Here is a 57,671-nt window from a genome sequence, read left to right as displayed (position 1 = left end):
TCTTTTCTGCAACAATGGCGCCAGAAATTACAAAGCTAACGAAACAATTTTTACATTCTCCTGTATCTGTTGAAGTTACAAAAGCTTCCTCAACAGCTACCACAATTACACAACGGCTTGTCAAATCTGGAAATAAATCATGGGATAAAAGAGCGGTTTTACGAGAGCTTATCCAAAATGAAGGTGCAGAGCTTCAAAATGCAATCATTTTCTGTAATCGAAAGAGAGATATCTCTGAACTTTTTAGATCGCTTATCAAACATAACTTTAATGTAGGGGCACTTCATGGAGATATGGACCAATATTCGCGCATGAACACCCTAGCTGATTTTAAAAATAATAAACTTACACTTCTTGTTGCTTCTGATGTTGCTGCCCGTGGACTCGATATTCCAGCTGTAAGTCATGTATTTAACTATGATGTTCCTACACATGCTGAAGACTATATCCATCGAATTGGTCGTACAGGGCGTGCAAATCGTAGCGGAAAAGCCTTTACAATCGTTACAAAAGCTGATCAAAAATATATCAATGCCATCGAGGAAATGAGTAATGAAAAAATTGAATGGCTCAATGGAGATCTCTCAACTTTAATAGCCGATGATCAAACAGAAGATATTGTTGTAAAGAAAAAATCTTCAAAACCATCAAAGAAAACTGCTCCAAAAGAGCCTGTTGTTCACACTAAAAAATCTATAGAAGAGAATAAAACAGAATATATCAAAAATGCAAATAATAAGGAGAAGCCATCTGAGCAACAACGCTCACGAAAAAATAAGAATTACACACCTATTGGATTTGGTGATGATATTCCTGCTTTCATGCTTATAAAAACGTGTAAATAAACCCGTTCTCTACTCTCTTTTAGAGTGAAATGAACGAAATACTTTTAAAAAATCCGCTCTTATTTCCTAGAGAGCCTTTCCGTTACCTTTTCACGCCCTAAAAGCTGCAAAATTTTTCCCATTTCAGGTCCATGATCCATGCCCGTAAGTGCCTGACGTAATGGCATAAATAAAGCTTTTCCTTTTCGACCTGTTTTTTCTTTTAATGCTGTTGTCCAAATTTTCCAACTTTCCTCATTCAAAGCACCTTCAGGTAAGAAATCGAGTGATTGGTGCACAAAAGCACGATCCTCTAGTGCTACTGTATCAAAATTCTGTTCATCATGAATGATTTTCCACCAAAAAACAGCATCATTGACTTTATTAATATTGCTTCTTATCGCGTTCCAGAAATATTCCGCCTTATCTCCCTCAATAGAAAGTTTTTTAAGGCGCATTTTTACTTCCTCATAGGTTAACTCATGGACAAGATGACTATTCAAAGCAAGAAGATCAGCAATATCAAATTTTGCAACGGATCTTGACGTATCTTGGAGATTAAAATGCTCTAAAAGCGCAGCTTGATTGGGATAGGGATGCACATTTTGCGATGTCCCAATCAAAACGGCAAGGCATTGAACAGCTATAGATTCAAATCCTTCTTCCCGTAGAGAACGAATAGAAAGATCATTATTACGTTTTGAAAATCCTTTTCCTAAAACTGTCGCCAATAAATTGGTATGAGCAAAAACCGGTAATTCTGCATTAAGAGCTTTAAAAAGAGCAATTTGAGCGCCTGTATTTGTAATATGATCATCCCCACGAATAATATGCGTAATAGCCATATCTACATCATCAACAATAGACGGCAATGTATAAAGATAGGTTCCATCTTCACGAATAAGAACAGGATCTGAAAGAGAAGCTAAATCAATCGTCTGCTTTCCCTTTATTGCATCATTCCAGCAAACTTCTGTTCGCTTTGTGTGTAAAGGATCACTTTCAAAATTAGGAAGAAGAAAACGCCAATGGGGTTTACGACCTTGTGATTCAAAGTTTTTTCTCTCTTCTGTTGTCAACTTCAATGCTGCACGGTCATAAACAGGAGGCAATTTGCGTGAAAGCTGGATTTTACGACGCCGCTCTAATTCCTCTGTTGTCTCATAACAAGGATAAAGAAGGCCACGTTGTTTGAGAATTTCTGCCACTTCATCATATCGATTAAATCGCTTGGATTGGTAATAAATTGCATCTGGTTGAATACCAAGCCATTCAAGGTCAACAGCAATAGCATCGATATATTCTTGTTTAGAACGTTCAATATCTGTATCATCATAGCGTAAAATAAATTCTCCCTTATACGCTTGCGCATAAAGCCAGTTGAAAAGCGCAATACGGATATTGCCAATATGAATATAACCTGTTGGAGAGGGAGCAAAACGAACTTTAACCATAAAATAATACTCAATTTTTATCGCGAAAATGATTGACTATAGGATAGCGACGATCGCGTCCGAAATTTTTGTAACTGATTTTTACACCAGGCGCAGATTGACGCCTTTTATATTCGGCACCATAAAGAAGCTGTTCAACTTTCGCAACAGTTTCTCGTGAATGTCCACGTTTAACAATATCACAAATACTCATGTCATTTTCTACAAGATATTGTAATATATCATCTAAAATAGGATAAGGCGGAAGAGAATCTTCATCTTTTTGATTTTCCCGCAGCTCTGCAGAGGGTGCTTTTTCTATAATATTGGATGGAATGATCATTCCTTCTGGTCCTCTCAAATTGTGCAAGTGATTTTTATTGCGCCACTCCGCTAATGCATAAACCTGCATTTTATAAATATCTTTAAGAGGATTAAACCCGCCATTCATATCCCCATACAGTGTTGCATATCCCACAGCCATTTCTGACTTATTGCCTGTCGTTACCACCATTGAGCCGAATTTATTTGAAAGCGCCATTAAAAGTGTACCGCGTATACGACTTTGAAGATTTTCCTCTGTGACGTCAGAGGGTAACCCTGAAAAAACAGGTGCCATTGTCTTTAAAAAAGCCTCAACAGGTTGTGCAATCGGTATGATTTCATAACGACATCCCAAAAGATCAGCACATTCTTTGGCATCTTTTAATGATTCTTGCGAAGTATAATGATAGGGCATCATAATGGTGCGAACCCTCTCAGCACCAAGAGCATCCACCGCCATTGCCGTACACAGGGCTGAATCAATTCCTCCTGAAAGACCAAGAATAACATCCTTAAAGCCGTTTTTATTAACGTAATCTTTCAACCCCAAAACACAAGCTTGATAATCAGCCGCTAATCCATTGAGAAGTCTTTCATTAGGACCTGAAATACAGTGCCATCCCGTCGTTGTTTTTTGCCAATGGCTTAAAGCAATATGGCTATCAAAGTGTTTCATTTGAAATATCTTTTTGCCTTGTCCATTCAAGGCAAAAGACCCACCATCAAAAACGAGCTCATCTTGACCACCTACTTGATTAGCGTAGATAATTGGCACTCCAGATTGTAGAGCCTGTGTATGAACAACGTCTATACGTTTTAATGTTTTATTACGATAATAAGGAGATCCGTTAAGGACAAGAATAATTTCCGCTCCTTTATCTTTAAGCTCTGTACTAAGAGAGGAATCATTCCAAAGATCCTCACAAATGACTATTCCTAATTTAATTCCATGATAGACAATAGGCTGAGGACGTGGACCTGAAGAAAATAAACGCTTTTCATCAAATTCAGCATAATTAGGTAAATCAAACTTCAAACATTCGGCAATGACTCTCCCTTCATCAAGAACCATGACAGCGTTGTAAATATTACCATTGCGCCTTAATGGAAGACCAATGACAATTCCTGGTCCGCCTACGGTTATCTTTGCTAATTTCTCAACAGTCTCTTCACATGTTTTTGTAAAAGCAGGTTTTAGAACAAGATCTTCCGGCGGATAAGCACTTATAAAAAGTTCCGTGAATAAAACAAGATCAGCCCCCTCTTCTTTGGCCTTTTGATGCGCCATGACAGCTAAAGAAAAATTCCCCTCAATATCACCGACAATAGGATTTAATTGGGCAATTGATACCCGAAAATCATTTTTCATAAGCCTTTGTATCATTTCATCAGTTTAGCAACCACAACTTTATTCTTCATCATCGGAAACATCATTTTTTAAAATTCTTTTCTGCCATAATGACCTAAAAATATTAGGCAAATTTTTGCCTACCCCCCAGCAGCAATTGCTAACGATTCAGTCACGCGATTTTTTTTAAGGAGTTCAGCAACAAGAAAAGCCAATTCTAACGCTTGATCTGCATTTAACCGTGGATCACATTGCGTATGATAACGATCAGATAAATCGTCCACAGAAATGGCGTGCGCCCCTCCTGTACATTCAGTAACATCACGACCTGTCATCTCAATATGAATGCCTCCTGGATAAGTTCCCTCTCCACGATGCACTGCAAAAAAATTCTCTACTTCTTTTAACACATAATCAAAAGGACGCGTCTTATAACCATTGGCAGTAATTGTATTGCCATGCATTGGATCACATGACCATATAACCGCACGCTTCTCGCGTTCAACAGCACGGATGAGTTTAGGCAGATAACTTTCAACTTTATCATAACCAAAGCGCGTAATGAGAGTAAGCCGCCCCAACTCGTTTTCAGGATTTAAAATATCAATTAATTTTAAAAGCTCATCAGGCTCAATGGAAGGACCACATTTTAATCCTATAGGATTCTTAATGCCGCGACAATATTCAACGTGAGCATGGTCAATCTGACGCGTACGGTCACCAATCCATAACATATGACCAGATGTTGCATACCAATTTCCTGAAGTTGAATCAATCCGAGTCAAAGCCTCTTCATAACCAAGCAACAGTGCTTCATGACTGGTATAAAAAGATGTTTCACGCAATGAAGAATGTGTTTTGGATGTAATCCCTATAGAACGCATAAAATCAATTGCTTCAGAAATACGCTCTGCCAATAATTCATAACGTTCTCCCTGCGGACTGTTAGAAACAAAACTCAACATCCATGTGTGAACATTTTCTAAATTAGCATAGCCACCTTGTGAAAAAGCACGCAATAGATTAAGTGTTGCCGCAGATTGGCGATAAGCCATAGACATCCGTTGCGGATCTGGAATACGAGAACCGGCTTCAAATTCAATGCCATTAATAATATCCCCACGATAAGCAGGAAATTCAACTCCCTCTTTTCTTTCAATATCAAAAGAGCGAGGCTTTGCAAATTGACCAGCAATACGACCAATTTTAACAACCGGTTTAGAACTACCAAAGGTCAAAACAATCGCCATTTGCAAAAATACACGAAAAAAATCACGAATATTATCAGCTTCATGTTCTGCAAAGCTTTCGGCACAATCACCACCTTGCAATAAAAAAGCTTGGCCTTTCGCAACGGCTGCTAATTCATTTTTTAAATCACGTGCTTCACCGGCAAAAACTAAAGGAGGATACCTTCTCAGTTTTCGCTCAACATCTTCTAACATAGACTTATCCGGATAAGTCGGAACTTGTTTAATTGGCCTTGTTCTCCAAGTGTCAGGCGCCCATTCTTTTATCATTACACTCTCTCTAAAGATTAATCTTACAGATTAGCATATCAAAAGCTTTTTACCGCAATATATGCTGTTTAACTTTCTATTTTCTTCCCATTTTCATATATATAACTTGGTTTATACATCGTTACCAATTCTTCTGCCATCGTTGGATGCACTGCCATCGTCTCATCAAAGATATCCTTCGTCAGCTTACCCTTGAGAGATATCCCTATAAGCTGAGCCATCTCACCAGCATTTTCCCCTAAAATATGAGCGCCCACAACAATACGGCTTTCACCATCAACAATGAGTTTCATAAGCATTTTCTCTGAACTACCAGAAAGAACATTACGCATAGGACGAAAAACTGTACGATAAATTTCAAGACGCTTATAACGCTTTACCGCCTCCTCTTCTGAAAGACCAACCGTTCCAATCTCTGGCTGTGAAAAAACTGCTGTTGTAATTAAATCATAATCAGGTGTTGTTGGAATATTTTCAAATGCTGTCTTAACAAAACACATTGCATCATGAATCGCAACGGGTGTTAATTGAATATGACCTGTTACATCACCAACAGCCCAAATATGGGGGATATTTGTTGTCATTTTCTCATCAACAACAACTGCACCAAATTCATTCACCTTAACACCTGCCCGCTCAAGTCTTAAACCCGTTGTATTTGGTACACGCCCCGTAGCCAACATAATCTGATCGGCTCTGATTATTTTCCCATTTGATAAAACAACTTCATAACAATTTTCTGCAGCCTGCACTTTAGAAATTGTTATGCCATAAAGAATAGAAATCCCTTTTTCAATCATTGCATCGCTGAGCAATTGCCGCAAATCATGATCAAAATTACGAAGGATTAAATCACCACGATGAAGGAGTGTTGTTTTTACACCTAATTCATGAAAAATATTAGCAAATTCAACACCAATATACCCTCCACCAACAATCACTATTGATTTTGGGAGTTGATTAAGGTCAAAAATCTCATTAGAAGTAAGGCAAAATTCACCGCCTTCTATGGACGTATTTGGTGCAAGTTTTGCCCCTGTTGCAATCAAAATTTTTTCTGCACTTACCCGCTCACCCGTGGCAGAAAGCTCTAATGTGTGATCATCTATAAAAGTAGCACGACTTTCATAAATATGCACATTGTTATTTTCTAATCCCTTACGATACAACCCTTCTAACCTTGATATTTCTTTATTTTTAGCTGCAACCAACTTTTCCCAGCTAAAAATTGGATCCGCATATTCCCACCCAAAACCAACACTTTTCTTAAATTCTTTTACATATTGTGATGCATAAACATAAAGTTTTTTGGGAACGCAACCACGAATAACACAAGTGCCCCCTATACGATATTCCTCTGCTATAGCGACCCGCTTGCCAAGACCTCCAGCAAGCCGTGCTGCACGCACTCCACCAGAACCACTTCCAATAACAAATAAATCAAAGTCAAAAGAGCCCACGAATTATTCCTTCTTATACATCTGCAAGAGTAGGCTAAGATCTTTTATTATCAAATGAAAGTCTTTTTTTCTTTTGAAGAAGCCTTTTTTATAAAGCAGTATTCTAAAAAGACTTATTCTCATTAAAATATTTAAAACGGCGGGAAAACCGCCGCTATAAAAAAAATCAGAAATTGCCCATTGTTGTCATGATATCGATCAAGCTATTTTTTATTTTCTGAAGATTCTGATTTTATAGGCATATTTGTAGGCATAGTAGAATTATTCAAATTAAGTGTTTCAGACATCTCTTTTTTCACATTTTCTACAAGATCCCGCATAAGAGCAGTACGCCATATATCAAATGCTGAATAAGAATCACGTGCAATATTGGGGACTTCTGTCAAAAACTTTTTACCGGTATCAGAATTATAAAATGTTGTTATCGCATCAAGCTCTTTTTGAGTAAAATATTTTGCATATACATGAGCAATCTCTTTTTCTAGATCAGAGCGCCTTTTAATTAAAGCAAGCGCCTGCTTATCAACAATATCAGAAATAGCTGTTGCCAAATTCGGATCATCGCTAATCAGTTCATTTTTGAAATCATGGACCGCATTTGGTAAAAAGCTATCAAATTGATCCGTTGCATGAATAGCTCTGATTGCCTTTCGCGCTGAATCTAAATGTTGATCACTCACACCTTGTGCATAAGCCATGCCAACATTCACAACAAAAATAGCAATTGCACTAAAATATACGACAAAACGCTGAAAAGAAAATATTATTTTCATTTAATGATTACCCCGATCGCTAATTATAATTTTAATTCGTTATTCTACCTAAAATCTTTAAGACCCTTTTTTACTGTGCTAACATATCATCATGTAAATGCCTTTTCTAAAAATCAAACGGTTCTAAAACTTTTATTTGACCATCAGCCATAGCGACAATTGCACGTGAAGCCAACCCCAAAAAAAGGCCATGCTCAACAACACCAGGAATAGCAAGAAGTGCATCCGATAATGGTTTTGGTTGCAAAATGCAGCCCCAAAATGCATCAAGAATAAAATGGCCACCATCTGTTTCAAAAGGATTTTTTCCATTCATTCGCAATGCAATTTTTCCAGAAAGCCCTAAATCATCAGCGACTTTTTCAATGGCTCTGCATGTTGTGTGGATACCAAATGGATTAACTTCAATTGGTAGTGCAAAAGCACCAAGTCTTTTTACCACCTTTGTTTCATCCGCAATGACAAGCATTGCACGAGATGCCGACGCTACAATTTTTTCATACAACAATGCTCCCCCTCCCCCTTTAATGAGCATCATCTCAGGACCAATTTCATCTGCTCCGTCAATATCAAGATCCAGCTCAGGTATTTGTTCTAAAGTGCTAACAGGCACTCCAAACTTATGACAGAGTTGTTCAGAATATTTTGAAGTAGCAACACCAGTCACCCGCAAACCATCCGCAACACGCTCACCTAGAAGATGAATAAATTCATTGACTGTCGAACCAGATCCGATACCAAGCCGCATACCATCTTCAACAAACTCAAGCGCTTTAATAGCTGCCATTTTTTTTAACTGCTGAACATTCATGAATGACTTTGCCTTCTATCCGTATAAGCAGCATTTATCACCCCTATTACCACCGATAATAATGATAATAAAAGATAACCTCTTGACGCAATCTATTTAAATTGACCATCATCTCTTGCTTGAAGAGATGTTACTCGTTATAGAAATATATGATAAGAATAAAATAGAATAATCAACAATTATCTTTTTTATTTCTTTGAGAATATTTGTTAGCATTTTTCTCATTCAATAAGAATTTTTGATTTATTTTGTGCTATCAATAGGATGCACAAAGATGCACATATCAATTTTTTTGAAAAAATTAAAATGATCAGATATAAAAAATCATCTATTTCTAGAAAACTGTAGATTATTATCTCGTTTCAATGACGTTGATAAACTTACGAATTTAAATACCGTAAAATATTATGAGAAAAGTCTTCTGTTATTTTTTGTTTTGTCATTATCCAAATGTGAAGCAAAATATGACTGATTATATGTTTTTATGAATGCTGTCTGTGCATATTCCATGGTCTATGAAACCCTAGCGAAGACCAAATAATATCTCCACCTTTGGTCATCATAACGCTTCCTCGTGATAACAATTGTTGAGGTATAAATACTATTTTTGCCTTCTTGTAACAAGTTGGATTATGCATCACAAATGTCTGAATGAGAATATCTGCCTCTACACATTGATCTGTTTCTCTCTGTAAAACGATCACTTTTAATCCATTATCCAATAAAGATGTACATACATGATAATCACAAATAAATTGTCCGTGTAACGAAGGACCATATTTTGTTGGTTTAATCGTTTCATTCACACGAAATGACTTTTTCCATATGGATGTCGTGAACTTAGAAATATGGTAACGATCAATATATAATTTTTTATCATGAATAACGCCCACGAGGCGCATATTATCTGCTATAATCAGTTGTACAGGTGAATGCAATACACAAATAGAAACACCTGCCAAAATAAACAAACTAAAAAAGAGCCGGATGGGTGTTTTGCAAAAAGTCAGTCCAACCAAGCCTATGCTCAATAAAACTAACGCTGATAACGGCATAAAACCAGGATTCAAATCAGGAGAAATAGCCTTGATAGCATGTGCAATCTTTATTACAAGATCAACTCCAAAACCCATAATTTGAAGAGGAAGCCATTCGAATCCTCCTAACATTGCAAGAACTGCGATTAATCCAAAGGGAATGACAAAAATTGAGATGACAGGCAAAGCAAAGGCATTACTGATAATGCTCAAAGATGCCATATTAGAAAAATGATAAGCAGCATAAATTCCACTTGCACTCCCTGCAACAAAGGAAGAAGCACATGTTGAAAGAATCGATAAGAAAACAAAATTTATCACTCCCCCTCCAACATAAGAGGGAGTTGTTTTTCTTTTACGAAAAAATGATCTTCCACTCCACCAATCAAAAAAAGCGATCAAAGCAGCAGTCGCAGAAAAGGACATTTGAAAGCTAGGACCTAATATTTCATGGGGTGTCATCGCCAGAGTTATCAACCCTGCAATGGAAAAATTACGCATTGTTATAGCAGAGCGATTACACAATATAGCAACCAACATAACAGCAATCATCACAAAACTTCTTTGCGCTGATATTGCTAAGCCCGACAATAACAAATAAAAAGCTGTTATCATAAAAGCAACGATAGCAGCAAATTTTTTACTGGAATAATAGGAAGAAAAAACTGGAAAAAATGCTAAAAAACTACGGATACTCAAAAGAACTATGCCGCTTAACAACGCCATATGTAAACCTGATATTGATAAAATATGAGCTAATCCAGCTGTACGTAATGCTTCATTTGTCTCATTTGAAATACCAGCACGCTGCCCTGTTATGAGGGCAGCTGCAACACTCCCCTTTTCTCCTTCAAGGGCTATACGGATTCTTTGTGTCATCTTCGTGCGTAAATTTTCAATTTTCTGTAGAATGATAGCGAATATTCCATCAGGCTGCGAAACGGATATTTTTCTTGGTTTTCCTAAATAAACGCCTTGTGCTCCAATTCTTTTAAAATAATTATGAAAACTAAAATCGTAGCCTCCTGGACGCACCGGCCCAGAGAATGCACGAATCTTAACTTTTCCATGCAATCCATCACCAATCGCTAAGCCAGATGGCAAATATCTTGCCGATAAACGAACACGATGAAGACTATGGCGTAATACGGGATTTTCTGTATTCAAAATATCCAAAACTAAACGAAATCCTCCTTTGGCACCTGACTCAATAGAAACAATTCTTCCCGTCAATGTAGTGACAATGTCACTGCTTAGCATGGGTGTTGCAATACGCCACGTTTCTATTTTTGCCGCTAAAGCACCCAATATAATACAAAACAGAAACCCCACGGGAATCGATATTTTTCGATAAAAACGTGCTACATAGAATATTCCCAGAAAAATACTGACCAACGCCCCCAATTGTCCCCAACTTGGTTCCCACTCTAAATGAAAATAGAAAATGATTCCTAGGGCAAAAAAGACTAAAATCAGCGAAAAAAGGATACCAAAAGAAACTTCTTTATTAATACAATCTTCTAACCATTTGCGAAAAAAAATGATTACTTCTTTTAAGAGTGTCAATAAAAAAAGTTTTTGTTGATTATAGCTACTGTTCTTTGCATCATCATACCTAGAAAAAACACTCTGCCCTATCTGACATGGCTTTTTTCTTTCTGTAACAGATTTTTCGGATAAACCCTCTTTACTTTTATAAAACATCAGTCCCCCACTTTAACTCGCAATACGGCTATTGCACGCCCCATCACTTATGCTAACATGACTTTTCTATAAAATTCCATAAGTAATATCTTAGTTTAAAGGAAAATATTCGTGTCTGTTATTACTCGTTTTGCCCCTTCACCCACTGGCTTCCTTCACATTGGTGGTGCTCGTACTGCTCTTTTTAATTGGCTTTATGCAAAACATACCGGTGGAAAAATGCTTTTACGAATTGAAGATACAGACCGAGAGCGTTCAACCGAAGCAGCTGTAAAAGCCATTATAGATGGCTTGCACTGGATGGGTCTTAGTTATGATGGCGCCCCTATTTCGCAATTCGAACGAGCAGAACGTCACCGCCAAATCGCTGAACAGTTGGTCAAGAATGGCAAAGCATATTATTGTTATGCTTCACCTGAGGAGTTAGCTGAAATGCGTGAAAAAGCCCGTTCAGAAGGGCGCCCACCACGTTATGATGGACGTTGGCGTGACCGTGATAGTTCTGAAGCTCCTAAAGGTGTTAAGCCTGTTATTCGCATCAAAGCCCCTCAAGATGGAGAAACGATTGTACATGATCGTGTTCAAGGTGATGTCCGTTTTCCTAATAAAGATCTCGATGACTTCATTATTTTGCGTTCTGATGGTTCGCCTACCTATATGCATGCTGTTGTCGTTGATGATCATGATATGGGCATCACACATATTATACGTGGTGACGATCATCTTACCAACGCAGCCCGACAAACGATTATCTTTAAAGCAATGGGATGGGACATTCCTGTTATGGCCCATATTCCTCTTATCCATGGTGAAAACGGTGCAAAATTATCAAAGCGACATGGTGCGCTCGGTGTTGATGCCTACCGAACAATGGGATATCTTCCTGCTGCTTTGCGCAATTACCTTGTCCGTTTAGGTTGGAGTCATGGTGATGACGAACTGATGTCACTTAAAGATATGATTTCTTGGTTTGATATTGAGGATATTAACAAAGGTGCTGCTCGTTTTGATCTCAAAAAGCTCGATTCCATCAACGGACACTATATGCGTATGAGTAATGATCAAGAACTTTTTGATGCCGCTCTTAATATTCTACCAGAAACCGATAGGGGAGCACAAATTATTGAAAGACTTGATGAAAAACGCCGTGTTCAATTTTTAAAAGCAATCCCGCATTTGAAAGAACGTTCAAAAACACTGTGCGAACTGATTGACAATGCCTCCTTCATTTTTACGCAACGACCTTTACAACTTGATGAAAAAGCTCAAATGCTCTTAGATAAAAATGGACGAACCATTTTAAACGATCTTTATCTTGCTCTGAAAGCGTGCCCCTCTTGGGATACAAAAACTCTAGATGAAACACTTCGCTCTTTTGTCCAAACACAGAATCTCAAATTTGGATCTATCGCCCAACCACTTCGCGCAGCTCTTACAGGATGTGCAACATCACCAGGTGTTTTGGATATTCTTATTTTATTAGGACGCAATGAATCCCTTCATCGCATCAAGGACCAACTTATCACAACAATATGCCCATGATGTGCACTGAGTATATTTCCTCAAATAAGGATCTATACAGATATCTCAACGCGCCCTAAAAGAGTTTTTTATGTTATATCATTGAAATACATTTCTTATTGAGTAATAATGATCAATAAGGAAATATTTTTAGATTGCATGTACTCACTTTTAGAGGCAATCTACCCTTAAATAAGTAAGAAAAGCTTCAGTTATACATCCCCCACTCTGATGAAGCAGAGTCTTAATTTTTAGAAGTGAAGGATCTGAAAGGAATACCGAATGTCTGAGAATAACGCATATATTATTGTAAATGATAAAAAAGTAGAGCTTCCCTTGCGTAAAGGCACGAGTGGACCTGAAGTCATTGAAATTGCTTCTCTCTATAAAAAAACCGATATTTTTACTTATGATCCTGGTTTTACTTCAACAGCTTCTTGTGAATCAAAAATTACTTATATCGATGGTGATAAAGGCATATTGCTTTATCGTGGTTATCCTATTGATCAATTGGCTGAAAAAGGAGACTTTCTCGAAAGTTGTTATCTTTTACTTTATGGTGAACTCCCAACACAGCAAGAAAAAAATGAATTTGATCGATGTATTATGCAGCATACCATGGTCCACGAACAATTTGCACGCTTCTTCCATGGCTTCCGTCGTGATTCTCATCCTATGGCCGTCATGGTTGCCTGCCTTGGCGCTATGTCTGCGTTCTATCACGACTCTATTGATATTACAGATCCTCACCAGAGAATGATTGCTTCTGTTCGTCTTATCTCAAAAGTTCCAACGCTTGCTGCTATGGCCTATAAATACAGTATTGGACAAGCATTTGTTTATCCACGTAATGATCTTAGTTATGCTGCAAATTTCCTCCATATGTGTTTTGCTGTTCCTTGTGAAGAATATAAAACAAACCCTGTGCTTGCTCGGGCGATGGATCAAATATTTACCCTTCATGCAGATCATGAACAAAATGCTTCTACATCTACGGTACGTCTTGCTGGATCCTCAGGTGCTAATCCGTTTGCCTGTATTGCAGCAGGTGTTGCATGCCTTTGGGGACCAGCACATGGTGGTGCCAATGAAGCATGCCTAAAAATGCTACAAGAAATAGGTTCTATTAAAAGAATTCCTGAATTTATTGCACGTGCAAAAGATAAAAATGATCCTTTCCGCCTTATGGGCTTTGGGCACCGTGTCTATAAAAATTATGATCCACGTGCAAAAATCATGCAAAAAACCTGTCATAAAGTTTTAAAAGAACTCAACATTCAAGATGACCCTCTTCTTGATATTGCAATAGAGCTTGAAAGAATTGCCTTAAGTGATGAATATTTTATTGAGAAAAAGCTTTATCCCAATGTTGATTTCTATTCCGGCATTACATTAAAAGCTCTAGGTTTTCCAACTGAAATGTTTACTGTCCTTTTTGCATTGGCGCGCAGTGTCGGGTGGGTGGCACAATGGAAAGAAATGATTGAAGACCCTGCACAAAAAATTGGTCGTCCTCGACAACTCTACACAGGCTATGCTATGCGTGACTATGTTCCTATAGATGAACGTGCAAATTAAAAAAAGAAATCAATAAAGCTTCAATTTACTGAAGCTTTATTGAGAGTAATCAAAAAACATCCTTTAAAAATTTTTATAAAACGTGATTTTAAAACTCTTTCTACAGAGATAACATCATCATAAAAATTTACTAAAAAATTCTAAGTTTTAGCTCTGTAAAGAAATTGAGAATACTCTTCTGCAAATTAGCCAAACATTTAGCAAAAAGAAATTGAAAATTTTACCTTATAATCCTCATTATCTTTAATGGAAATGTATTCCCTATCATTCCCCCATGTTTAAAAGCCTTATTACATATTAAAATCTAGCAATGTCAGAATTTTTCTTTCTATCTTCTTCAGATAAAATTGCAAAAAGCTTACATTAAGTGCTTCTTTAATTAGAATAAAAACACTTTTACATTTTGTCCTGTTAAAAGCTGAAATTTTCTTTGTATTTAAGTTGATAGTTTTTCTTTTAAAGATAAATTATTGATTTTTAAATAAAATTATTAAAAATCACCCTATAACCAATAAGAGGTGACTTTCTTTCCTATATTTTTTATTCCCATACTTTATAAAAAGAAATTATTTTTTTGATAATGATATTCAGCATAATGATAGCAAAATGAACACAGATAAATTTTTTACATTGCTCCAAAAGAGCTTACAGATTATAAAAATTCATGATGGTTTCATATTTGCCAGCTTATCTAATAGGAGAACATAATGAAATTATTAGCAGGAGCTCTTATAATAAGCGCGACACTGTTTACCCTATCGGCCAATTCTCAAACGCTGAAAATTGCAAGCGATGCTTCTTATCCGCCATTTAGTTATATTGACTCAAATAACAAACTGCAAGGGTTTGATATTGATATATCTTATGCGCTTTGTAAAAAAATGAATGTTGAATGTACTATTGTCACACAAGACTTTGAGGGGATGATTCCCGGTCTTCTTGCCAAAAAATATGATGCTATCGTTTCTTCCCTTTCTCCTACAAAAGAGCGCTTACAAAAAATTGATTTTACAGATCCTTACTACAACACAGCACTCGCTGTTATCGTTACCAAAAATTCGGAAATTAAAGAAATCTCAACACAAGCCTTTAGAGGTAAAAACCTTGGTGTACAATCAAATACAACACAAGCTGCATATGCGGAAGATCATTATGCCTCTGAAGGAGTTAATATCAAACTTTATCCTACAGCAACAGAAGTTAATCGTGATCTTTTAAGCCATCGGCTTGATATCATCATCTTTGATAAATTAAAAGCATTAAATTGGCTTGAAAATGAAGGAAAAGACTGCTGTCTCCTCTTGGGAACTCTAGAAGAAACAAATTTTCCTATTGCAATTGCACTCCGTCAAAATAATAATGATCTTAAAAACAGTTTTAATAAAGCAATAGAAGAAATCCGCGCCGATGGAACCTATGAGAAAATTATGAGAAAATATTTTACTTTCGATATCAATTAGATAGTACTATGAATTAAAACTCAATCTGTATATTTAAGGGGTATCTTTAACTCTTTATTGAACATGCAGGTATAATTGGAAATTCGGCATTTTTATAAGAAAATTTACATTTATCAAAATAACTTTTAATTGCTCCTTGAGATCTAAATATTTTGTAGAATCTAATGACAACAATAAGGTTGTATTTTTACCGTATCAAAATCTAATTTTTTTATGTTCAAATTTAATAGCCTTATTTTCAAGAAAAATCCTCAGTTTTTACTCATGAAATGATTCAAATCAATCATTTCGTGAAAATTAAGCTATCATACAAGCAATAAGATATTTATTCTTTTTTTATCAATAATGCCCAACATAATGATCTAAAATAAACATCAATAAATTTTTGAATTGCTCCCAAAAAGCTTACAGATTATAAAAACATAATGATTTCATATTGCCCGCTTATCCAATAGGAGAACATCATGAAACTATTAGCAGGAGCTCTTATAATAAGCGCCGCACTATTCACCCAATTGGCTGATGCGAAAACATTAAAAATTGCGAGTGAAGGCACCTATCCTCCCTTCAGTTATATTGACTCAAATAATAAATTGCAGGGACTTGATATTGATATATCTTATGCACTTTGTAAAAAAATGAATGTTGAGTGTACTATTGTTACACAAGACTTCGAGGGAATGATCCCTGGACTTATTGCAAAAAAATATGATGCTATCATTGCTTCCCTCTCTCTCACACAAGAGCGTTTACAAAAAATTGACTTTACAGATCCTTACTACGATACAGCACTGGCTGTTATTGTTACCAAAGCTTCGGGAATTAAAGAAATCTCGACAAAAGACTTTAGAGGTAAAAATCTTGGTGTGCAATCAAATACAACACAAGCTTTCTATGCAGAAGATCATTTTGCCTCTGAAGAGGTGAAAATAAAACTCTATCCTTCCACAATAGAAGTGAATCGTGATCTTTTAAATCATCGACTTGATGTGATCATTGTTGATAAATTACAAGCATTAAATTGGCTTAAAAATGAAGGAAAAGATTGTTGTCTCCTCTTGGGAACTCTAGAAGAAACAAGATTTCCTGTTGCAATTGCAGTCCGTCAAAATAATAATGATCTTAAAAATAAGTTCAATGAAGCTATAAAAGAAATCCGTTTGGATGGAACTTATGAAAAAATTATGAGAAAATATTTTACAAGTGATGTTTATTAAATATCAATATGATATTTTAATGAAACCCGTTGGTTATTGCTAAAAAATATTATCTAACTCTTTCATGAGGAATATAAGAATGATTGAAAATTTAGCATTGCTATCATTTAGCAATGGTGGATGGGGAGCAGTTATACTTTCCAGTGCAGGAATGACTTTGTCATTGGCATTATGTTGTGGACTTCTAGGATTTCCTCTAGGGCTTCTCAATGCAGTGATGATTCGATCCAATATTAAGATGGCCAAAGCTATGGCACGCCTCTTTTCAACGATATTTCGTGGGCTACCAGAGCTTTTAACTTTGTTTTTAGTTTACTACGGATTACAAAGCCTTATTCAAAATTTATTTGACTATTTTAGTTTTGAAATCATGTTCAGTATCAATGCTTTTGTTGCTGGTGTTCTTGCCCTTAGTATGGTTCTTGCAGCTTTTTCTTGTGAAGTTTGGCTTGGAGCATTTAATATTTTTGATAAAGGTCAATATGAAGCAGCTAAAGCTTTAGGACTTTCACGGTCAACCACATTTTTTCGTATTGTCTTCCCTCAGCTCATCCGAAATGCCTTGCCAGGACTTTCTAATAATTGGCTTACTTTACTGAAAGATACATCCCTTGTTTCTACCATCGCGCTTGTTGACCTCATGCGACAAACGAATCTAGCTGTCGCTGCTACCAATAAACCCATGCTATTTTATTTTGTAGCATGCTTACTCTATTTGTTATTTTCAGCGGTTTTTACTGCAATCTTACGCCATTTGGAAACATACACTCAAATAGGCTATAAAAAGGTGCTAAGTCAATGATTCCTGAGTGGCTTTATTTTCTTTTTAATCCTGATCTTTTAAGTCATTATGGACCCAAATTTATTAATGGCTTTATTGTTACTGTTGAACTTGTTTCTATTTCTTGTTCTCTAGGCCTTTTTCTTGGTATGATTATCGCTTTTGCACGTCTATCAGAGAATACATTTTTACAATATTTTGCAAATGCTTATGTCTATTTTTTCCGTGGCTCTCCTTTATTAGCTCAACTCTTTCTTTTTTATTATGGGCTTGGTTCAATGAACAGTTTTTGGCAACAAGTGGGGCTATGGTGGTTTTTTCAAAACGCGTGGTATTGTTGTCTTTTTATTTTTACACTCAATTCTGCTGCCTATCAATCTGAGATCTTTAAAGGAAGTTTTCTATCCGTAACAACTGGACAACGCGAAGCATCAAAAGCTTTAGGTTTAAGCAACTCTGTCACATTTTTTAGAGTTATTCTTCCACAAGCAATGATTGTAGCATTACGCCCCTTAGGAAATGAGTTGATTTTAATGATTAAATCCAGTGCTGTTGCCTCACTTATTACTGTTTATGATTTAATGGGGGTTGCTAAACTCGCTTATTCACGGACTTTCGATTTTCAAGTTTACGTTTGGGCTGCTCTTATCTATCTCTTTATCGTTGAACTCATTCATCGTTTTATTGTTTTTATCGAGCAGCGCCTCACTCGATATTTACGGTAAATAAAATGATCATAAAAAACAGTATCAAATCAAAATGTTGAATTAATCAAGTTCTTCATCAATGAAAGAATAAAATAAGATGAATTTGAAAAATAATAAATCGATCTCTCCCAGTAAAAACCCTGTGATCTCTATCCAAAATCTAAATAAATGGTATGGAAACTTTCAGGTCCTACATGATATCAACTTTAATGTTCAAGCTGGTGAACATATCGTTATTTGTGGACCATCCGGATCAGGAAAATCAACGTTAATTCGTTGTATTAATCAATTAGAACAAGCACAAAAAGGTTCAATCTGTATCCATAACGTTGATATCCATACTGCACCTATACAACAGCAAAAAAATGTTCTTCGTAAGATAGGAATGGTCTTTCAGAACTTTAATTTATTTCCCCACATGAGCGTTATACAAAATTGTATTTTAGCACCTATGACCGTTCAAGGGCTTTCCAAACAACAAGCACAAGAACGGGCAATTCGTTACTTAACGCATGTTGGTATTGAAAAACACTGTGAAAAATATCCTTTACAACTTTCTGGTGGGCAACAACAACGTGTTGCGATTGCCCGTGCACTTTGTATGGAACCCGAAGTCATGCTTTTTGATGAACCAACCTCTGCTCTTGATCCAGAAAGTGTGGGAGAAGTTTTGGAAGTGATGGCTCGATTAGCCGATACAGGGATCACAATGCTTTGTGTTACCCATGAAATGGGCTTCGCACGTAAAGTCTCAGAAAGAATACTCTTTCTAGAAAATGGAAAAATTGTTGAAGATGCAGCCTCTGAAGAATTTTTTACCAATCCTAAAAGCCAACGTGCTTGTAATTTTCTTGCTAAAATTAAATATTAATCATTAAAATATTGCTTTATTTATACAATTTTATTCCTGCTTTTTAAAAGAGTGATAATTGTTTGTGCGCCAACAACCCCCGATGGTACTTCAGTTTTCATTTTCTGTTCTACCATCTCAAAGGAATCAAGTTGTGCCTGTCGCAATAAAGGATTAGCCAAAAGTTGTTCTACCTGTCTTGCTAACATGCCAGGACGGATTAATTCATTCAAATATTCCGAAACAATAGGCTTATCAGCAATAATATTTGGAAGAGCAGCACTCCATAACATCATTTTAGGAAAAATAAATAATTTAGAAAAGAAATCAAGTTTATAGCAAAGAACCATAGGAACTTTTGCTAAGGCTAATTCAAGTGAAACAGTTCCATGTGCAGCAAGAGCAACATCTGCTTGTGCAAAAGCACGCCATTTTTCATCTTCACCAACTACAATTTCTATCTTGCTTTTCCAGCCCTGCACAAAGTCCCGGATTCTATCTACCAAATGAGGTAAGGTTGGTAAAATAATACATAAATGAGGAATACGTTGTACAAGAATCTCTACTGTTTCTCGAAAAATAGGCATTAAGGAACGAATTTCTGAATTGCGTGATCCTGGCAAAATAACTAATGTAGGCGATAATGTTTGTGTATCGATCAAATTTCTTTGTTCTAATTGGCTTTTTTTTTCTGACTGAACTCTCAAAAGGGGAGGATATGTCAAAAGACGATGTCCAACATAAGTCGTGGCAGGGCCTCCCAAATCTTGCATAATCTTTTCTTCAAAAGGAAAAACCGCTAAAACATGATCAACAAATCCACACATAGCTTTTGCACGCTCTGGCCTCCATGCCCAAACGGTTGGTGCAATATATTTAATGATAGGAATAGAAGGCGCTAAAGCACGTACCTTTTTTGCAATACGATGCGTGAAATCAGGACTATCAATAATAATTAAACAATCAGGTTGTTCTTGTGCAATAAATTTGGATAAATTGCGAATATGTAGCAACAACAATGGTAGTTTTTTCAACACCTCCTTTAAACCTATTAAAGCAATATCATGGGAATCAAAAAAGCTTTTTAAGCCTAATGCCTTTAAATGGCTCCCCCCAACACCAATCAAATGAATATTGCATCCTATCTGTTGTGATAAACAAGAAATTAGATCGGCCCCAAGTAAATCACCAGATTCCTCACCTGAAACCACTGCAATCTTTAAGAAACAATTATTCATGACCAAACTTTTCAAATGTCTCTATAAATAAAGAATATTTGTTGGCTTTTTCTATTGTTGTTTTCACTGATAATATTAGACTTCTATTTGCCTCCACCGCAACACCAGATAAACCACTCTTTGCAATATTCATTATTGTCGCGGGCCCAATTGATGGCAAATCAACGCGATTATCCTGTTGTGGTTTTGCGCATTTTACAAGAATGCCACCTTTAAGGGGAATTTGCCCTCTTTCTCGCATTTCACAAACACGCCACAACATATTATCAGTTCCCTCAGCGCCCTCTAGAGCAACCACCCTTCCTTGGACAACGACAACGGCTTGCCCGATATCTAATTGACCTAAAAGCTTTGCTGCTTCTACTGCTAAAAAAATATCTTTTTTCTCTTTTGGAGTAGCGCGCCGTACTGTTAAATTAAATTCTATGGGAGCTAAAAGATCTGGGACTATTTCGTGAGCACCGATAACACAAAAACCGTGTGCTTCAATAACCCGTATAAAAGCTTTTAATAACGCATCGTCTCCCCTCTTCAAAGCTCCGATTAACTTAGGAAGAGCTAAAAATGTTGTCCAGTCCAGTCGCAATTGTTTAAGAAGTGGACGCTTTTTCACACCACCTGCCAAAACAACATTATATACACCAGCCTCTTTTAAAATTTTAACGAGTCGTGCTAACTCTACAATTGATAGCTCGCAATGCTCATAGCGATAAAGAACAGAATCTGCCTCACCATGCAAAAGCACAAGAAAAGGATTTTCTCCATTCTTCTCAAGAGTCTGCGCAACAGTAATCGGTAGAACACCATTTCCTGCTATAATAGCAGTACGGCCGGAAAGAAAACTTCTGGCTCCCCAAATAGGCATTTTTAATCCTTATGTTCTTTTATTCTAACACCTTCAAATTTTGGTGTGCAATAAAAACGCTTTCCTTCTTCTTTAATAAAATTAACAACTTCAGAAACAGACTGAGAAGAAGAATAGAAAGAAGCAACATCACTGACACGCTCTTTAAATGGTTTGCTATGATCAAAAAGCATAGCAACCGCATGACGGAGTGCATGAATATCTTGACGCTCAAGTCCTGCACGCTTCATGCCAATAATATTGAGTCCAGCAAGTTTTGCCTGCACACCAACAGCTGTTCCATAAGGTATCAGATCACCAACCAGTGCAGATACGCCGCCGATAAATGCATGATGTCCAACACGAACAAATTGATGAACAGCAGCACCACCACCAATAATCACATAATCACCAATAGTAACATGACCAGCAATCATTGCGTTATTGGCAAATGTTACATGATTGCCTACATAACAATCGTGAGCGATATGCGCATAACAAAAAAATTGGCAATTATCACCAACAACTGTCATTCCTACACTCGAATCGGACCCCCTATGCATTGTTACACCTTCACGAATCGTACAATTCTTACCAATAAAAAGAGTTGTAGCCCCTCCTTTATGTTTATTATTTTGCGGATCTGCCCCCAAAACGGCATGAGAAAATACTTTACTCTTGGCTCCTAACGTTGTCTTTCCCATTATTACAACATGACTTGTCAAACTACATTCATCACCAATAACAGCCTCTGAACTAATATGGCAAAATGGTCCAACGCGTACATTCTCACCAAGCTGCGCTCCCTTCTCCACAAGAGCAGTTGGATGGATTTTCGTACCGGACATTTTTAAATCCCCATCAAATATCGTTTATTCTTTTTCAACAATCATCGCAGCAATTTCTGCTTCAGCGACGCGGACATCTTCTACTTTTGCAACACATGAAAAACGTCTCATACCAGATCTTTTTTTCAAAAGCTGAACATGAATCTTGAGCTGATCACCAGGCATAACCGGCTTACGAAATTTCGCATTATCAACCGTCATAAGGTAAACTAAATTTGTTTGCTTATTGCCTAAATTTAAAAGTGCTATTGCTCCTGCCGTTTGTGCCATAGCTTCTAAAATCAAAACTCCAGGCATAACAGGCTTTGAGGGAAAATGTCCCATAAAATGTGGCTCGTTAATCGTTATATTTTTAATACCAATCGCTTCTTGTTCACCATCAATATCAACGATACGATCAATTAATAAAAATGGATAACGGTGCGGTAATATTGATAATAGTTTTTCAATATCGACAGCCTCTAAGTTTTTAGTTTTTTCACTGCTGATCATATCAGCGTTTCTCCTTTTTAACTTTTCCCATACTGCGCAATGCCGCTACTTCACGAAACCATTGTTTAAATGGTCGCGCTGGACTACCTCCCCATTTTTCGCCATCCGGAATGTCATTCATAACACCACTACGAGCAGCAATCTGAACAGATTTACCTATTATGATGTGATCCGCTACTCCCACACTTCCGCCAAGCTGAGACATATCCCCTATAGATGTACTTCCCGCAATGCCACATTGAGCGGCAATAAGACAATAGCGTCCAATTTTGACATTGTGGGCAATTTGTACAAGATTATCAATCTTGCTTCCTTCACCAATAACAGTATCTTGAAATGTTCCACGATCAATTGTCGTGTTCGCACCAACTTCTACACCATCCTCAATAATAACGCGACCAAGCTGTGGAATTTTCTCGATTCCAGAAACGCCCCCAACATAACCAAAACCATCTTGCCCAATGCAAACACCAGGATAAAGCTGAACCTTATCACCTATTATAGAACACTGAACTGTTACCTTAGGAGCAATATAGCAGTCACATCCAATACGGCAATTTTCACCGATAACAGCTGTGGATGAAATAAGAGTTCCTGCACCAATCTCAACATTTTTACCAATAACAGCTCCCGCTTCAATACACACATCATGTGCCAACTTAGCCGTTGGATGAATATGCGCATGCGATGAAATCCCCTTCTGCCCCAACCAAGGCATTGGCTTGACAGAATCTGGAAACAAAATACGACCAATCTGAGCAAAGTCACGCTGTGGTGTGGATGTCACCAAAATTGCCATAGTTTCGGGAACTTTAAAAACAATCTCATTCGTACACAAAACAGCAACAGCAGAACTGTCCAGTAAAGCATCAGAAAACTTCCGATGCTCTACAAAAACAAGCGAACCTTCCACAGCACTCTCAAGTGAAGAAAGAGTATTGATAACTTTATGAGAAAACTCTGGATTAAGAAGCTTTGCACCCGTCAACTCAGCAGCATTTGCAACTGTCAATCGTCGGGACGGCGTAAAAAAAAATGTATCCGCCATCAAAACACTTTCTCTCCCAGCTTAAGCTATTCTCTTCAAGTTTTTCCTTCTTAAAATCGCTCAAATCAGAACTTCGTAGAAATACCAAAGTTCAATTGTTGCAAACGATCACCTTCCTGCTTCGTTATTGGCCAAGCATAATCAAAACGCAAAGGACCAAACGGAGAATCCCACATCAAACTCACACCTGCAGATGAACGCCAAGCACTTTTGGTATTGGTAACAGACGGTTCACCCTTAAAAACGGCTTTATAATTATTGCCATAAAGCGTGGCAATATCCGCAAATAAAGCACCGCGCAACCCAAATCCTTCAGGCACGACAGGGATAGGGAACTGTACTTCAGCAGTCGCATTCATATATGTCGTTCCCCCCAAGAAATAAACCTCACCCTTACTGGAAACCTGACGCGGACCTATTCCATTATATTTGAACCCTCGAATCATATCAGAATTTACTTTAAACATATCGAAAATACGAACACCATCTCGGCCCATTCCGTGGATATAACCACCCCCAAAGGAAAGCAAACCAACGATATCCTTCTGGTCAGAAAGAGTCTTGTACATCATCGCCTTACCCGTGGTCTTCAAGAACTTTGCACTCCCACCAAGCCCTGCATATTCCTGAAGCAGATGCACGTACCACCCATCATGGGGGGATCTCATATCATCAATCGTATTATAGGTGAAACCATAACTAATTGATGAACGTTTCCAAGGGCTGTGTTTTGCAGCTTGAACAATCGCACCAGAATATTTCCCATATAATTCTATTATGTCACTCTCTTTGTCAAAATCATACTCTCCGCCAAAATCATATTCTTCCTGCACATAAGAATAAGCTACATTAGCAGATAATTGATTATTAATAGGTAACGAAAACCGCAGCGATCCACCTGTCTGCCGTACATCATAGGCTTTATCAGCACGATAAGTACTACGAAAAACATCAACACCAGCAGATAAACGATACCCTAAGAAATAAGGATCAACAAATGATAAATTATAATTACGAGATTTTTCTTGCCCCGCACCTAATCCTAAACGAACATATTGACCACGTCCCCCAAGATTACGTTCAGTAACAGAAACTTCAAGTGACATACCAGGACTTGTTCCCCCTGTTGTATACCCTCCAGAAAGAGAAAGATCTCCTGTTGAAGCTTCAACGACATCTATTACCAAAACAACTTGGTCAGATTGATCTGTAGGAACCATTGAAATATTAACGGCTTTGAAGAAACCTAAACTTTCTAGACGACGTTTTGCCCGCTGTAATAAAGTTTGATTGTAAGCATCTCCTTCGTTTAAATCAATCTCACGGCGAATGACGTAATCACGCGTTTTCTCATTGCCACGTATATCAATACGTTGAATATAAGCACGTGTACCCCGTTCAATATTATATAAAATTGAAATTGTATGATTTGCTAAATTACGATTTCCCCGCGGTTCAACTTTAGCAAAAGCATATCCCGAATCAGCAACTTTGTTATTAATAGTTGCAACAGACTGTTCAATATCTTCTGCACTATAAACATTACCTGGCTGGGTTTTAAGCATCCTTTTCACAGATTGAACGTCAATTCCATCAACATCACTTTCAACCTGAATATCGCTAATTTTATAGAGCGCACCCTCATCAAGAACGAAAGAAATTTTATACGTATTGCTTGCTGCATCAAAAGTTGCTTTAGAAGAGACTACACGAAAATCTGCATAACCACGGTTATAATAAAAGCGACGTAAAGCTTCTTCATCAACAGCGAGGCGCTCTTCACTGTAAACATCACCTCCCAACAACTTCGAAAAAATTCCTGAAGTTTTTGTTGAAATCACATCACGCAAACGACGACTTCCAAAGACATTATTTCCCTTAAAAGTGATATCACCAATCTTTGTTTTTTTCCCTTCAACGACATTAAATACCACATTAACCCGCCCTTTTCCAAGGTTAATCGTTTGAACGTTAACAGTGATATTATTACGACCAAGAGTTTTATAAGCCTCACGAATTGTATTTATATCAGCAGAAAGCTTAGCAGAATTAAAAGGCTCATTCGGTTTTAAAGAAATAAACCGCTTAAGATCTGGGTCTTTAAAAGATTTATTTCCTTGAAACAATATTTGATTGACAACCTCATATTCTTTTACGAATACAACCAATTTATCACCCACCGGATTTATTTTAACATCATAAAATAAACCCAATTCGAAAAGGTTCTTCACAGCACTATCAACATCACCACTGGAAACACCTTGCCCAACCTTAATCCCCATATTGTCTCGAATCGCCTGAGAACTTACAAACTTATTCCCACGAACCTCAATAGAGCGGACTACAGACGCTTGTATTTCTCCGACCGCAGCAATTGACATAAAAACCGTTGCTGGGGCAAACATCCCCATCTTTAACACCAATACAGATGCTGCATTTAAAAACTTTGAATTCGTAGTCATTGGCTTTTTTACCTTACTCTCGTTCCTTGGACATGATGCCTTAAAAGCTAACTGCCATAACAACCTTTTTACAGCGAGACTTTTCATTCCTTAATTACTCATTATAATGTACAACGCCACAACATTTTGTAGACATGGTAAACAACCTTCAATTTGTTTTTGCTATTATTACTTAATTTATAAAGCGTTTTCCATAATTTAATTAGCTAAACCAACAAAAATAATCATTAAAAAAGACAAAGATCATAAAAAGGAGAAGAATGGAAAAACCTAAACGAAAAACGATTCCCTGAATTTTAGCAGATATTTTCCTCCCAGTAATGACCTCAATGACATGCAATAAAAGATGCCCACCGTCAAGCGGTAGAATCGGAAAAAGGTTAATAAGCCCAACACTTATTGAAAGAAAAGCTGCCAAATTCAACAAAGAGATAAAACCTGTCTCGCTCACTTTCCAAGCAATTTTAACGGTTTTAGAAGGTCCACTTAGCCGACAACGATCCTCTTTGCCTCCTATTAAACGACTCATAAAAAGAACGGTTTGAGTGGCGATAAACACAGTACGGTCTGACGCTTTTCTTACAGCTGTTACAAAACCATAGCGAATATGTTTTATATAAGTTGGATCTAAACGTGCAGGATTATTTAAATCAACAGGAACACCTACACCTATCATAGCACTTCGTGTTCGATTACCAAATCCATCATCTCGCTCAACGACTTTCGGGGTAATCATCATTGTAAAGACTCGCCCCATGCGTTCTATTTTAAACTCTATGGGTTCTCTTCCGTGAAAAGCTACATAATTCATCAAATCTTCAAAGCTTTCAACCCGTCGTCCATCCATTTCAACAAAACGATCACCTAATTCCAAACCGGATTGAAGAGCAGGGCTATCTTTTACCAAAGAACCAACAACGGGCTCAATGGCTACACGACCATAGATAAAGAAAAAAAATGTTAGAATAACAACAGTAAAAAGGGCATTGAAGAAAGGACCGGCAAAAACAGTTGCTGCTTTTTTCCAAGCATGCGCACTAGCAAATGAACCATCAACAATCAGAGATGATTGGGATGATTCCGTATCGATTTTTTCCTCATCCCCAACAAATTTTACATAACCTCCTAAGGGGATAAGTGCTAAACGCCACTTCGTGCCATGCTTATCTGTATAACTCGCTATTTCTGGTCCAAATCCAAGCGAAAAAATTAACGCCTTAATACCACACCACCGACCAATGAGATAGTGCCCAAATTCGTGCACAAAAATGATAATCATAATGATGAAAAGAATACTCAAACTTCTTAAAAGAAAATCACCCATAGTGACGATATGATTTAAAAGTTCCAAACTATCTTCTCCCAATTAGATCATACTAAAAAGATTAAAAGGCGCATCCATATCAGACATAAATGAACCAATTAAATAAAGAAGAAAAGCTGCCCCTACCAATCCATCTATACGATCCATAAAACCACCATGTCCAGGCAATAAAGAACTAGAATCTTTAACAGAAAACCGTCTTTTGAGCCATGATTGCCCTAAATCACTCAATTGTGAAACAATTGACAAAACAAGTGTAAGGAGTGGCACAAAAAAACTGGCTAAATTTATATCAAAAAATCCAAAAGCAACCCATATACCACCGAAAACTCCGACAAATGTACCACCAAGTGCTCCTGACCATGTTTTATTAGGAGAAAATTGTGGTGCTAATTTAGGGCCCCCTAATGCACGTCCGATAAAATAACCACCAATATCTGTTCCCCACACTATCGTAAATAAGAAAATAACAACTTGGAACCCCAACATTTCATGATCCCGTAGAAAGCATAAAGCAACAACAGGAAAAGATGCATATAAAAAACCACAAAAAACCCAACCACTCTTTTTTATAGATATAATAGCTAACACTGTAGCTAAAACGATTAAAACACAAAAAATCAATGAAGCAGATACACTCAATACTAAAAAAAAGCCAAAGATTAAATAAAAGATACTTGCTAATATTTTTTGTAAAATACACCATTTCTCTTTAGTAATACTCATCCACTCATAAAGAACAAAACCGCCAATACACCATACAAATAAAAAAAAGAAGTTTCCTCCCAACCATGTTAGATACAACGCAATAATGCCAAAAACAAAAGCTGTCAGAATACGATAAACCAAATTAGACAAAACAACATCCAAACAATAAAAATAGAAAATACAAGCTCTAAAATTAACGCAAGAAAAACTCCCCTACGCAGTATTTTTATCTCATACCTGTATAATTTCTCTTATAATTTATCATAAATAATTCAGTCTACTAAGATAGCGCTTATGAAACTAATAATCAATGAAAACAGCTTCAAAAATCTCCGTCAAAATTATAAAATATTTTTTTAATATTTTCTCAAATATAAAATGAAAAAGCAGTTACCTCTGCCCCATACAAATTAACTAATATAGGTTTCGTATAAAAACACTTTTCTATCAACTATTCGTCATTAAAAAATGAATTACGCCACATAACATCTGCTTGATCAATTATACTCACATGTTTTATAATGAGAAATAAGAGAAAGGTTAGACTTGTTTTTTTGCATTATATTCTTTCCTCAACCTTCATCTTAGAATATTTGAATAATTTCTAATAATGCTTTCATTATGCATTTTAACAAAGACGTGCTCAACTAAAAACCCGCACCATGCTGTTAAATAGTGTCTCCCAGCAAAGGGCATGATTTATCACGCAGACTAAAAAATTAAAACATCTGCCCTTTCAAATCAGTCTCTCCCATATCAAAATGATAGAACACCTTCCTGCATCACACCTTGCTACCACAGAGCACACCACTCCCCACAATTATCCCTAGAAACAATTTACAGGCTGGGAGTAAATATCCTTTTTCTAGTGACAAAATCGTCTTAAACGTGCATAATTTCAGATTCTTTTACGGCTAAAATTTTATCAATATCAGCAATAGTTTCATCCGTGAGTTTTTGAACTTTTTCAGACAAACTATGGGCTTCATCTTGTCCAATTTCACCATCTTTTTCTAACTTTTTCAAATTGTCCAGACCATCCCGACGAACATGACGTGTAGCAACACGCGCTTGCTCTGCATAGTGATGCGCAATTTTTACAAGTTCTTTACGGCGCTCTTCATTCAACTCAGGCAAAGGAATACGTAGATTCGTACCATCAGTTATGGGATTTAAACCAAGACCAGAATCGCGAATAGCGCGCTCTACAGCTCCGACCATCGTTTTATCCCATACAGAAACAGAAAGCATCCGAGGTTCAGGAACAGAAATATTAGCAACCTGATTTATATGCACAACAGAACCATAAGATTCAACAGTCAACGGCTCTAATAAACTAGCCGATGCACGTCCAGTCCGTAAACCACCTAATTCATGTTTAAAAGCCGTAATGGCACCATCCATGCGACGTTTCAGATCATCCATAATCGATGTAACATTCATATTTCTGTCTCCTTCAATTGTCCTTTGAAGCTTACCCTTATTCCGATACTATTGTAAAGCGTCCTGTTCCATTCAAGACCTTAGCCAAACCGCCTTTTTCATGAATGGAGTACACAATAATCGGCACATTGTTCTCACGTGCTAAAGTGACCGCCGTTGAATCCATAACAGATAATCCCCATTGCAAAACTTCAACATGTGTTAATTGGTCAAAACGCTTAGCCGTAGGGTCTATTTTTGGATCTGCTGAATAAATACCATCAACTTGTGTTCCTTTAAGAAGGACATCTGCACCAATTTCTGCTGCACGTAAAGTAGCAGCAGAATCAGTGGTAAAAAATGGATTTCCTGTACCACCTGCAAAAATAACAACTTTTCCCTGATTCATATAAGCTATTGCTTTACGTTGCGAGAAACTTTCACAAATTTGTGGCATAGCAATCGCAGAGAGTACAACAGTTTCAACCCCTAATTTTGTCAAAGATGTTCGCAATGCTAAAGAGTTAATAGCAGTTGCAAGCATTCCCATATGATCACCTGTCACTCGGTCCCCACCATGCGAAGCAACAGCAACGCCACGAAAAATATTTCCCCCACCGATAACAACCGCAACTTCTATCCCCATTGTGCGCACTTCTGCAATATCAGCGGCAATACGGTCTACAACAGAAACATCAATGCCAAAATTCTGCCCTCCCATAAGAGCTTCACCAGAAGCCTTTAAAAGAATACGTTTATACGGAAGTGCTAATGCCATTAATAATCTCCCCAAAAGCCCATTTACTTTTTGCTTTTGACATCACGAAGGGCACCACTTTTTTCACGTGACGCCCTCTCAACAATTACATTGTTCCCCTCAGAGATTCTACAACCAATGATATGACTTTAATCTCTGATCAAGAGTTTGCAATAACTAGCCTTTTACAGCAGCAGCAACCTCTGCAGCAAAATCAGACTCCTCTTTTTCCACACCTTCACCTAATGCAAAACGAATAAAGCCTGTAATTTTTGCTGGAGCACCAATTGATTTCTCAGCATCCTTTAAAGCGGCCTCAACAGTTATATCAGGATTCATAACAAAAGCTTGAGAAAGCAAAACAACCTCTTCAAAAAACTTACGCATACGTCCTTCTACCATTTTTTCAATGATATTTTCAGGTTTTCCAGACTGACGTGCTTGATCTGAAAAAATTGCTTTTTCTCGTTCAACAGCAGCAGCATCAACATCTTGTGCTGTAAGTGCTAATGGATTGGTTGCCGCAATATGCATCGCGACCTGCCGACCAAAAGCAAGAGCAGCCTCTTTATTTCCTGTTGTTTGAATCGCAACCAAAACACCAAGTTTTCCAAGCCCATCAGCCACACTATTGTGTATATAAGTCGCAACAACACCATTCTCAACAGACAATTTAGCGGAACGACGAAATGTCATATTTTCGCCAATTGTACCAATTGCATCTTTAATCGTAAGCTCTACAGTCTTCTCAGAGCCTGGATAAAGAGAAACAGAAACAGATTCAACATCCCCTGACGTATCTAAGGCAGCAGTTGCTACTTTACGCACGATGTCTTGGAATCCATCATTGCGTGCAACAAAATCTGTTTCAGAATTAATCTCAACCAAAACTGCATGTGAATCTTTTGATACGACTCCGATTAATCCCTCAGCTGCTGTACGACCAGCCTTTTTATCTGCTTTAGCTATTCCTTTTTTACGAAGCCAATCAACAGCAGCTTCCATATCACCATTGGTCTCTGCTAGGGCGGCTTTACAGTCCATCATACCAGCGCCAGATAGTTCTCGAAGTTCTTTTACTTGTGCAGCAGTAATGCTCATATTTGCCTCTTTATTTTGTAACAGTGAAAGCGTGCAAAATCCCTCTGCACGCCTATAACTTCTTCTTTAGACAATAAAAGTACCTTAATTAGGCGTTTTATATTATTCAGAAACTTCTGAAACTGCATTTTCTTCCAAAATAGGCTCCACAGGTGCATCAACTTGAGCTCCTAAATCGATACCCATTGCTCCTTGCTGGCGTGCAATACCATCAAGAGCAGCACGGGCAAAAAGATCGCAATAAAGAGAAATTGCACGTGAAGCATCGTCATTACCTGGTATTGGATGTGTTACGTCATCGGGATCACAATTGGTATCAATAATAGCAATCACTGGAATACCTAAACGTTTTGCTTCTTGGAGTGCAATATTTTCTTTATTCGTATCGATAACAAAGATAAGATCTGGAACAGAACCCATATCTTTAATACCACCAAGCGCACGATTAAGCTTTTCACGATCACGTTCAAGATTTAAACGTTCCTTTTTAGTAAAGCCTTGCGCTTCAGCAGCAAGAATTTTATCAAGCTTCCGCAAACGATGGATCGAATTGGAAATCGTTTTCCAGTTTGTGAGCATGCCGCCAAGCCAACGTGCATTAACGTAATACTGGGCAGAACGATTCGCCGCATCTGCGATAATGTCAGATGCTTGTCGTTTCGTACCAACAAAGAGAATACGACCACCACGCGCTACAGTATCTGAAACAAGTTTAAGTGCTTGATGTAAAAGTGGAACGGTCTGAGCAAGGTCAATAATATGGATATTATTACGCTGACCATAAATATAGGGAGTCATTTTGGGATTCCAGCGATGAGTCTGGTGACCAAAATGCACACCGGCTTCTAAAAGCTGGTGCATAGTAAAATCGGGTAGTGCCATAAATCTTATCCTTTCCGGTTCAACCTCCGCGGAAAAAGCAGGAAGACCTGCTACCGGCGGATGCTTGCTAGAAGTTTCTCACAGATCATTTGCAAACACCCAGACTCCGCGTGTGGAATAGCGCAAACATACTAATATTTGATTCTTTTTCAAGTTATTTTCTTTAATCATTTAATATTTGCATTTTCACATTGATTAAGATCTTTTCCAAGTTCCAAGAATTCGAGACTGTTCAATTTTGCACGCACTGAAAAAGTTCCATAATCTATATGAAGATCTCGCATGACACCATTCTCATGTAAGAGAAAACTGCTACGATAAACCGGCAAACCATCTTTATTTTCTCCATCATCAAAATAAGAAATTGTAACAGGCCAATATTCTTCTTCATCTAATTTTCTTACTTTTTCCGTTTCGCTATCAGATAAAAGCGTCTTCTTTTCCCCTATGACGATACTTTCTTTTATAACTTTATCTGCTTTATTTGTCCCATCAAATACAGTAACATTGTAAAAATGATCTCCTGCTTTTGCATGGCGGATAATATTTTTTAGTTGCATCATTGGAAATTCAGCCATTGCAAGCTTATACTCTTTTTCCTTTGGCTTTTTTAAGGTAACTGTAATACCATCTTGCGTACGCTCCGCAACCCCCTCGGCACGATGCACAACCTCTTCTCCCTCTTGATCTGTAATATTAAAACGAAATGTACGGCTGTCTCCTGTTTCATAACTCGTCGTCTGTTGATCCGTCAAACGTACTGGCATATCTTCAATGTGAACACGGCTAATGAAACGAAAACGTGTGCTATAGCCCTGGCATGCCGAACCAGTGAGCTCGTAAACCATTCGTCCTGACATCGCAGAAATTGTCATTTCATGAGAAACACTATCGAGATGAAAATCATAAATTGCTCGATGAGGCACAATAAAAATGGGCTCTTCAGCTCTCGCAGTACATAAAAAAACAATATATAAAATTATTATAAATAATGATCTAATCATTCCCAACTTCCGAACTTTATCCCCGTTGCATAACATCATACAATAAGGCAAAAAAGGCTAATTTCTCAATTAACCACACATTTTCTTAAATCAAAAAATAGATTATGCAATGAATATATTATAAAGCAGCTATGGAGTTAAAATTATGACCAATATGATTGAAAAAAACTTAGAAAAATTCGGAATCACTCTTCCTGAAGTAATCTCCCCCCTTGCCAATTACATCACCACTTCACAAAGTGGCAATCAACTCTTTATTTCTGGACAACTCCCTCTTATTAATGGAAAACCTATAGCCATCGGTAAAGTTGGTGCAACTGTGAATACCGAACAAGCCCAAAAAGCATCTGAAGCTTGCGCTCTCAATATTCTCGCGCAACTCAAGGCAACTCTGGGTGACTTAAATAAAATAAAACGTGTAGTCAAAATTACTGTTTTTGTGGCTGTAGATTCTCATTTTACCGATATTCCTTTTGTTGCCAATGGAGCTTCTAATTTATTCGTCAATATCCTTGGTGAAATTGGAAAACACGCCCGTTCTGCTATTGGTGTTGCCTCTCTTCCTATGGATGTTCCTGTAGAAGTTGAAGCCATCATAGAAATCTAAACCTTCATTAAGACAGTGCATTATCCTAAATATAACTGAAATCAAAGTACTTCTTTGTCTTACACTCTGATAAACCTTGCATTTTTTCGTTTTTAAATTAGAATCTTAAACTTACGATAAAAGGAAATATTTGTATGAAACAAGCTTATGACAATAACAATATTTTTGCTAAATTGATTCGCAATGAAATCCCTTCTGTTCGTGTCTACGAAGATGATGATGTTATTGGATTTATGGATATCATGCCACAGGCACCAGGTCATACGCTGGTCATTCCTAAAAAAGGCTCTAGAAACTTACTTGATGCAGATCCTGAAACATTATTTCCTGTTATTAAAGCTGTTCAAAAAATTGCAAATGCTGTCAAAAAAGCCTTTCAAGCAGATGGCATAACTGTCATGCAATTTAATGAAGCAGCTAGTCAACAAACCGTCTATCACCTTCATTTTCATATTATACCACGTATGGAGGGAATAGAGCTTACCCCTCATAATGATATGGTAACGCCTCCAGAAATACTTGAAGAGAATGCAAAAAAAATTCGTGCAGCTTTATAACACACTCTTAAGTTGTTGTGCTTTTTTTTCCTACACGTTTTTTTGTAAAGTTTTCCATTTTACTTTTCTTTGAACTTACAGATATATCGGAAGATGAAATTTCTAACTGTAAGCTTTCTTTTTTACCATTTGATTTTTGTGTCAATACGCGAACGGTACCACCATTGCGTAACTTTCCAAATAAAATTTCATCAGCTAATGGCTTTTTAATATATTCTTGTATAACACGCCCTAATGGGCGTGCTCCCATCTGAGAATCATATCCTTTATTAGAAAGCCATAAAGTTGCAGAAGGGCTTAATTCAAAACAAATTCCCCGATCAGCTAATTGTGCTTCAAGCTGAAAAATAAATTTTTGCACTATCTGATTGATGATTAAATGAGATAAAGGTGCAAACGGAATAATTGCATCTAACCGATTACGAAATTCTGGTGTAAATAACCGATTGATTGCTTCTATATCCTCACCATCACGATGTACTTTCCCAAATCCAATAGCTGATTTTGCCATATCTGAAGCACCAGCATTGGTTGTCATAATCAAAATAACATTGCGGAAATCAATTTTCTTACCATTATGGTCTGTTAATCTACCATAATCCATTACCTGCAATAAAATATTAAATAACTCTGGATGCGCTTTCTCAATCTCATCTAGCAATAGAACTGCGTGAGGTTTCTGATCAACGGCATCTGTAAGGAGACCTCCTTGATCAAACCCTATATAACCTGGAGGTGCTCCGATTAAACGTGCTACCGTATGCCGTTCCATATATTCTGACATATCAAAACGCAATAATTCAATGCCTAAAGATGATGCAAGCTGTTTTGCAACTTCAGTTTTTCCTACACCTGTTGGTCCTGAAAATAAATAACTTCCTATTGGTTTATCCGGTTCGCGTAAACCTGCTCGCGCCAATTTTATGGATGAAACTAAGACGGAAATTGCCTGATCTTGACCATAAACAACATGTTTGAGTTCTCTTTCAAGCTTACTCAGTATCTTCTGATCATTCCGGGAAACTGTTTTTGATGGAATTCTTGCAATTGTAGCAACAGTCGCTTCAATTTCTTTAACACCTATACTCTTCTTGCGTTGTTTTTGTGGCAAAAGCTTTTGCGCTGCGCCACTTTCATCAATAATATCAATTGCTTTGTCAGGTAACCTACGGTCAATTATATAACGTGAAGATAATTCTACAGATGCCTTCATCGCCTGATCTGTGTATTTAATCTGATGAAAATCTTCAAAGTAAGGCTTCATCCCCTGCAAAATCTTAATCGCATCTGTAACAGAAGGTTCATTAATATCAATCTTCTGAAAACGACGCTCTAAAGCACGATCTTGTTCAAAGAATTTGCGATATTCTCTGTAAGTCGTCGAACCAATACATCGCATAGTTCCAGAAGATAACACAGGTTTCAAAAGATTTGCTGCATCCATATTTCCCCCTAATGTCGCTCCTGCTCCAATTAAGGTATGAATTTCATCAATAAATAAAATAGCATCTGGATACAGCTCAAACTCTTTAATAACTTGTTTTAAGCGTTCTTCAAAATCACCGCGATAACGTGTACCTGCAACAAGTCCCCCCATATCAAGAGAAAATATTGTTGCATTTGATAAAACTTCAGGCACTTGCCCATCAACAATACGCTTTGCCAACCCCTCAATTATAGCTGTTTTCCCTACTCCAGGATCACCAACCAAAAGCGGATTGTTTTTTGACCTTCGACATAAAATCTGTATCATGCGTGAAATTTCTATTTCACGGCCAATTAATAAATCAATTTTTCCATTACGTGCTTTACAATTGAGATCAACACAATAATTCGTTAAAGCACTTGTTCCTCTTTCACCATTATCCGAAATCTGCTGATCTAATTGCTCTTCAAGTCCTTCAAGTAACATGGATAACCCATCATCACGCGTGACACCCTGTGAAATAAAACGTACAGCATCGTAGCGTGTCATTCCCATCTCTTGAAGAAAATATGCTGCATGGCTTTCACGTTCAGAAAAAATTGCAACAAGAACATTTGCCCCCGATACTTCATCTTTTCCAGCTGATTGTGCATGAATCACCGCACGTTGGATAACACGCTGGAAAAAAGCTGTAGGCTTTGTATCCTCATCAGCTCTAATCTGTTCATCTAACTCTGAGCGAAGATAATTGGTTAAGCGCTCTCGCAATTCCTCCACATCTACTTGGCAAGCCTGAATAACGGAATTTGCATCGGCATCATCTAACAGCGCAAGTAGAAGATGCTCTAGTGTTGCATATTCATGACGTGCTTGAGTAGCAATTGTTAATGCACGATGCAAAACCTCTTCAAGACTAGGTGTAAAAGATGGCATAGCTCCTCACTTCCATTCCATTACACATTGTAACGGATGTTCATTTTGACGCGCACATTCCCTCACTTGTAATATTTTCATTTCAGCGACTTCATAAGTGTAAGTCCCACATTCTCCTATCCCATTGTGATGAACATTTAACATTATCCGCGTTGCCTCTTCGAAACTTTTTTTAAAAAAGTTCTTCAAAACGAAAACAACAAAATCCATAGGTGTGTAATCATCATTAAGCAAAAAAACTCGACATAATTTAGGTTTTTCGAGTTTTTCTCTAGCCTTAGGCATTATAACCGCACCATGCCTACCTTCATCCCAATTCTTGCCCTTTTCATTATGCATAATATGAGCTATAGAGTTTATTATGAGCATCTGTCCCATTATCGTTTTCCATGCAGCACATTTTTATTAATTTTAAATTCTTTCATAACTATTGCAATACCTGTTTGTATTAGAAAAAAATTTCCCTCTATGGTTAGACTTCAATCACTCACTCATAAAATAACTTCTGTAAACAAATTAGTAATACCATTCGTCTAAACTGCATCAATAAATTACAGAAAAGGAAGCTTTATAGAAGTTTTTTAGGATAAATGGAGAAATAGGATACTGCAAGTGTATATTAATTATCAAAAAATTATGCGCTACTGTAAAACAATAGCAATTTCTTTTGTTATGTTAGCTTTTTCTTACTGTTGGGCATCCGCCACACCTCAAGGCGCCTATCCTGATAAGTATGCGGCTATTGTTATAGATGCTACTACGGGAAAAACTTTATTTCAAGCCAATGCAACACTGAAACGTTATCCTGCTTCTTTAACAAAAATGATGACATTGTACTTACTCTTTGAAGCTATGCAGATGCGTCGTGTGACACCAAATACACCAATTCCTGTTTCACATTATGCAGCAATGCGTCCACCGACAAAAATTGGATTTAAAGCAGGCCAAACAATTTCTGCAGAATCAGCAGCTAAAGCACTCATTACAAGATCCGCAAATGATGTTGCTGCTGCCATTGCAGAATATCTTGGAGGTAGTGAAAAAAAATTCGCTCAAATGATGACAGTAAAAGCTCGTAAACTTGGCATGAAACATACACATTTTGCAAATGCTTCAGGACTTCCGGATGTGCACAATTATTCTACAGCACGAGATATAGCGACTTTGTCATTAGCTTTACGTAAACATTTTCCCAAACAATATAAATTGTTCAAAACAAAAAGTTTTAATTTCCGTGGACATAAAATTAACAGCCACAATAAACTTGTTAAAATAATGAAAGGTGTCGATGGAATTAAAACAGGCTACACACAAATGTCAGGTTCTAATTTAGCAACTTCGATGCGTCTTGAGGGGCGCTCTATTGTCGCTGTTGTTATGGGAGGTAAATCATCTACTGCACGTGACGAGCATATGGCTAGCTTATTGAATCAATATTTGCCCAAAGCAAGCCAAATGAAAAGTGGTGAACGTTTAATAGCTTCTGTACGCTATCACTTACCCACTGGGGCCAATACTCCTATACCGACCATTAAAGCTGATTCAAGTAATTTTGACGATGAAATTTCGACTATGTTGACAGCATTTGCAGAACAACCTAAAAACTCCAATATCGCAATAACGGCTGTCAATAAGGTAATTATACCAATACCGAATCCTCAAAAAACTATACCGGCTGAGACTCATAAAATTGTAACAGTCTCTTTGTCCGAAAATGCCGGATGGGCTATCCAAATTGGTTCTCTTCCTAGTGAAGAACAAGCAAAAACTCTACTTTTAAAAGCAAAAAATATAGCTTTTTCTACTTTAAAGCACGCATCTTCACACATGCAACTGTTTGAAAAAAATGGGCGGCGTTATTACCGAGCGCGCTTTACAGGGTTTCAATCAAAAAAAGCTGCATTTGACGCTTGCTCTACATTAAAGAAAGCAAATTTTAACTGCTATACTGTAGCCTACTAAAAATTTTTGAATTCTGCGTTAAGGATAGTATTATGACAGATAATGCTTTTGCTTCATTCCATAAAAAAGAAATTTTATTGAAGCAATCATCCCTCCTTTCATTGCGTCCTCTTCACGATGCTGCCGCAAAACTTACTGGTTTAAAATATAATTCTACTGCATTAGATACACAGTCTCTTGTTAACCTTCTCATTTGCCAAACAATGCGCAACCGTCGTCTCATAATGCCTCCTGTACGCATTCATTTACGCGTTGCGAGCCAAACTGGTAATGTGCCTATTAAAATCCGTTTAGGAGCAACAAATATTTAATTCTACAGACCCTCTCTAAAAAATTATTTTATTATTAACCATTATCTACAGCCTTAGAAAACCTTTTGATAAACATACTTTTTTCTTAAATTGTTGAATTTTCTGACAGCTTTTCCAACTATCCAATATCTCCAAGCTTTCAATAAAACATTGTTAAGGACATAAAAATACCCAATATTTTTCCACTTTTGGATTTAATATAAAAAATTATCCTTCATATCTTTCTGGAAAAATGAATAGCTTCATTAGATGAAAGCTTATCATTTGGTGGGATTATTGTAAAAGTTCAATAAAGAAAATCCCTCTTAATAACGCTCCCTATACAACATAAACGCTGTAAAAAAAAACAATCTCACTTCTCTTACTTGTATTTATGTCAACAGGCACAGAAAATTGGAAAATACAAATACTATCGATGAAAAAACGTAAATAAATTATCAGATTAAATATTATGATAACGATTCCCATAAGATTTTAATTTATAATTATAATTTATTTTTTGCATATTGAACAAGAGATTTTCGTAAAATACTCTTATTTTACTTCTTATATTGAATCAGTCAAAATCGCTCGCTTGCTCATCACGAGCAAAATTGACATATAAAGCATTTACAAAAGGAATCAAAGTATCCCTTATGAATCATTTCAAGTACTAGGATCTTTTGTAATATTGAAAGTTGAAAAAAGGATGATAGTGCTGGTTTTCTCCCTTTATAAATAAAGATGCTAATACTCTATAGATTTTATACCATTCATGGAAAACTTACATTATATTATTCATATGCAAGATACTGATTTATAAAGATAATTAATTATTTTGTTTGTTAGATGAGAATCTCGAATATCGTAAGATTCTCTCATTTAAAATCTGTTTATGTTGAATCAATCAAAACCGTCTCTTGCATGTTATGAGCGAGATTAGTGTGTAGCGTGAAACTGTCCCAAAAAGACTAAAAATGCCTATAATGAACCGTTTCAAATGCCAAGTGCTTTAGTCCCCCTGTACAGAGGGGGGGCTCTGGTAAAGTGTGTAACCATGCCAGCGTACTTCTTTTTATTAAGCATAAAGATAGAGACAGCTCAATGGATTTACCGTTATATCATTCACAGGTGCCATCGCGAAATGAGCTTGGGGGGAGGCCTGAGAGATATTTTTTTAAAACGAACTCACGAACGCGTAACACGACAATGTTCTATCGTGTGCATTCTATTCTCATGAGAATTTTTATAAATATTTCTTAATGTATACGTTATTATTTATTTTAATTTTTTTGTCGGTACAAAATTTATAAATAAAAAAGATATTTCCAATATATCTCTTAATTATTGTAAATTAGTGTTTTTTTCAAGGCATTTTTTATCATACTAGGTAGAAAAAAACTTCACTTTTAAAAAATTAAAACCTTTAAAATTCTACTTTCTTCATCATAATTATTCAGACTTAAAACAAATTTTCCTTGGATCCTCAGGCATAATCTTCCATTACTTAAAAGATATATGGCTATGGAAACTTTTTAAAGCCATAAAACCCAGCTAAAAATAATGGCAGATTGATCACTAATTTTACTTTACGCTTTCTTATTTTTTCCAAATTAAACTTTTTTCCTATTTTAGAGACAAATCAAACAGATGTAGAACACTCTCGCCTCCAAGCTTGCATGAAAAAGCTATTATTCGTTAAGAAAACACTGAATCATCTCAGATTTATTTCAAACTACTGCTGCATTAAAGCGGAATTTTGATTTATAAGGAACAAAAAACATAAGCTTTATTAGGAAATACGATCTCTCTCCAAAAAGTCCAGTTATGGATTGAAAAATGTTCCAGCTCTTAACAAGATATCGCATTGACTGCAAGACCACCTTTACTTGTCTCTTTATAGCGTTCACTCATATCATGACCAGTCTGGCGCATTGTTTCTATACAAGCATCAAGAGAAACAAAATGATCTCCATTACCATATAATGCAAGAGAAGAAGCCGTTACCGCCTTAACAGCTCCCATTGCATTACGCTCAATACAAGGCACTTGTACAAGACCTGCAACAGGATCACATGTCATTCCCAAGTGATGTTCAAGCGCAATTTCTGCCGCATTTTCAATTTGAGCTGGTGTTCCACCTAACGCTGCGGTCAACCCTGCTGCGGCCATTGAAGATGCCGTTCCAACTTCACCTTGACACCCAACTTCTGCACCAGAAATAGAGGCATTATGTTTGATAACACCGCCTATAGCTGCTGCCGTTAATAGAAAATTATGTATTCCCTCTCGATCTGAATCATCATTAAACTGAAGATAATAACGCAAAACGGCTGGGACGACACCGGCTGCTCCATTTGTTGGTGCTGTAACAACACGACCACCCGCTGCATTTTCCTCATTGACTGCTATAGCATATACCGAAAGCCAATCATTTGCCCAAAGTGGATAATTGTAATTTTTCTTTTGTTTTTCCAAAAGCGTTTCATGCAGCTTTTTAGCGCGCCTTAAAACACGCAATCCACCAGGCAACTCACCTTCTTGTGAAAGACCTCTATCAATGCAATTTGTCATCGCTGAAAAAATTTCATCAAGCCCTACATCAAGAGAAGAACGCTCTATCTTTGTTTCTTCATTTAAGCGCTTCATTTCAGCAATTGAAAGCCCTGATTTTTCTGCCATTGATAACATTGTACAAGCAGAATCGAATGGATATGGTACCTCAAATGCTTCTGGTTGTATATTATCATTCATATGGCTTAATTCATCCTCAGTCACAACAAAGCCACCACCGATAGAATAATAAATCTGCCGCAACAGAACATTCCCATCAGTATCAAGTCCTTCAAAGGCTAGTCCATTTGTATGTCCAGGGAGGATTTGCTTTCGTTCAAAAATAAGATCACGTTGCACATCAAACTGATAAGCGGGATGACCTTCTGGTTGCACTTTTTTTTCACGTATAACTTTTTCTAACAAAAACCCCATGCTATCAGGATCAACAGTAGAAGCTTTTTCTCCTAAAAGTCCTAATATGATAGCTCTATCTGTTGCATGACCAATACCCGTGAAAGCTAAAGAACCATAAAGATAAACACGTATACGAGAAACTTGAACATCAGACGACTGAGAAAAATCTCCTATCTTTTGCAAAAACATATTAGCAGCAGTCATTGGTCCCATCGTATGTGAGCTAGAAGGACCAATCCCAATTTTAAAAAGTTCAAAAACAGATAGAAACACGTATCACCTTAAACTATAGTACAGCTTGAGCATATATGCTTTTTCATAACGTTTCTTCCGTTTAAAATCAAATTGCGAGATAAACTAAAAAAATGACAACAATAAACACGAATGTCGCTCGTCTTGCTACCACCCAACACTTTCTTTCTATAGTGTTTTCCATTAGCCAACCTTTAAAACGGACAATGCCCCTAGAGTCACCACTCCCAATGTTCCAAACGTAGTAAAATAAGTGTTAATATGCAATATTAAAATTCAATAAGGATGAGAAATCTTATCGGAAATATTTTTCATAATGCACTAAGTTCTTCAAAACATATGCTTAATTGTATAAAATATTTTATGGGTATGTTTCAATGAAACGTACAAATTTTTCTAACGATTCTCGTTCTGTCTCAAAATTGTTTTCTGGAGCACTCATATCGCGATAACCAAGTGCCATACCACAGATAATATGGCGATCAGAAGGAATAGATAAAAGCGTACGAATCTGTTTATGATAATCAGCAAAAGCAGCTTGAGGACAGGTATCTAATCCAAATCCACGTGCAGCTAACATAATGGTCTGCATAAACATACCCAAATCAAGCCAACTCCCCATTTCCATGTCGTGATCCATTGTAAATAAGAGTCCTACAGGTGCATCAAAAAATAAAAAATTTCGCGCCTTTTGATGAAGTATTTTTTCTTCATCACCTTTTTGAATTCCAAGACTCTGATAAAGATCCAAACCAACTTTTCGACGCCTTGAAATATAAGGCTCACGCCACTGACGTGGATAATAACTATATTCACGCTCTCCTTTTACACCTGAAAGCACAAGTTGTGAAAGCTCTTGCCCTACTTTCTGTAATACACTTCCTGTAAGCACAATTACTTGCCATGGCTGAATATTTGTTCCAGATGGTGCACGTGCTGCAAGTTTTAAGATTTCTTTGATTGTTTCCAAACTAACTGGCTGATCAGTAAAAGCGCGAATTGACTTTCGTGACAATATAGATTGAAAAACACTCATAGGAGAAACTGTCATTGTTTTTACTTTCTTTATGAAAAATAGTTTTTTCTTATCAAGAATAATATACTGCGAAAATACCTTTGCAGCTTTTTCAAACACTCTATTTCTTTAAATGACTTACACATTTCACGCAGTGGTAAATATTCCCCTTAGAGACGGTATAATCTATCTCTTTTAAGAGAAAGAAATTAGTCTAAAAGAAGACAAAATAAATTTATAATCAATGACTACCCCCCAACTCCGCTAAGCTCTCAAAAAAACTCTCTTCAATTCGTTCTAAATCCTGTAGAAGATCATCAACATCATGCTGCATCTGCTTTAAATCAGTTCGTTTTTTATGAATTCCTGCAATTAATTTCTTAAGCTTTTTCTCATCATCAGGTGGTTTTCCAACCATTGTCAACATATCAGATATTTCAGACAACAAAAATTTTACTCTGTTAGCATACAGGATTTGTTTTAACTTATGACGATCCGTTTATGTATAAATCCGTGTACTTCCACACCGAAAAGGGATAAGAAGTCCCTCTTCTTCATAGCAAAGTTCGAGCTATTATTGAAAACTCACGTGTTAATTTTCCAATTGAATAATATTCGTACATTTTATTATTCTGTCTGCATAGATCACATTGTTATAAGAAATATGTCTATTTTTTATATAACTTAATAAGCACCCCAATCTCTACTTTCCTGCATTCTAATTTATAAGAAAATACATTCTTATCGTACAAGCATTGTATAATAGAGAATCAATTATTTTTTAGATTCCAGAAAAGACTATTGATTTTTCATTATAAGTCTTTTTAAAGCTTTGTAGAAGATATCAATCAAAAAATTTCCTCAAATTCAAAATCAATCATTATTTGATTTGTAGATAATCAACTCTTTTCCTTGAATATGATTTTTGAGTTTCACATATTTGGGAAAAAACTTTCTATACTGCTTTTAGAAATTAAGAAACTTTAAAATAAAGTAACAAAAAAGATAAGCATCATTACAAAACAATAAGCTACTAAAGATGTTTAAAATAACTATCGCCTTATAATTTTTGATATTTTTCAAGAAAATATACAACTTCTGTATTTCGAAATAAAAAAACGTCTGAACGTTCTATTCAGACGTTTTTTATTATGTGATGTTGTATTTAAATTATTCAGCAACGGCCCCAGTTGTCATATTTGTCAACATAGCCTTAGCCACTTCGTTATTACTAGACTTACGCTGCTCATCTACAATCAAATCATCACGAACTGCAGCAATACGACGGATTTGAGAAATTGTACCACCCGTACCTGCTGGAATAAGACGACCGACAATAACGTTCTCTTTAAGTCCTTGCAAAGTATCAATTTTACCAGAAACTGCGGCTTCAGTAAGAACACGTGTTGTTTCCTGAAACGATGCCGCCGAAATGAAAGAAGGCGTTTGAAGAGAAGCTTTTGTAATTCCAAGAAGAATGGGATTACCAGATGCAGGTTTCTTACCTTCTGCAATCAAATTATCATTGATTTCATCAAGTTCAATACGATCAACATTATCACCTGGAATATAACCAGAATCTCCAGATTCAGTAATTTCAACTTTTTGCAACATTTGACGAACAATCACTTCAATGTGCTTATCATTAATAAGAACTCCCTGCAAACGATAAACCTCCTGAATCTCATTAACAAGATAAGATGCCAAAGCTTCAACCCCCTTAATCGCCAAGATGTCATGAGGTGCTGGATTACCATCAAGGATATAATCTCCCTTTTCAATTTGATCGCCTTCTTGGAAGTGGAACAACTTACCTTTTGGAATCAAGTATTCTACTGCCTCAAGAGTTTCATCATTTGGTTCAATAATGATACGACGTTTATTCTTATAACCACGGCCAAATCGAATTGTACCACTAACTTCAGCAATAATCGCATGATCCTTTGGACGACGCGCTTCAAAAAGCTCAGCCACACGAGGAAGACCACCCGTAATATCTTTCGTCTTGGCACTTTCCATTGGCAAACGAGCAATAACATCACCAGCCTTAACATGAGCACCAAGCTCAACAGAAAGAATAGTTTCCACTGACATCATATAACGGGCTTCACCTCCCTTATACAATTTAGCAATGGATTCACCTTCTTTATCCGTGTGAATAATAATAGCTGGTTTAAGATCCGCACCACGTGGATTAGCGCGCCAATCAATCACCAAACGCTTCGTAATACCCGTAGATTCATCAGCTGTTTCAGTGACAGATAAACCATCAATCATATCTTCAAAACCCACATAGCCTTCAACTTCCGTTAAAATTGGACGTGTATAAGGATCCCATTCTGCTATACGTTGGCCACGTTTAACCACATCACCATCATCAACAAAAATATGAGCACCATAGCTAACACGATGTACAACGCGCTCTTTTCCTAATTCATCCTTGATAAGGATAGCCATATTACGCCCCATAACAACCAAATGGCCTTCAGAGTTACGAACCACATTACGATTACGAATCTCCACCTTACCTTCATAAGATGCCTCTAAATACGATGAATCAACAACCTGCGCAGTTCCTCCTAAGTGGAAAGTACGCATAGTAAGCTGTGTTCCCGGCTCACCAATGGATTGAGCAGCAATAACACCAACGGCTTCTCCCTGATTAACAGGTGTTCCACGCGCCAAATCACGACCATAGCATTTTGCACAAACACCAAGACGTGTTTCACATGTTAATGCAGAACGAATTTGAACAGATTGAATCCCAGCTGCTTCAATCTTCGCGACATCAGCTTCCTCAATCATTGCTCCACCTTCAAGGATAACCTCTCCAGAGACAGGATGTAGAATATCAACAAGCGCTGTACGACCAAGAATTCTTTGCCCAAGGGAGGCAACAATTTGTCCTGCATCAACAATCGGCTGCATGGTAAGCCCTTTTGCGGTACCACAATCAACTGCTGAAATAATAGCATCCTGTGCAACATCAACAAGACGCCGTGTTAAATAACCAGAGTTCGCCGTCTTTAACGCGGTATCAGCAAGTCCTTTACGTGCACCATGCGTGGAATTGAAGTATTCATTAACAGTTAGACCTTCTTTAAAATTTGAAATAATGGGTGTTTCAATAATTTCACCCGATGGTTTTGCCATTAATCCACGCATACCGGCCAATTGTCTCATCTGGTTAGCAGAACCACGAGCACCAGAGTGCGACATCATATAGATAGAATTCATCGGCCGTTGACGACCTGTTTTAGGATCAAAATCGACAGCTTGAATACGTTTCATCATTTCATCTGCGACGCGATCTGTACATTTACCCCAAGCATCTACAACCTTATTGTATTTTTCACCTTGTGTAATCAAACCATCATTATATTGCTGTTCGTACTCCTTAGCCAAAGCTTCTGTTTCTGCGACTAAACGCGACTTACTATCAGGAATAACCATATCGTCCTTACCGAATGAAATTCCTGCACGACAAGCATAAGAAAAGCCAAGCTGCATAATACGGTCACAAAAAATAACCGTCTCTTTTTGTCCACAGTGCCGATAAACATGATCAATCATTTTAGAAATGTTCTTTTTCGTCATCTCTTGATTGACAATATCAAATGAGATATCCGCACTTTTTGGCAAAAGCTCACCGATAATCAAACGACCAGGTGTCGTATCATAAAGTTTAGAGACTTCTTTTCCATCCTTCCCCATATTCTTAACACGGCCTTTAATCTTCGTATGAAGCGTTATAACCTTATTTTCCAAGGCATAATGAAGCTCACCTATATCAGAAAAGGCCATTCCTTCACCTGGTTCTTTTTCAGAAACAATTGAAAGATAATAAAGACCAAGAACCATATCCTGTGAGGGAACAATAATGGGAGCACCATTGGCCGGATGAAGAATATTATTGGTGGACATCATCAAAACACGGGCTTCAAGTTGTGCTTCAAGAGAAAGCGGAACATGAACCGCCATCTGATCACCATCAAAATCCGCATTAAAAGCAGTACACACCAATGGATGTAGCTGTATAGCTTTTCCCTCAATCAAGATAGGCTCAAAAGCTTGAATTCCCAAACGGTGCAATGTTGGTGCACGATTGAGCAAAACAGGGTGTTCACGAATAACCTCATCCAAGATATCCCAAACTTCTGGATGTTCTTTTTCAACAAGCTTCTTTGCCTGCTTTACCGTTGATGAATAGCCTTTTGCATCAAGCCGCGCATAAATAAAAGGCTTAAATAATTCAAGAGCCATTTTTTTGGGAAGACCACATTGATGCAATTTTAATTCAGGACCCGTCACGATAACAGAACGCCCCGAGTAATCAACACGCTTCCCAAGTAAGTTCTGACGAAAACGTCCTTGCTTGCCCTTCAACATATCTGATAAAGACTTAAGAGGACGTTTATTGGCTCCAGTAATCACACGCCCACGCCGTCCATTATCAAACAATGCATCAACAGCTTCTTGTACCATACGCTTTTCATTGCGTACGATAATTCCAGGAGCTCGCAATTCAATCAGCCGTTTCAAGCGGTTATTACGATTAATAACACGCCGATAAAGATCATTCAGATCTGATGTCGCAAAACGCCCACCATCAAGCGGAACCAATGGACGCAAATCCGGTGGAATAACCGGAATTGTTTTCATAATCATCCACTCTGGCTTATTTCCAGATTCAAGAAAATTTTCAACGATTTTAAGTCGTTTAATCAATTTTTTCTGCTTTAACTCTGAAGTTGTTTCAGCTAATTCAAGACGCAAATCATTAGCGATTTTATCTAACTCCATACTAGCTAAAAGCTCGTAAATAGCTTCAGCGCCAATCATAGCTGTAAACTGATCTTCTCCAAATTCATCAATAGCAAGCATATATTCTTCTTCAGAAAGAAGCTGATGGAGCTTAAGAGATGTTAACCCTGGTTCGGTTACAATATAATTCTCAAAATAAAGAACCCGTTCAATATCTTTTAAAGTTAAATCTAAAAGTGTAGAAATACGGCCTGGTAATGATTTAAGAAACCATATATGCGCAACGGGTGCCGCAAGTTCAATATGCCCCATACGCTCACGACGTACGCGCGAAAGAGTAACCTCTACACCACATTTTTCACAAATAATGCCCTTATACTTCATGCGTTTATATTTGCCACATAGACATTCATAGTCCTTAATAGGGCCAAATATACGTGCACAAAAAAGACCATCACGTTCTGGTTTAAAAGTCCGATAATTAATAGTCTCAGGCTTCTTAATCTCACCATACGACCAGGACAAAATTTTCTCAGGACTCGCAATAGAAATACGAATAGAGTCAAATGTCTGCGCTGGCGCTTGAGGATTGAAAAGATTCATGACCTCGTGGTTCATGCTGTTCTCCTTCAAAGATTCTTAGAACCTGTTGTAATATCTCATTTATTTTATAACAGATCTTCTTTAAAATACATTTACTTTTAAAAATGACCTGTATAGCCTTAATAAGGTTATTGAGCCTCTTAAAGTAATAAGAGCGCAGCCCTTTTCTAGTGCGCTCCTTGAATTATTATTCTGCCGTATCAGACAATGCCCGCTGTGCAATAAGTTCACGCGCATCATCAAGCTCCACATTAAGAGCAAGTGAGCGCATTTCTTTTACCAACACATTAAAGCTTTCGGGTATACCTGCCTCAAATGTATCATCACCACGCACAATTGCCTCATAGACTTTTGTTCGACCAGCCACATCATCTGATTTTACTGTTAGCATCTCCTGCAAAGTGTATGCAGCACCATAAGCTTCAAGCGCCCATACCTCCATTTCACCAAAACGCTGACCACCAAATTGTGCCTTACCTCCTAATGGCTGCTGCGTAACAAGTGAATAGGGACCAATAGAACGCGCATGAATCTTATCATCAACAAGGTGATGCAATTTCAACATGTAAATATATCCCACCGTTACTGGACGATCAAAAGGCTCCCCAGTACGACCATCATAAAGCGTAACCTGCCCTGAACTATCTAAGCCTGCGTCTTCCAGCATCATGTTAATATCAGACTCATGTGCTCCATCAAAAACAGGCGTTGCAATTGAAACCCCTTTCTTCATCTGCAATGCCAATTTGTAAAGGCTTTCATTATCATACTGACGAACTGGTTCATTATGATTATCATCAGGCATAAGATTTTCAATACGCTGACGCAACGGCAATATATCCCCAGTCTCTTGATATAACTCTAACAAAGCACCAATCTTCTTGCCCATCCCCGCACATGCCCAACCAAGATGCGTTTCAAGAATTTGTCCAACATTCATACGACTAGGCACACCCAGCGGATTCAAGACGATATCAGCATGGGTCCCATCTTCAAGAAATGGCATATCTTCTACGGGAAGAATACGTGAAACAACACCCTTATTCCCGTGACGTCCCGCCATCTTGTCACCTGGTTGGATTTTGCGCTTCACAGCCACAAAAACTTTCACCATTTTCATGACACCAGGAGGCATTTCATCACCTCTTTGGACCTTTTCAACCTTATCCATAAAGCGACGTTGTAATGCTTCTTTTGATTCATCATATTGCTTGCGCAAAGCTTCAATTTCATTTTGAAGCTTTTCATCCTCAACAGCAAATTGCCACCACTGGGATCGCGGATAATGCCCCATTACTGTACTATCAAGCTTTTTACTACCCGAAAAGCCTTTCGGACCTTCTACAGCAACTTTACCTGTCAACATATCGGTGAGGCGCGCATAAACATTGCGATCAAGAATAGACTGTTCATCATCACGGTCTTTTGCTAAACGCTCAATTTCTTCACGCTCAATTGCCATCGCACGTTCATCTTTTTCCACGCCATGGCGATTAAAAACGCGAACTTCAACAACAGTACCAAAAGTCCCAGGAGGCATACGCATAGAAGTATCACGAACATCGGATGCCTTTTCCCCAAAAATTGCACGCAGAAGCTTTTCTTCCGGCGTCATGGGACTTTCACCTTTCGGGGTAATCTTTCCAACTAAAATATCACCTGGTTGAACTTCAGCACCAATATAAATAATGCCAGCTTCATCAAGATTTCTTAACGCTTCTTCCGCAACATTAGGAATGTCGCGCGTAATTTCCTCAGGTCCAAGTTTTGTATCGCGTGCCGCAACTTCAAATTCCTCGATATGAATTGAAGTAAACACATCATCAGCAACAATGCGCTCGGATAACAAAATAGAATCTTCATAATTGTATCCATTCCAAGGCATAAAGGCTACGAGAACATTCCGCCCAAGAGCCAAATCACCAAGATCCGTGGATGGACCATCTGCAATGATATCACCTTTCTCTACCCTATCACCGACATGTACAAGAGGACGCTGATTAATACAAGTGGACTGATTAGAACGCTGAAATTTCTGTAAGCGGTAAATATCAACGCCTGATTTTGAAGGATCTAAATCTTCTGTTGCACGGATAACAATACGGGTAGCATCGACTTGATCAACAACACCACTACGTTTTGCACTCACAGCAGCTCCTGAATCGCGCGCAACAATAGATTCCATTCCCGTCCCAACAAATGGCGCTTCAGCGCGTACAAGAGGAACTGCTTGACGCTGCATGTTCGATCCCATAAGCGCACGATTCGCATCATCATTTTCCAAAAAAGGAATAAGCGCTGCTGCAACTGAAACCAACTGTTTTGGTGAAACATCCATCAAATCAACATGATCACGCGGCGCCATTAAAACTTCACCAGCATGACGGCAAACAACAAACTCTTCTATAAAACGACCTTCGTTATCTAATGAAGAATTAGCCTGAGCGACATAATGCTTTGCTTCTTCCATCGCTGAAAGATAAATAACTTCTTTTGTGACTTTTCCATCAATAATTTTTCGATATGGGCTTTCAATAAAGCCATATTTGTTAACTCGCGCAAATGTTGCTAAGGAGTTAATCAGACCAATATTGGGGCCTTCTGGTGTTTCAATCGGACAAATACGACCATAATGCGTAGGATGTACGTCACGGACTTCAAAACCCGCACGTTCACGAGTCAAACCACCTGGACCAAGAGCAGAAAGACGGCGCTTATGGGTAATTTCTGACAATGGATTGGTTTGATCCATAAACTGCGACAATTGTGAAGACCCAAAAAATTCACGGACTGCTGCTGCCGCAGGCTTTGCATTGATCAAATCCTGTGGCATAACTGTATCAATTTCAACCGATGACATACGCTCTTTTATCGCACGTTCCATACGAAGAAGACCAATGCGATATTGATTTTCCATCAACTCCCCGACGGAACGAACGCGACGGTTGCCAAGATTATCAATATCATCAATTTCACCACGTCCATCACGCAATTCAACCAACATCTTAACAACAGCAAGAATATCCTCTTGGCGTAAAATGCGAACTGTGTCTGGACAATCAAGATCCATACGTAAATTCATCTTAACACGCCCGACAGCTGAAAGATCATAACGCTCTGGATCAAAAAACAATGAATGGAACATTGCTTCTGCTGTATCGATTGTTGGAGGTTCACCTGGACGCATCACCCGGTAAATATCAAATAACGCATCCTGCCGACTTTCATTTTTATCCACCTTCAAAGTATTGCGGATGTAAGCGCCAATATTCATGTGATCAATATCAAGAATATTGACTTGATCAGCACTAACATCGAGCAGAACTTTTAATACTTTTTCGTCAATTTCATCACCAGCTTCAAGGTAGATTTCACCTGTTTCGTAATTGACGATATCTTCGGCTAGATAACAACCTAATAAATCATCTTCACTAACTTTAACCGCTTTAAGTCCTTTTTCTACCAAAGACTTCGCAGTACGAACTGTTAATTTTTTACCAGCCTCCGCAACGACTTCACCACTATCTGCATCTATAAGGTCAGAAATGAGCTTCATTCCTTTAAAGCGATCCACAGAATAAGGAACTCGCCATCCTTCTCCATCACGCTCATAAGTCACTTTATCATAAAACGTCGATAAAATATCCGACGCATCCATACCTAATGCCATCAAAAGACTAGTAACAGGAATCTTGCGCCGTCGATCAATACGCGCATAAATGATGTCCTTAGCATCAAACTCAATATCAAGCCAAGAACCACGATACGGAATAACACGAGCAGCAAAAAGAAGCTTTCCTGATGAATGGGACTTTCCTTTATCATGGTCAAAAAAGACACCAGGAGAACGATGCATCTGAGAAACAATAACACGCTCCGTACCATTAACAATAAAGGTACCATTCGTCGTCATTAAAGGCATATCGCCCATATAAACGCCTTGCTCTTTAATGTCTTTGATATCTTTGGAGCCAGTATCCTCATCAACATCAAAAACAATCAAACGCAATATGACCTTTAATGGGGCAGCATAAGTTAAATCACGTTGACGGCACTCTTCAACATCAAATTTTGGTAAATCAAATTCATAACCTACAAACTCAAGCATAGCTGTACCGGAAAAATCTGAAATAGGAAAAACCGATTTAAAAACAGCTTGCAAACCTTCATCTGGTCGCCCACCTTTCGGTTCCTCAACCATGAGAAATTGATCGTATGAGGCTTTTTGAACCTCAATAAGATTCGGCATTTCTGCTACTTCAGGAATCTTACCAAAAAATTTCCGTACGCGCTTACGACCATTGAATTGAGACATCATTGCGTGAGTCTGAGCCATCGTCGCTCCTTGATCTTTACTCTTCAAGGTAGACCAACCTTGAAAGCCTTATACCATTAACCTGCATATGCAGACCAGTTCACTTGACACTCAATAATGAGCATCATTAACTTTCCCCACCAACATAAGCCATTTATCTCTTTGACTCTATGATGAAGGGGTAAGTAATCCAAACCTATCCCATTCCTGTTACGAAACCATTGGGAAAAGTTTTTTACTCATTATTTTCCCTCTTTGTATTAAGAGAAAGAAAATCGGCGAACATAAATGCCCGCCGATAAAATTAAATTTACTTAAGTTCCACCTTAGCACCGGCAGCTTCAAGTTGAGATTTAATTTTTTCTGCTTCTTCTTTAGAAGCAGCCTCTTTAATAGGCTTAGGTGCACCTTCAACCAGATCTTTAGCTTCTTTAAGACCAAGTCCAGTAAGAGCACGAACTTCCTTAATAACATTAATTTTTTGTGCGCCACCTTCAACAAGAATAACATCAAATTCTGTTTTTTCTTCAGCAGCTGGAGCAGCAGCACCAGCAACAGCAGCGACAGCTACAGGAGCAGCAGCCGAAACTCCCCACTTTTCTTCAAGTAACTTAGAAAGCTCAGCGGCTTCCAAAAGGGTTAGATTAGAAAGGTCTTCTACGATCTTCTCTAGATCAGCCATTTTTAAATTCCTTCAATTAAAAGATTTGAACCATTATTAAATCTTATTCAAAAAAACAGAAAAGCATTAAAGCTCTTCCATAAACGTGAATACAAACAGCCTTAAGCCGCCTTATCCTCCTGAGCATATGCTCCAATGACACGTGCAACCTGACCAGCAGGGGCATTAACAACCTGTGCAATACGGGTCGCAGGGGTAGAAATCATACCCACAAGTTTTGCACGCAACTCGTTTAATGAAGGCAATGAAGCCAATGACTTCACAGCATCTACAGTTAAACTTGTTGCACCCATTGAACCGCCAAGTATGACAAATTTGTCATTGCTTTTCGCAAAATCAACAGCAACTTTCGGTGCTGTGATTGGATCTTCTGAATAAGCAATAAGTGTTTGTCCAGTAAACAAACCCACTATCGATTCAGATTCCGTGCCCTGAAGAGCGATTTTAGCAAGACGGTTTTTGGCGACCTTAACGGCACCGCCAGCTTCACCCATTTTCGAACGCAGATCATTCATCTGTGAAACTGTCAGACCGGAATAATGTGCAACAACAACAGAACCAGACTTCCGAAAAGCCTCGTTAAGCCATGTAACAAATTCGCGTTTTTCCGCTCTATTCACTGTCTCTCTCCATTTAACAGATTTGCTTAAAACAAACCTGTTGGTTACCTTTGATAACATAAAATACTTCATGTCACCGATGAGGATCCTGTCCCCTTTTTCACGCACAGCGTTCAAAGGCAACCTTGGCTCAAACCCTTTAAGTCTTTTAACTCTCAGTTTTTACCCCAGTCTCATGCAGGTTTTTTTGATTAAGATACTTAAAAGCATCACCTACAATCTCGGACAGGATATTCCGGAATTTCTCCCGGTACAACCTAAGCCCTATAAAGCTTAGATAGCGAGCTGATCAAAATCAGCATTTTAAATACAATTTTGATATTCCCATACCCCAAAACAAAATTATAAATCAGCTTATACTAGCTCTGAACGAACCGTTGCTGGATCAACTTTAACACCAATTCCCATAGTCGACGAAACAGCAACGCGCTTAATATACTCACCTTTTGCACCTTGCGGTTTGGCTTTAATAACTGCACTTGCAAAGGCTTTTATATTTTCTACGATTTTTTCAACACCAAAAGAAGCCTTACCAATACCAGCATGCACAATACCAGCTTTTTCCACACGAAACTCAACAGCACCACCTTTAGAAGCTTTGACAGCACCGGCGACATCAAGTGTTACAGTACCAACTTTCGGATTCGGCATCAAACTCCGTGGACCAAGAATCTTACCAAGACGACCAACAAGAGGCATCATGTCTGGCGTTGCAATACAACGATCAAAATCTATAGTCCCTCTATTAACGCTTTCAAATAAATCTTCGGCACCCACAATATCAGCTCCTGCCGCCTTAGCTTCCTCAGCCTTATCCCCACGAGCAAAAACGGCAACACGAATATTTCTCCCTGTTCCATTAGGCAAATGAGCAACGCCTCGAACCATTTGATCTGCATGACGAGGATCAACACCCAAGTTCATTGAAATTTCGATTGTTTCATCAAACTTAGCAACGGCACGCTCCTTAACCATTGAAACGGCATCTTTTAAAGCGTAGAGTTCATTAAAATCAATATCTTTTCGGATATTTTTTATTCTTTTTGCTACTTTTGCCATAATATTAGCCCACCACTTCCAAGCCCATCGAGCGAGCAGAACCTTCAACCATACGCATTGCTGCCTCAATGTCATTCGCATTAAGATCTTTCATCTTTGATTCCGCAATCGAACGAATTTTATCGCGAGAAATGCTTCCTACAGACACTTTACCGGGCTCTTTTGAGCCAGATTTCAGGTTTGCTTCCTTCTTTAAAAAGAATGATACAGGAGGCGTCTTGAGAGAAAAGGTGAAAGACTTATCTTGGTAATACGTAATAACAACTGGAATCGGTGCCCCCTTTTCCATTTCTTGTGTCGCTGCATTAAACGCCTTACAAAATTCCATGATATTAATACCACGCTGCCCAAGAGCTGGACCAATTGGTGGAGATGGAGTAGCAGCTCCTGCAGGAACCTGCAACTTAAGCTGACCTATACTTTTTTTTGCCATAACAATCTGCCTTTAATTTCACTGGTATACTGACAATTCATCTTGCCCGTTACCCGCTTGCAGTCACGTGGTTCGGATCATTAAGCCGACAAAAGCTATAAATCACCTCCCACTCCTTCCTTAAAGTAATTAAAACTACTCTAAGTTTAATCAGAGTTTTTCAACCTGACCAAATTCCAAATCAACAGGCGTAGGACGCCCAAAAATAAGCACTTCAACCTTAAGACGAGAGCGCTCTTCTTCAACCTCTTGAACAATTCCATTAAACGAAACAAAAGGACCATCAGCAACGCGAACTTGCTCTCCAACCTCAAACAATACAGAGGACTTTGGAGACTCAACCCTTTCCTGAACTTGTTTGAGAATTTGCTCAACCTCTCGATCAGAAATAGGAACAGGACGCGCATCCGACCCTAAAAAACCTGTCACTTTAGGCGTATTCTTAATAAGATGATAAACTTCATCTGTTAACTCAGCACGAACAAGAACATAACCAGGAAAAAATTTTCGCTCAGTATCAACTTTGCGTCCACGACGAACCTCTACAACACGCTCTGTTGGAACAAAAATCTTTTCAAAAAGATGATCAAGTCCCTTTTGCTTTGCCTCCTTATCAATAGCTTCCGCTACTTTCTTTTCAAAATTTGAATATGCCTGAACAATATACCAACGAGCTGCCACAGTCACACTTCCTTACATTCTCAACTAAAAAGATATTTCAGAAGATCAATAACCCGCCAAACACCAAAATGCATAACCTGATCCACAATAAAAAAGAAAGCTGAAGCCAATGCAGTTACCAACAAAACCATAATAGTAGAAATAACCGTCTCACGACGTGTAGGCCATTTCACTTTAATTGTTTCTGCATAAACCTGCTTCAAAAAGGTAATCGGATTGGTTTTAGATGCCATCGTCACACTATACTCTCTCTAGTCCTATTGTGTTTTATAGAACAAAATAAACAGGAAAAAACGCAAAAGCCAACTTTCAGACTTATGCAATTTCCTTACTTTCTATTCAATACCGTTTCACACACAAAAAAACAAGCCCCATATCAAAAAAAGCGAAAAAGGCAGCAAAATCCACTCCCTTATATGTAAAATCCCCCTTTGGCAGGGGCAGCAGGACTTGAACCCGCGACCTGCGGTTTTGGAGACCGCCGCTCTACCAACTGAGCTATACCCCTAACTCTCAAAACTAAAACACTTTTAACACCCCTTTAACAAGCATTATTTATTCAATGATCTTAGAGACGATACCGGCACCAACAGTACGACCACCTTCACGAATAGCAAAACGAAGTTTCTCTTCCATCGCTATCGGAACGATCAACGAAACATCCATCGCAACATTGTCACCTGGCATAACCATTTCCGTTCCTTCTGGAAGCGTAACAATACCTGTAACATCCGTCGTACGGAAGTAAAACTGAGGACGATAATTCGTGAAAAATGGTGTATGACGTCCACCTTCATCTTTTGTCAAAATGTAAGCTTCTGCTTTAAAACGTGTATGAGGTGTAACAGATCCTGGCTTTGCCAATACTTGACCACGCTCAATCCCTTCACGGTCAACACCACGTAGCAGAGCCCCTATATTATCACCCGCTTGACCTTGATCCAAAAGCTTGCGGAACATTTCAACGCCTGTAACCGTCGTCTTAGACGTTGGACGAATACCGATAATCTCGATTTCCTCTCCA

Annotated in this window: 46 protein-coding genes and 1 tRNA gene (1 of these 47 running past the window's edge); 12 read left to right on the top strand and 35 right to left on the bottom strand. The window is 37.8% G+C overall.

Annotated features, from left to right (window positions below):
• Positions 1-845 carry the 3' portion of a DEAD/DEAH box helicase gene (locus tag ACFIKX_RS10090; protein ID WP_375629644.1) on the top strand. The gene continues 559 nt to the left of window position 1, outside the view, so only the last 845 of its 1,404 coding nucleotides appear in the window; the start codon falls outside the window, past its left edge; its stop codon occupies positions 843-845.
• Between the two features lie 59 nt (positions 846-904).
• Here ACFIKX_RS10090 and gltX (ACFIKX_RS10085) read toward each other — a convergent pair whose 3' ends face one another.
• From gltX (ACFIKX_RS10085) to ACFIKX_RS10055, 7 genes are all read right to left on the bottom strand, one after another.
• On the bottom strand, positions 905-2,278 hold the full coding sequence (gene gltX, locus ACFIKX_RS10085; RefSeq protein WP_273790689.1) for a glutamate--tRNA ligase: 1,374 nt from the start codon (positions 2,276-2,278) through the stop codon (positions 905-907).
• 10 nt (positions 2,279-2,288) lie between these two features.
• Entirely contained in the window at positions 2,289-3,950 is a 1,662-nt protein-coding gene (locus tag ACFIKX_RS10080) for an NAD+ synthase (RefSeq protein WP_375629641.1), read from the bottom strand.
• Positions 3,951-4,069: 119 nt separating this feature from the next.
• Positions 4,070-5,449 carry a class II 3-deoxy-7-phosphoheptulonate synthase gene (locus ACFIKX_RS10075; RefSeq protein ID WP_375620795.1) on the bottom strand — a complete coding sequence of 460 codons (1,380 nt, stop codon included), beginning with the start codon at positions 5,447-5,449 and terminating at the stop codon, positions 4,070-4,072.
• 68 nt (positions 5,450-5,517) lie between these two features.
• Positions 5,518-6,909: a glutathione-disulfide reductase gene (gene gor / locus ACFIKX_RS10070; RefSeq protein ID WP_375620794.1), complete on the bottom strand. Its 1,392-nt coding sequence runs from the start codon at positions 6,907-6,909 to the stop codon at positions 5,518-5,520.
• A 203-nt stretch (positions 6,910-7,112) separates the two neighbouring features.
• Positions 7,113-7,682 (bottom strand): DUF2059 domain-containing protein, encoded by a 570-nt coding sequence (locus tag ACFIKX_RS10065; RefSeq protein WP_375612140.1) that lies wholly within the window; start codon positions 7,680-7,682, stop codon positions 7,113-7,115.
• Positions 7,683-7,788: 106 nt separating this feature from the next.
• Positions 7,789-8,493 carry a ribose-5-phosphate isomerase RpiA gene (gene rpiA, locus ACFIKX_RS10060; protein WP_375613478.1) on the bottom strand — a complete coding sequence of 235 codons (705 nt, stop codon included), beginning with the start codon at positions 8,491-8,493 and terminating at the stop codon, positions 7,789-7,791.
• A gap of 482 nt (positions 8,494-8,975) precedes the next feature.
• Complete coding sequence (locus ACFIKX_RS10055; protein ID WP_375613477.1) at positions 8,976-11,234, bottom strand: ComEC/Rec2 family competence protein; 2,259 nt, start codon at positions 11,232-11,234, stop codon at positions 8,976-8,978.
• 111 nt (positions 11,235-11,345) lie between these two features.
• Here ACFIKX_RS10055 and gltX (ACFIKX_RS10050) point away from each other — a divergent pair, with 111 nt between their 5' ends.
• The 7 genes from gltX (ACFIKX_RS10050) (at position 11,346) to ACFIKX_RS10020 (ending at position 19,369) form a co-directional block, all read left to right on the top strand.
• Positions 11,346-12,776: a glutamate--tRNA ligase gene (gltX, locus tag ACFIKX_RS10050; protein ID WP_375613476.1), complete on the top strand. Its 1,431-nt coding sequence runs from the start codon at positions 11,346-11,348 to the stop codon at positions 12,774-12,776.
• 261 nt (positions 12,777-13,037) lie between these two features.
• The gene (gene gltA / locus ACFIKX_RS10045; RefSeq protein ID WP_375612136.1) at positions 13,038-14,333 is read left to right on the top strand and encodes a citrate synthase; all 1,296 of its coding nucleotides are present in this window, start codon (positions 13,038-13,040) and stop codon (positions 14,331-14,333) included.
• Between the two features lie 707 nt (positions 14,334-15,040).
• On the top strand, positions 15,041-15,793 hold the full coding sequence (locus ACFIKX_RS10040; RefSeq protein ID WP_375612135.1) for a transporter substrate-binding domain-containing protein: 753 nt from the start codon (positions 15,041-15,043) through the stop codon (positions 15,791-15,793).
• A 464-nt stretch (positions 15,794-16,257) separates the two neighbouring features.
• Positions 16,258-17,010 (top strand): transporter substrate-binding domain-containing protein, encoded by a 753-nt coding sequence (locus ACFIKX_RS10035; protein ID WP_375612134.1) that lies wholly within the window; start codon positions 16,258-16,260, stop codon positions 17,008-17,010.
• 79 nt (positions 17,011-17,089) lie between these two features.
• The gene (locus ACFIKX_RS10030) at positions 17,090-17,812 is read left to right on the top strand and encodes an ABC transporter permease (protein WP_375612133.1); all 723 of its coding nucleotides are present in this window, start codon (positions 17,090-17,092) and stop codon (positions 17,810-17,812) included.
• Positions 17,809-18,516 carry an ABC transporter permease gene (locus ACFIKX_RS10025; protein ID WP_375612132.1) on the top strand — a complete coding sequence of 236 codons (708 nt, stop codon included), beginning with the start codon at positions 17,809-17,811 and terminating at the stop codon, positions 18,514-18,516. Before ACFIKX_RS10030 ends, ACFIKX_RS10025 begins: the two co-directional genes overlap by 4 nt.
• Positions 18,517-18,595: 79 nt before the next feature.
• Positions 18,596-19,369, top strand: a complete 774-nt coding sequence (locus ACFIKX_RS10020) for an amino acid ABC transporter ATP-binding protein (RefSeq protein ID WP_375612131.1) — start codon at positions 18,596-18,598, stop codon at positions 19,367-19,369.
• Between the two features lie 20 nt (positions 19,370-19,389).
• On the opposite strand, the gene lpxB is transcribed toward ACFIKX_RS10020, so the two are convergent.
• The 13 genes from lpxB to ACFIKX_RS09955 all read right to left on the bottom strand — a co-directional run bounded on the left by lpxB (position 19,390) and on the right by ACFIKX_RS09955 (position 33,478).
• On the bottom strand, positions 19,390-20,586 hold the full coding sequence (lpxB, locus tag ACFIKX_RS10015) for a lipid-A-disaccharide synthase (protein ID WP_375629632.1): 1,197 nt from the start codon (positions 20,584-20,586) through the stop codon (positions 19,390-19,392).
• Positions 20,579-21,451 carry an LpxI family protein gene (locus tag ACFIKX_RS10010; protein WP_375629630.1) on the bottom strand — a complete coding sequence of 291 codons (873 nt, stop codon included), beginning with the start codon at positions 21,449-21,451 and terminating at the stop codon, positions 20,579-20,581. Before ACFIKX_RS10010 ends, lpxB begins: the two co-directional genes overlap by 8 nt.
• A 2-nt stretch (positions 21,452-21,453) precedes the next feature.
• Positions 21,454-22,278, bottom strand: coding sequence for an acyl-ACP--UDP-N-acetylglucosamine O-acyltransferase (lpxA, locus tag ACFIKX_RS10005; protein ID WP_375609506.1), 825 nt, complete (start codon positions 22,276-22,278; stop codon positions 21,454-21,456).
• Positions 22,279-22,302: 24 nt separating this feature from the next.
• On the bottom strand, positions 22,303-22,770 hold the full coding sequence (gene fabZ, locus ACFIKX_RS10000) for a 3-hydroxyacyl-ACP dehydratase FabZ (RefSeq protein ID WP_375629629.1): 468 nt from the start codon (positions 22,768-22,770) through the stop codon (positions 22,303-22,305).
• 1 nt (position 22,771) lies between these two features.
• On the bottom strand, positions 22,772-23,818 hold the full coding sequence (gene lpxD / locus ACFIKX_RS09995) for a UDP-3-O-(3-hydroxymyristoyl)glucosamine N-acyltransferase (RefSeq protein WP_375612127.1): 1,047 nt from the start codon (positions 23,816-23,818) through the stop codon (positions 22,772-22,774).
• Between the two features lie 65 nt (positions 23,819-23,883).
• The gene (gene bamA, locus ACFIKX_RS09990; RefSeq protein ID WP_375613471.1) at positions 23,884-26,280 is read right to left on the bottom strand and encodes an outer membrane protein assembly factor BamA; all 2,397 of its coding nucleotides are present in this window, start codon (positions 26,278-26,280) and stop codon (positions 23,884-23,886) included.
• A gap of 202 nt (positions 26,281-26,482) precedes the next feature.
• On the bottom strand, positions 26,483-27,631 hold the full coding sequence (locus ACFIKX_RS09985; RefSeq protein WP_375629626.1) for an RIP metalloprotease: 1,149 nt from the start codon (positions 27,629-27,631) through the stop codon (positions 26,483-26,485).
• 15 nt (positions 27,632-27,646) lie between these two features.
• Complete coding sequence (locus ACFIKX_RS09980) at positions 27,647-28,462, bottom strand: phosphatidate cytidylyltransferase (RefSeq protein ID WP_375613469.1); 816 nt, start codon at positions 28,460-28,462, stop codon at positions 27,647-27,649.
• A 732-nt stretch (positions 28,463-29,194) separates the two neighbouring features.
• On the bottom strand, positions 29,195-29,755 hold the full coding sequence (gene frr / locus ACFIKX_RS09975) for a ribosome recycling factor (RefSeq protein ID WP_273790667.1): 561 nt from the start codon (positions 29,753-29,755) through the stop codon (positions 29,195-29,197).
• A gap of 37 nt (positions 29,756-29,792) precedes the next feature.
• Complete coding sequence (gene pyrH / locus ACFIKX_RS09970) at positions 29,793-30,512, bottom strand: UMP kinase (protein ID WP_273790666.1); 720 nt, start codon at positions 30,510-30,512, stop codon at positions 29,793-29,795.
• Between the two features lie 156 nt (positions 30,513-30,668).
• Positions 30,669-31,592, bottom strand: coding sequence for a translation elongation factor Ts (tsf, locus tag ACFIKX_RS09965; RefSeq protein WP_375629623.1), 924 nt, complete (start codon positions 31,590-31,592; stop codon positions 30,669-30,671).
• Positions 31,593-31,694: 102 nt separating this feature from the next.
• On the bottom strand, positions 31,695-32,474 hold the full coding sequence (gene rpsB, locus ACFIKX_RS09960) for a 30S ribosomal protein S2 (protein WP_273788135.1): 780 nt from the start codon (positions 32,472-32,474) through the stop codon (positions 31,695-31,697).
• Between the two features lie 167 nt (positions 32,475-32,641).
• Positions 32,642-33,478, bottom strand: coding sequence for a cell envelope integrity EipB family protein (locus ACFIKX_RS09955; RefSeq protein ID WP_375620783.1), 837 nt, complete (start codon positions 33,476-33,478; stop codon positions 32,642-32,644).
• Positions 33,479-33,623: 145 nt separating this feature from the next.
• Between ACFIKX_RS09955 and ACFIKX_RS09950 the strand changes: the two genes are divergently transcribed.
• Both ACFIKX_RS09950 and ACFIKX_RS09945 read left to right on the top strand, forming a co-directional pair.
• The gene (locus tag ACFIKX_RS09950) at positions 33,624-34,085 is read left to right on the top strand and encodes a RidA family protein (RefSeq protein WP_375607219.1); all 462 of its coding nucleotides are present in this window, start codon (positions 33,624-33,626) and stop codon (positions 34,083-34,085) included.
• A gap of 134 nt (positions 34,086-34,219) precedes the next feature.
• Complete coding sequence (locus tag ACFIKX_RS09945; RefSeq protein ID WP_375607220.1) at positions 34,220-34,642, top strand: HIT family protein; 423 nt, start codon at positions 34,220-34,222, stop codon at positions 34,640-34,642.
• A gap of 7 nt (positions 34,643-34,649) precedes the next feature.
• On the opposite strand, the gene clpA is transcribed toward ACFIKX_RS09945, so the two are convergent.
• Both clpA and clpS read right to left on the bottom strand, forming a co-directional pair.
• A complete protein-coding gene (gene clpA, locus ACFIKX_RS09940; RefSeq protein ID WP_375613468.1) occupies positions 34,650-37,001 on the bottom strand; it encodes an ATP-dependent Clp protease ATP-binding subunit ClpA in 2,352 nt (783 codons plus the stop codon).
• 6 nt (positions 37,002-37,007) lie between these two features.
• Positions 37,008-37,379: an ATP-dependent Clp protease adapter ClpS gene (gene clpS / locus ACFIKX_RS09935; RefSeq protein ID WP_375612119.1), complete on the bottom strand. Its 372-nt coding sequence runs from the start codon at positions 37,377-37,379 to the stop codon at positions 37,008-37,010.
• Between the two features lie 234 nt (positions 37,380-37,613).
• On the opposite strand from clpS, the gene ACFIKX_RS09930 reads away from it, so the two are divergent.
• A complete protein-coding gene (locus ACFIKX_RS09930) occupies positions 37,614-38,963 on the top strand; it encodes a D-alanyl-D-alanine carboxypeptidase (RefSeq protein WP_375629618.1) in 1,350 nt (449 codons plus the stop codon).
• 32 nt (positions 38,964-38,995) lie between these two features.
• Positions 38,996-39,274: a hypothetical protein gene (locus ACFIKX_RS09925; RefSeq protein ID WP_375629616.1), complete on the top strand. Its 279-nt coding sequence runs from the start codon at positions 38,996-38,998 to the stop codon at positions 39,272-39,274.
• A 1,830-nt stretch (positions 39,275-41,104) separates the two neighbouring features.
• Here the strand turns inward: ACFIKX_RS09925 and ACFIKX_RS09920 are convergent.
• The 13 genes from ACFIKX_RS09920 to ACFIKX_RS09860 form a co-directional block, all read right to left on the bottom strand.
• Positions 41,105-42,496, bottom strand: a complete 1,392-nt coding sequence (locus tag ACFIKX_RS09920) for an L-serine ammonia-lyase (protein WP_375620780.1) — start codon at positions 42,494-42,496, stop codon at positions 41,105-41,107.
• 340 nt (positions 42,497-42,836) lie between these two features.
• A complete protein-coding gene (locus tag ACFIKX_RS09915; RefSeq protein WP_375612167.1) occupies positions 42,837-43,526 on the bottom strand; it encodes a nitroreductase in 690 nt (229 codons plus the stop codon).
• 205 nt (positions 43,527-43,731) lie between these two features.
• Positions 43,732-43,935 (bottom strand): hypothetical protein, encoded by a 204-nt coding sequence (locus ACFIKX_RS09910; protein ID WP_375613464.1) that lies wholly within the window; start codon positions 43,933-43,935, stop codon positions 43,732-43,734.
• Between the two features lie 725 nt (positions 43,936-44,660).
• The gene (gene rpoC, locus ACFIKX_RS09905; protein ID WP_375613463.1) at positions 44,661-48,872 is read right to left on the bottom strand and encodes a DNA-directed RNA polymerase subunit beta'; all 4,212 of its coding nucleotides are present in this window, start codon (positions 48,870-48,872) and stop codon (positions 44,661-44,663) included.
• Positions 48,873-49,044: 172 nt separating this feature from the next.
• Positions 49,045-53,193 (bottom strand): DNA-directed RNA polymerase subunit beta, encoded by a 4,149-nt coding sequence (rpoB, locus tag ACFIKX_RS09900; RefSeq protein WP_375612113.1) that lies wholly within the window; start codon positions 53,191-53,193, stop codon positions 49,045-49,047.
• A 289-nt stretch (positions 53,194-53,482) separates the two neighbouring features.
• Complete coding sequence (gene rplL / locus ACFIKX_RS09895) at positions 53,483-53,854, bottom strand: 50S ribosomal protein L7/L12 (protein WP_273790654.1); 372 nt, start codon at positions 53,852-53,854, stop codon at positions 53,483-53,485.
• Between the two features lie 101 nt (positions 53,855-53,955).
• Entirely contained in the window at positions 53,956-54,474 is a 519-nt protein-coding gene (gene rplJ / locus ACFIKX_RS09890) for a 50S ribosomal protein L10 (RefSeq protein WP_012755027.1), read from the bottom strand.
• 354 nt (positions 54,475-54,828) lie between these two features.
• The gene (gene rplA, locus ACFIKX_RS09885) at positions 54,829-55,533 is read right to left on the bottom strand and encodes a 50S ribosomal protein L1 (protein WP_375613460.1); all 705 of its coding nucleotides are present in this window, start codon (positions 55,531-55,533) and stop codon (positions 54,829-54,831) included.
• A 4-nt stretch (positions 55,534-55,537) separates the two neighbouring features.
• Positions 55,538-55,966 (bottom strand): 50S ribosomal protein L11, encoded by a 429-nt coding sequence (gene rplK, locus ACFIKX_RS09880; RefSeq protein WP_273723157.1) that lies wholly within the window; start codon positions 55,964-55,966, stop codon positions 55,538-55,540.
• 150 nt (positions 55,967-56,116) lie between these two features.
• The gene (nusG, locus tag ACFIKX_RS09875; RefSeq protein ID WP_273790740.1) at positions 56,117-56,647 is read right to left on the bottom strand and encodes a transcription termination/antitermination protein NusG; all 531 of its coding nucleotides are present in this window, start codon (positions 56,645-56,647) and stop codon (positions 56,117-56,119) included.
• 20 nt (positions 56,648-56,667) lie between these two features.
• The gene (gene secE, locus ACFIKX_RS09870; protein WP_273790652.1) at positions 56,668-56,880 is read right to left on the bottom strand and encodes a preprotein translocase subunit SecE; all 213 of its coding nucleotides are present in this window, start codon (positions 56,878-56,880) and stop codon (positions 56,668-56,670) included.
• A 199-nt stretch (positions 56,881-57,079) separates the two neighbouring features.
• Positions 57,080-57,155, bottom strand: a tRNA-Trp gene (locus ACFIKX_RS09865).
• Positions 57,156-57,202: 47 nt separating this feature from the next.
• A partial coding sequence (locus ACFIKX_RS09860; protein WP_375629610.1) for an EF-Tu/IF-2/RF-3 family GTPase occupies positions 57,203-57,671 on the bottom strand: 469 nt, incomplete at its 5' end.

Origin of the sequence: Bartonella sp. CM86QHHN, assembly GCF_042194695.1 — a bacterium.
In the GTDB taxonomy this organism is placed as follows: domain Bacteria; phylum Pseudomonadota; class Alphaproteobacteria; order Rhizobiales; family Rhizobiaceae; genus Bartonella.
The sequence above is the reverse complement of the archived record's forward strand: the minus strand, read 5'-3'. Positions and strand labels throughout refer to the sequence as shown.

Bases quoted from the DNA above. Each gene is read 5' to 3' on its own strand.
- gltX (WP_273790689.1), bottom strand. From the start codon at position 2,278: ATGGTTAAAGTTCGTTTTGCTCCCTCTCCAACAGGTTATATTCATATT.
- ACFIKX_RS10080 (WP_375629641.1), bottom strand. From the start codon at position 3,950: ATGAAAAATGATTTTCGGGTATCAATTGCCCAATTAAATCCTATTGTC.
- ACFIKX_RS10075 (WP_375620795.1), bottom strand. From the start codon at position 5,449: ATGATAAAAGAATGGGCGCCTGACACTTGGAGAACAAGGCCAATTAAA.
- ACFIKX_RS10065 (WP_375612140.1), bottom strand. From the start codon at position 7,682: ATGAAAATAATATTTTCTTTTCAGCGTTTTGTCGTATATTTTAGTGCA.
- rpiA (WP_375613478.1), bottom strand. From the start codon at position 8,493: ATGAATGTTCAGCAGTTAAAAAAAATGGCAGCTATTAAAGCGCTTGAG.
- ACFIKX_RS10055 (WP_375613477.1), bottom strand. From the start codon at position 11,234: ATGTTTTATAAAAGTAAAGAGGGTTTATCCGAAAAATCTGTTACAGAA.
- gltA (WP_375612136.1), top strand. From the start codon at position 13,038: ATGTCTGAGAATAACGCATATATTATTGTAAATGATAAAAAAGTAGAG.
- ACFIKX_RS10040 (WP_375612135.1), top strand. From the start codon at position 15,041: ATGAAATTATTAGCAGGAGCTCTTATAATAAGCGCGACACTGTTTACC.
- ACFIKX_RS10035 (WP_375612134.1), top strand. From the start codon at position 16,258: ATGAAACTATTAGCAGGAGCTCTTATAATAAGCGCCGCACTATTCACC.
- ACFIKX_RS10030 (WP_375612133.1), top strand. From the start codon at position 17,090: ATGATTGAAAATTTAGCATTGCTATCATTTAGCAATGGTGGATGGGGA.
- ACFIKX_RS10025 (WP_375612132.1), top strand. From the start codon at position 17,809: ATGATTCCTGAGTGGCTTTATTTTCTTTTTAATCCTGATCTTTTAAGT.
- ACFIKX_RS10020 (WP_375612131.1), top strand. From the start codon at position 18,596: ATGAATTTGAAAAATAATAAATCGATCTCTCCCAGTAAAAACCCTGTG.
- lpxB (WP_375629632.1), bottom strand. From the start codon at position 20,586: ATGAATAATTGTTTCTTAAAGATTGCAGTGGTTTCAGGTGAGGAATCT.
- ACFIKX_RS10010 (WP_375629630.1), bottom strand. From the start codon at position 21,451: ATGCCTATTTGGGGAGCCAGAAGTTTTCTTTCCGGCCGTACTGCTATT.
- lpxA (WP_375609506.1), bottom strand. From the start codon at position 22,278: ATGTCCGGTACGAAAATCCATCCAACTGCTCTTGTGGAGAAGGGAGCG.
- fabZ (WP_375629629.1), bottom strand. From the start codon at position 22,770: ATGATCAGCAGTGAAAAAACTAAAAACTTAGAGGCTGTCGATATTGAA.
- lpxD (WP_375612127.1), bottom strand. From the start codon at position 23,818: ATGGCGGATACATTTTTTTTTACGCCGTCCCGACGATTGACAGTTGCA.
- bamA (WP_375613471.1), bottom strand. From the start codon at position 26,280: ATGACTACGAATTCAAAGTTTTTAAATGCAGCATCTGTATTGGTGTTA.
- frr (WP_273790667.1), bottom strand. From the start codon at position 29,755: ATGAATGTTACATCGATTATGGATGATCTGAAACGTCGCATGGATGGT.
- pyrH (WP_273790666.1), bottom strand. From the start codon at position 30,512: ATGGCATTAGCACTTCCGTATAAACGTATTCTTTTAAAGGCTTCTGGT.
- tsf (WP_375629623.1), bottom strand. From the start codon at position 31,592: ATGAGCATTACTGCTGCACAAGTAAAAGAACTTCGAGAACTATCTGGC.
- rpsB (WP_273788135.1), bottom strand. From the start codon at position 32,474: ATGGCACTACCCGATTTTACTATGCACCAGCTTTTAGAAGCCGGTGTG.
- ACFIKX_RS09955 (WP_375620783.1), bottom strand. From the start codon at position 33,478: ATGATTAGATCATTATTTATAATAATTTTATATATTGTTTTTTTATGT.
- ACFIKX_RS09950 (WP_375607219.1), top strand. From the start codon at position 33,624: ATGACCAATATGATTGAAAAAAACTTAGAAAAATTCGGAATCACTCTT.
- ACFIKX_RS09945 (WP_375607220.1), top strand. From the start codon at position 34,220: ATGAAACAAGCTTATGACAATAACAATATTTTTGCTAAATTGATTCGC.
- clpA (WP_375613468.1), bottom strand. From the start codon at position 37,001: ATGCCATCTTTTACACCTAGTCTTGAAGAGGTTTTGCATCGTGCATTA.
- clpS (WP_375612119.1), bottom strand. From the start codon at position 37,379: ATGGGACAGATGCTCATAATAAACTCTATAGCTCATATTATGCATAAT.
- ACFIKX_RS09925 (WP_375629616.1), top strand. From the start codon at position 38,996: ATGACAGATAATGCTTTTGCTTCATTCCATAAAAAAGAAATTTTATTG.
- ACFIKX_RS09915 (WP_375612167.1), bottom strand. From the start codon at position 43,526: ATGACAGTTTCTCCTATGAGTGTTTTTCAATCTATATTGTCACGAAAG.
- rpoC (WP_375613463.1), bottom strand. From the start codon at position 48,872: ATGAACCACGAGGTCATGAATCTTTTCAATCCTCAAGCGCCAGCGCAG.
- rpoB (WP_375612113.1), bottom strand. From the start codon at position 53,193: ATGGCTCAGACTCACGCAATGATGTCTCAATTCAATGGTCGTAAGCGC.
- rplL (WP_273790654.1), bottom strand. From the start codon at position 53,854: ATGGCTGATCTAGAGAAGATCGTAGAAGACCTTTCTAATCTAACCCTT.
- rplA (WP_375613460.1), bottom strand. From the start codon at position 55,533: ATGGCAAAAGTAGCAAAAAGAATAAAAAATATCCGAAAAGATATTGAT.
- rplK (WP_273723157.1), bottom strand. From the start codon at position 55,966: ATGGCAAAAAAAAGTATAGGTCAGCTTAAGTTGCAGGTTCCTGCAGGA.
- secE (WP_273790652.1), bottom strand. From the start codon at position 56,880: ATGGCATCTAAAACCAATCCGATTACCTTTTTGAAGCAGGTTTATGCA.